The organism is Enterovibrio norvegicus DSM 15893 (assembly GCF_900115495.1).
Classification (GTDB): domain Bacteria; phylum Pseudomonadota; class Gammaproteobacteria; order Enterobacterales; family Vibrionaceae; genus Enterovibrio; species Enterovibrio norvegicus.
On the sequence record NZ_FOWR01000002.1, the window covers coordinates 1 to 57,671 of the forward strand.

At 48.0% G+C, this 57,671-nt stretch carries 44 protein-coding genes (1 of these 44 running past the window's edge); 23 read left to right on the forward strand and 21 right to left on the reverse strand.

Annotation, left to right across the window (positions count from 1 at the left end; genetic code table 11):
• Positions 1–300 (forward strand): transposase (locus BM082_RS01445; RefSeq protein WP_139218769.1); only part of this gene is annotated, 300 nt, incomplete at its 5' end.
• 135 nt (positions 301–435) lie between these two features.
• Here BM082_RS01445 and BM082_RS01450 read toward each other — a convergent pair.
• Positions 436–3,156 carry a nitrate reductase gene (locus BM082_RS01450; protein ID WP_074924976.1) on the reverse strand — a complete coding sequence of 907 codons (2,721 nt, stop codon included), beginning with the start codon at positions 3,154–3,156 and terminating at the stop codon, positions 436–438.
• A gap of 499 nt (positions 3,157–3,655) precedes the next feature.
• Between BM082_RS01450 and cobA the strand changes: the two genes are divergently transcribed.
• The 5 genes from cobA to BM082_RS01475 all read left to right on the forward strand — a co-directional run bounded on the left by cobA (position 3,656) and on the right by BM082_RS01475 (position 11,072).
• Positions 3,656–4,573, forward strand: a complete 918-nt coding sequence (cobA, locus tag BM082_RS01455) for a uroporphyrinogen-III C-methyltransferase (RefSeq protein WP_373455271.1) — start codon at positions 3,656–3,658, stop codon at positions 4,571–4,573.
• Positions 4,574–4,583: 10 nt separating this feature from the next.
• Positions 4,584–7,175 (forward strand): nitrite reductase large subunit NirB, encoded by a 2,592-nt coding sequence (nirB, locus tag BM082_RS01460; protein WP_074924980.1) that lies wholly within the window; start codon positions 4,584–4,586, stop codon positions 7,173–7,175.
• Positions 7,176–7,185: 10 nt separating this feature from the next.
• A complete protein-coding gene (gene nirD / locus BM082_RS01465) occupies positions 7,186–7,524 on the forward strand; it encodes a nitrite reductase small subunit NirD (RefSeq protein WP_017010785.1) in 339 nt (112 codons plus the stop codon).
• A gap of 270 nt (positions 7,525–7,794) precedes the next feature.
• Entirely contained in the window at positions 7,795–9,270 is a 1,476-nt protein-coding gene (locus BM082_RS01470) for a NarK family nitrate/nitrite MFS transporter (RefSeq protein ID WP_026024897.1), read from the forward strand.
• Positions 9,271–9,272: 2 nt separating this feature from the next.
• Positions 9,273–11,072 (forward strand): bifunctional protein-serine/threonine kinase/phosphatase, encoded by a 1,800-nt coding sequence (locus BM082_RS01475; protein WP_074924982.1) that lies wholly within the window; start codon positions 9,273–9,275, stop codon positions 11,070–11,072.
• Here BM082_RS01475 and BM082_RS01480 read toward each other — a convergent pair.
• A complete protein-coding gene (locus BM082_RS01480) occupies positions 11,069–11,689 on the reverse strand; it encodes a LysE family transporter (RefSeq protein ID WP_074925125.1) in 621 nt (206 codons plus the stop codon). The genes BM082_RS01475 and BM082_RS01480 overlap by 4 nt on opposite strands.
• 258 nt (positions 11,690–11,947) lie before the next feature.
• On the opposite strand from BM082_RS01480, the gene BM082_RS01485 reads away from it, so the two are divergent.
• On the forward strand, positions 11,948–13,819 hold the full coding sequence (locus tag BM082_RS01485; RefSeq protein ID WP_017013911.1) for an RCC1 domain-containing protein: 1,872 nt from the start codon (positions 11,948–11,950) through the stop codon (positions 13,817–13,819).
• Between the two features lie 155 nt (positions 13,820–13,974).
• Here BM082_RS01485 and BM082_RS01490 read toward each other — a convergent pair whose 3' ends face one another.
• The 9 genes from BM082_RS01490 to iolD all read right to left on the reverse strand — a co-directional run bounded on the left by BM082_RS01490 (position 13,975) and on the right by iolD (position 22,390).
• Complete coding sequence (locus BM082_RS01490; protein WP_017013910.1) at positions 13,975–14,307, reverse strand: thioredoxin family protein; 333 nt, start codon at positions 14,305–14,307, stop codon at positions 13,975–13,977.
• Between the two features lie 48 nt (positions 14,308–14,355).
• Entirely contained in the window at positions 14,356–14,553 is a 198-nt protein-coding gene (locus BM082_RS01495; protein WP_017010779.1) for a CPXCG motif-containing cysteine-rich protein, read from the reverse strand.
• A 41-nt stretch (positions 14,554–14,594) separates the two neighbouring features.
• Positions 14,595–14,966, reverse strand: a complete 372-nt coding sequence (locus BM082_RS01500; protein WP_017010778.1) for a hypothetical protein — start codon at positions 14,964–14,966, stop codon at positions 14,595–14,597.
• Positions 14,967–15,258: 292 nt separating this feature from the next.
• Positions 15,259–16,428: a Gfo/Idh/MocA family protein gene (locus BM082_RS01505; RefSeq protein ID WP_017013909.1), complete on the reverse strand. Its 1,170-nt coding sequence runs from the start codon at positions 16,426–16,428 to the stop codon at positions 15,259–15,261.
• Between the two features lie 64 nt (positions 16,429–16,492).
• Positions 16,493–17,344, reverse strand: coding sequence for a class II fructose-bisphosphate aldolase (locus BM082_RS01510; protein ID WP_017013908.1), 852 nt, complete (start codon positions 17,342–17,344; stop codon positions 16,493–16,495).
• A 27-nt stretch (positions 17,345–17,371) separates the two neighbouring features.
• A complete protein-coding gene (locus BM082_RS01515; RefSeq protein ID WP_017016361.1) occupies positions 17,372–18,232 on the reverse strand; it encodes a 5-deoxy-glucuronate isomerase in 861 nt (286 codons plus the stop codon).
• Between the two features lie 66 nt (positions 18,233–18,298).
• A complete protein-coding gene (gene iolC, locus BM082_RS01520) occupies positions 18,299–19,330 on the reverse strand; it encodes a 5-dehydro-2-deoxygluconokinase (protein WP_074924983.1) in 1,032 nt (343 codons plus the stop codon).
• A complete protein-coding gene (locus tag BM082_RS01525) occupies positions 19,323–20,498 on the reverse strand; it encodes a Gfo/Idh/MocA family protein (protein WP_017013905.1) in 1,176 nt (391 codons plus the stop codon). Before BM082_RS01525 ends, iolC begins: the two co-directional genes overlap by 8 nt.
• A 38-nt stretch (positions 20,499–20,536) precedes the next feature.
• Positions 20,537–22,390, reverse strand: a complete 1,854-nt coding sequence (iolD, locus tag BM082_RS01530) for a 3D-(3,5/4)-trihydroxycyclohexane-1,2-dione acylhydrolase (decyclizing) (protein WP_074924985.1) — start codon at positions 22,388–22,390, stop codon at positions 20,537–20,539.
• A gap of 346 nt (positions 22,391–22,736) precedes the next feature.
• On the opposite strand from iolD, the gene BM082_RS01535 reads away from it, so the two are divergent.
• The 6 genes from BM082_RS01535 (at position 22,737) to BM082_RS01560 (ending at position 28,770) form a co-directional block, all read left to right on the forward strand.
• Positions 22,737–23,630: a TIM barrel protein gene (locus tag BM082_RS01535; protein ID WP_017010772.1), complete on the forward strand. Its 894-nt coding sequence runs from the start codon at positions 22,737–22,739 to the stop codon at positions 23,628–23,630.
• 106 nt (positions 23,631–23,736) lie between these two features.
• Positions 23,737–24,873, forward strand: coding sequence for an ABC transporter permease (locus tag BM082_RS01540; protein WP_017010771.1), 1,137 nt, complete (start codon positions 23,737–23,739; stop codon positions 24,871–24,873).
• Between the two features lie 55 nt (positions 24,874–24,928).
• Complete coding sequence (locus BM082_RS01545) at positions 24,929–25,732, forward strand: ATP-binding cassette domain-containing protein (protein WP_074924987.1); 804 nt, start codon at positions 24,929–24,931, stop codon at positions 25,730–25,732.
• A gap of 132 nt (positions 25,733–25,864) precedes the next feature.
• Positions 25,865–26,833, forward strand: a complete 969-nt coding sequence (locus tag BM082_RS01550) for a sugar ABC transporter substrate-binding protein (protein ID WP_241810402.1) — start codon at positions 25,865–25,867, stop codon at positions 26,831–26,833.
• 323 nt (positions 26,834–27,156) lie between these two features.
• Entirely contained in the window at positions 27,157–28,215 is a 1,059-nt protein-coding gene (locus tag BM082_RS01555) for a LacI family DNA-binding transcriptional regulator (RefSeq protein ID WP_074924989.1), read from the forward strand.
• Positions 28,216–28,266: 51 nt separating this feature from the next.
• On the forward strand, positions 28,267–28,770 hold the full coding sequence (locus tag BM082_RS01560) for a M48 metallopeptidase family protein (protein WP_017010767.1): 504 nt from the start codon (positions 28,267–28,269) through the stop codon (positions 28,768–28,770).
• An 86-nt stretch (positions 28,771–28,856) separates the two neighbouring features.
• On the opposite strand, the gene BM082_RS01565 is transcribed toward BM082_RS01560, so the two are convergent.
• Positions 28,857–30,812, reverse strand: coding sequence for a methyl-accepting chemotaxis protein (locus BM082_RS01565; protein WP_074924991.1), 1,956 nt, complete (start codon positions 30,810–30,812; stop codon positions 28,857–28,859).
• 786 nt (positions 30,813–31,598) lie between these two features.
• Between BM082_RS01565 and BM082_RS01570 the strand changes: the two genes are divergently transcribed.
• From BM082_RS01570 to BM082_RS01580, 3 genes are all read left to right on the forward strand, one after another.
• Positions 31,599–33,350, forward strand: a complete 1,752-nt coding sequence (locus BM082_RS01570; RefSeq protein ID WP_017013902.1) for a calcium-binding protein — start codon at positions 31,599–31,601, stop codon at positions 33,348–33,350.
• Positions 33,351–33,989: 639 nt separating this feature from the next.
• Positions 33,990–36,764 (forward strand): calcium-binding protein, encoded by a 2,775-nt coding sequence (locus BM082_RS01575; RefSeq protein WP_017013901.1) that lies wholly within the window; start codon positions 33,990–33,992, stop codon positions 36,762–36,764.
• 677 nt (positions 36,765–37,441) lie between these two features.
• On the forward strand, positions 37,442–40,087 hold the full coding sequence (locus BM082_RS01580; RefSeq protein ID WP_017016367.1) for a hypothetical protein: 2,646 nt from the start codon (positions 37,442–37,444) through the stop codon (positions 40,085–40,087).
• Positions 40,088–40,118: 31 nt separating this feature from the next.
• Here BM082_RS01580 and BM082_RS01585 read toward each other — a convergent pair whose 3' ends face one another.
• Entirely contained in the window at positions 40,119–40,724 is a 606-nt protein-coding gene (locus BM082_RS01585; RefSeq protein WP_074924993.1) for a GNAT family N-acetyltransferase, read from the reverse strand.
• A gap of 108 nt (positions 40,725–40,832) precedes the next feature.
• On the reverse strand, positions 40,833–42,008 hold the full coding sequence (locus BM082_RS01590; RefSeq protein WP_074924995.1) for a phytanoyl-CoA dioxygenase family protein: 1,176 nt from the start codon (positions 42,006–42,008) through the stop codon (positions 40,833–40,835).
• A 341-nt stretch (positions 42,009–42,349) separates the two neighbouring features.
• Between BM082_RS01590 and iolB the strand changes: the two genes are divergently transcribed.
• The 3 genes from iolB (at position 42,350) to BM082_RS01610 (ending at position 44,983) form a co-directional block, all read left to right on the forward strand.
• Entirely contained in the window at positions 42,350–43,180 is an 831-nt protein-coding gene (gene iolB / locus BM082_RS01600) for a 5-deoxy-glucuronate isomerase (protein WP_017013897.1), read from the forward strand.
• A 74-nt stretch (positions 43,181–43,254) separates the two neighbouring features.
• Complete coding sequence (gene iolG, locus BM082_RS01605; protein ID WP_017013896.1) at positions 43,255–44,244, forward strand: inositol 2-dehydrogenase; 990 nt, start codon at positions 43,255–43,257, stop codon at positions 44,242–44,244.
• A gap of 172 nt (positions 44,245–44,416) precedes the next feature.
• A complete protein-coding gene (locus BM082_RS01610; protein WP_017013895.1) occupies positions 44,417–44,983 on the forward strand; it encodes a DNA-3-methyladenine glycosylase I in 567 nt (188 codons plus the stop codon).
• A 62-nt stretch (positions 44,984–45,045) separates the two neighbouring features.
• Here BM082_RS01610 and BM082_RS01615 read toward each other — a convergent pair whose 3' ends face one another.
• The 4 genes from BM082_RS01615 to BM082_RS01630 all read right to left on the reverse strand — a co-directional run bounded on the left by BM082_RS01615 (position 45,046) and on the right by BM082_RS01630 (position 48,974).
• On the reverse strand, positions 45,046–45,957 hold the full coding sequence (locus BM082_RS01615; RefSeq protein ID WP_074925128.1) for a DMT family transporter: 912 nt from the start codon (positions 45,955–45,957) through the stop codon (positions 45,046–45,048).
• A gap of 359 nt (positions 45,958–46,316) precedes the next feature.
• Positions 46,317–47,258 (reverse strand): patatin-like phospholipase family protein, encoded by a 942-nt coding sequence (locus BM082_RS01620; protein ID WP_074924999.1) that lies wholly within the window; start codon positions 47,256–47,258, stop codon positions 46,317–46,319.
• Between the two features lie 152 nt (positions 47,259–47,410).
• Entirely contained in the window at positions 47,411–48,112 is a 702-nt protein-coding gene (locus BM082_RS01625) for a class I SAM-dependent methyltransferase (RefSeq protein ID WP_208862511.1), read from the reverse strand.
• A 208-nt stretch (positions 48,113–48,320) separates the two neighbouring features.
• Entirely contained in the window at positions 48,321–48,974 is a 654-nt protein-coding gene (locus BM082_RS01630; protein ID WP_074925003.1) for a heme-binding beta-barrel domain-containing protein, read from the reverse strand.
• Between the two features lie 679 nt (positions 48,975–49,653).
• On the opposite strand from BM082_RS01630, the gene BM082_RS01635 reads away from it, so the two are divergent.
• Positions 49,654–52,215, forward strand: coding sequence for a hypothetical protein (locus BM082_RS01635; RefSeq protein WP_017013890.1), 2,562 nt, complete (start codon positions 49,654–49,656; stop codon positions 52,213–52,215).
• A 170-nt stretch (positions 52,216–52,385) separates the two neighbouring features.
• Here BM082_RS01635 and BM082_RS01640 read toward each other — a convergent pair whose 3' ends face one another.
• Complete coding sequence (locus tag BM082_RS01640; protein ID WP_017013889.1) at positions 52,386–52,862, reverse strand: DM13 domain-containing protein; 477 nt, start codon at positions 52,860–52,862, stop codon at positions 52,386–52,388.
• A 569-nt stretch (positions 52,863–53,431) separates the two neighbouring features.
• Between BM082_RS01640 and BM082_RS01645 the strand changes: the two genes are divergently transcribed.
• On the forward strand, positions 53,432–54,217 hold the full coding sequence (locus BM082_RS01645) for an FAD-binding protein (protein WP_017013888.1): 786 nt from the start codon (positions 53,432–53,434) through the stop codon (positions 54,215–54,217).
• A gap of 6 nt (positions 54,218–54,223) precedes the next feature.
• Complete coding sequence (locus BM082_RS01650; protein ID WP_017013887.1) at positions 54,224–55,309, forward strand: cholesterol oxidase substrate-binding domain-containing protein; 1,086 nt, start codon at positions 54,224–54,226, stop codon at positions 55,307–55,309.
• 116 nt (positions 55,310–55,425) lie between these two features.
• Here the strand turns inward: BM082_RS01650 and BM082_RS01655 are convergent, their stop codons facing one another.
• Both BM082_RS01655 and BM082_RS01660 read right to left on the reverse strand, forming a co-directional pair.
• The gene (locus BM082_RS01655; protein WP_074925006.1) at positions 55,426–56,460 is read right to left on the reverse strand and encodes an NADP-dependent oxidoreductase; all 1,035 of its coding nucleotides are present in this window, start codon (positions 56,458–56,460) and stop codon (positions 55,426–55,428) included.
• Between the two features lie 184 nt (positions 56,461–56,644).
• Positions 56,645–57,241, reverse strand: a complete 597-nt coding sequence (locus tag BM082_RS01660; protein ID WP_074925008.1) for a TetR/AcrR family transcriptional regulator — start codon at positions 57,239–57,241, stop codon at positions 56,645–56,647.
• Between the two features lie 235 nt (positions 57,242–57,476).
• On the opposite strand from BM082_RS01660, the gene BM082_RS01665 reads away from it, so the two are divergent.
• Positions 57,477–57,671: the start of a bifunctional 5-dehydro-2-deoxygluconokinase/5-dehydro-2-deoxyphosphogluconate aldolase gene (locus tag BM082_RS01665; protein WP_026025198.1), read on the forward strand. It continues 1,743 nt past the right edge of the window; only the first 195 of its 1,938 coding nucleotides appear in the window; the start codon lies at positions 57,477–57,479; its stop codon lies off the right edge, out of view.

A 57,671-nucleotide genomic window follows, 5' to 3' on the forward strand; every position in this document is an offset into this window, starting at 1 on the left:
CCACAAATCGGCAAATCGTGGCGCAATCACTGGGAAAACCTTAATACGTTATTCAATTATCCTGATGATATTCGCAAAGCGATATACACCACCAATGCGATTGAATCGCTCAACAGCGTTATCCGTAGGGCTATCAAAAAGCGAAAAGTATTCCCAAGTGATGATGCGGCAAGGAAGATGGTGTACCTGGCCATCAAGGACGCCAGCAAGAAATGGACGATGCCGATTCGAAACTGGCGCCAGGCGATGAGTCGATTTATTATCGAGTTCGGGGAACGCCTCGAAAAGCATATTAATTAAATGGCAGTTACACAGAATCTGTTACAGGCTCAGAAGGAATGCGACGCTAAGCCCCACTATCTTTTTCTCGCTTCTCGCTTCTCGCTTCTCGCTTCTCGCTTCTCGCTTCTCGCTTCTCGCTTCTCGCTTCTCGCTCTATCCTGCTTTTCGTTGCGCCAACTTGCGTGCACAGACGCGATCGACAATGTTGCCTATCTCTGCGGTACAACTGCCACAACCGGTGCCTGCGAGCGTTTGGTTGCTGACGTCTTGAACACTTTCCGCATTGCCGTCTATTAATGCGACTTCAATGGTATCCAACGACACCTGTTTACAGGCACAAACAATTGGGGAGCGGGCGGCCAGCGAACCTGAGAGAAAGGCGTGAATGTCTTGGCTATCAAATTGACTGGCGAGAAGCTGTGATATGTCTGGCTGTTCACTTTCTTGCTTGAGCGGAAAGGCTGAGAATGCAAATAGTGGTGTTTTGTTCTGATAAGTCACAACACGACGTCCATGCTCTGCGTTGCCATGAATCAGTGCTGCGTTCTCAGATGCAGCCAAGGTCATGAACCTCGGGGGTACCGATCTGCAAGTCTCTTTGAATTGAAAGCGGTATAGATAACCCCCTTCTATGGCTTGAAGTACCCAATAGTCTGCATCGAAAGTATGGAGCTGTTGCTTGGTGAGGCGTCTTTTTGTGACCAAGCTGCCCGCGCTTTGCATCATCAAAGGTTTGATAGATACCGGCGTTGCTTTAAATTCGGGTTGACCCGAAATGGGGTCGGTGTGTGCGGGGATCACCGCCGTTACCTTTCCACCGGAGCAATTCATCTTGTTCCAGTGGATCGGCGCGAAGCTCTGTCCCGGAATCACGCGATTGGTCACGTGGGCTTTAAAAACCTGCTCGCCGACATGGCTCATCACATTAACCAACTGGCCTTCTTTGATGCCCCTGTCTGTCGCATCGAACGGGTTGATTTCGATAATGGGCTCGATGGTATGGGCGTTTAATGCCGCAGAAAGCCCTGTACGCGTCATGGTGTGCCATTGGTCTCTATTTCGCCCTGAGTTAAGGATCATGCTGTATTGCGGTGTAATCGGGCTTACAGGCGCTTTGTGCTCAACGGCAATAAACCGCGCTTTTCCATCCGGTGTGGAAAAATCCCCTTGGGTGAAAAGACGCCCCGACGCAATGTCATTGCTCACGATGGGCCAGCGCGTCGGCGGGAACGTGTTGTAATCGTCGACGGACAATCCTTTCAGCGCGGAGAGGTTTAGCTTCCGTTTTGTCGCATCACCGTCTTGGTTTCCGATCGTCGTCATCGCTACATATTCTTGGAAAATGTGCGCTTCCGTTGGGTAATCGAAGGCTTGGTGAAATCCCATGCGTTTGCCCACTTCACTCACGATCCACCAGTCAGGTTTCCCTTCTCCCGGCGTTGGCAGCAATCGACGCTGGCGCGAAATCATGCGTTCTGAGTTAGTGACTGTGCCGGATTTTTCGCTCCAACCTTGTGCTGGTAATTTTACGTGGGCGTAATCCAGTGTCTCGGACGTCGACACACAATCAGACACGATAACCAGCGGGCATTTCTTTAAAATCTGCGCAATTCGGTCACTGTCAGGCAGGCTGACTGCAGGGTTTGTTGCCATCACCCATAACGCTTTTATTTTCCCACTCTCAATGGCATCGAACATGTCGATGGCTTTCAGACCTTGTTGCGTGGCCAATCGGTCGGTTTGCCAAAAATCACTGACCAACGCCGAGTGCTCAGCGTTGCCAAACTCCAAGTGCGCGGCGAGCGTGTTGGCAAGTCCGCCAACTTCGCGCCCACCCATGGCATTGGGTTGACCCGTGATGGAAAAGGGGGTGCTGCCAGGAAGCCCAACGCGCCCAGTGGCGATGTGACAATTCAAAATACTGTTGGCATTGTCCGTGCCACTGGTGGATTGATTCACACCTTGAGAGAACATGGTGACGGTTCTGACATGTTGGCGAAACAGGCGGTAAAAGGTCTCGATGTCTGACAGTTTTAACCCGGTCGCTCCAGCCACAGCAGTCACTGTATTAAAACGTTGTGCTTGTGTGAGTGCGTCATCTAACCCTGTCGTGTGGTTGGCAATGTAACCTTGATTGAGTTGTCCATGCTTGGCGAGATCGGCCAGCAAACCATTGAACAGCGCGATGTCGCTGCCGGGCGTCAGTGGGAGGTGCAAGTCCGCGATTTCACAGGTACTGGTTCTACGCGGATCGATGACCACAACTTTGGTTCCGCGTGCCTCTTTCGCGGCTTTTAAGCGTTGATACAGCACGGGATGACACCAAGCGAGGTTTGATCCAACCAAAACGACGAGATCTGCAATCTCAAGATCTTCATACGTGCCGGGAACACAATCTTCCCCAAAGGCGCGTTTGTGACCAGCAACAGCAGAGGCCATGCAGAGACGAGAATTGGTGTCGATGTTGGCTGAACCAATGAAGCCTTTCATCAACTTGTTGACGACATAGTAGTCCTCGGTCAGAAGTTGTCCAGACACATAGAATGCGACGGCATCGTGGCCATGTTCGTCGATGATATCGTTGAGAGAGGTCGCAACATGGTTAAGCGCAGTGTTCCATGTCGTTGCTTCTCCCTCTATGGAAGGGGTAAGTAATCGCCCTTCAGTCGTGACGGTGTCACCGAGTGATAATCCTTTGGAGCAGAGTCGGCCTAGGTTAGCAGGGTGGGATTCATCCCCTCTAACGTCGAGTTTTCCGGATGCATTAACCTTGGCTTCGATGCCGCAACCGACACCACAATAGGCGCACGTAGACTTGATCCATTCGCTTTTGTCTTTCTCTGATGTGGTTTGGATATTTGTCACTTCACTCACCTATCCCTGTTTCATTTCTTATTTGTTTGCGAGTAATACACAGCAAATAACGCGCCAATTTCAATATTGGTAAAAATAACAGTGGCATATTTGGAATGAATGCGGGTTTCTTACGTTAAAAGAATGATGTGGTTGAACTTTTCTCTCTGCGCCAAGAAAGTGCGAACAATGAAAACTATTAATAGTTTCTGTTCATTCTGGTTCAATGCAATAAAAAGGTGCACGCAAAAAGTGCACTTCAATAAATCACTGCAAGCGATTTTAATTGTTAATGATGAGAGTGTGAAAATAAATAAATAATATAAAACATGGTCTTATAATTTTTTTCATCTCGTGTTTGGCTGTGGTGGCACTCTACTTGCTCTATTGATAAAAAATAGAAAGCGATGGATTAATAAAAGACGCATTCGTAAGCATAGAGGCGTGTTTATTTCTTTTACTTGAATTATCGCATGGATGTATTGGTGAGGTCAGGATGGCAAATCGCACATATTCAATTATGCCAAATAAACAGTCTTATATACTCGAAGGTCGTGAAGGGTTATTAAGGCAAGCACGTGTCGCCGCTATTTCATCAAGCGTTTTTGATGGCGTGAATAGCAAGAAAGCGAAACCCGAAGAGAGCCAGCGCAAGGTTGGCACTGTCTTTCTGGTTGGTGCAGGTCCAGGCGACCCAGATTTACTGACCATCAAAGCGTTACGTTGCATTCAACAGGCCGATGTTGTCGTGTATGACCGACTCGTCAGCCCAGAAATTCTCTCGCTCATTCCTTCAGACAAAGACATTTTGTACGTCGGTAAAGCCAAGGGCGAGCACAGTGTCCCCCAGAATGATACCAACGCCTTGCTGGTTGAATTGGCGCAGCGTGGAAAAAATGTTTGCCGATTAAAAGGTGGAGACGCTTTTGTCTTTGGCCGAGGCGGGGAAGAAATGCAGACCCTGCATCAGGAAGACATTCAAGTGGAAGTCATTCCTGGGATCACAGCCGCTTCCGGCTGCACCAGCTATGCAGGTATTCCTCTTACGCATCGCGGTTTATCACAAGGTTGTACCTTGGTGACAGCGCATGCCGAAAAAGATTTGTCAGTGAACTGGAACGCACTTGCCGCTTTGGATCACACCTTGGTGTTCTACATGGGGCTGTCGAAGCTGTCCCTCATCAGCGAAGAACTCTCTCAAGCCGGTTTGTCTTCAACAACGCCTGTCGCGGTGATCGAGAAAGGGTGTACCGCTGACCAGCGCGTATTTATCAGTGACCTTGCCACGATCAAGGATGCCATCAAGCACGAAGCGGTAGTGTCGCCGTCATTGATTGTCGTGGGCAAGGTTGTCTCGCTGGCAAAGGAATTGGATTGGTTTATTACGCAGACCACAGAACATCTCGACATAGAGCAACTTGAAAAGCTTTCTGCATAAGGATTTGAGCATGGAAAAGAAACGTATTGTCGTTATTGGCAACGGTATGGTGGGGCATCGATTCATCGACGAACTGTCCCAGAAAAACAGCGACATTCAGTTTGACGATGCTCCGTATGAGATCATGACCTTTTCAGAAGAACCGCGCTTAGCGTATGACCGCGTCCAACTCAGCAGCTTCTTTAGCGGCAAAGATGCCGACGATCTCATGCTGACCAGCGAAAACGAATACAAAGAGAAAGGCATCACGTACTTTCTGAACGAGAAAGTGGTGTCTATTCAGCGCGAGAATAAATTGGTGGTTACAGACCAAGGTCGCGAGATTGCTTACGACAGCTTGGTGCTTGCCACAGGCTCATACCCGTTTGTCCCACCCATTCCTGGTAACGAGCAGCCGCATTGCCATGTGTATCGCACGATCGAAGATTTAGAAGCCATTCGCGCTTCCGGCGACAGCAGCAAAATTGGGGTGGTCATCGGGGGTGGGCTGTTGGGCTTAGAAGCGGCAAATGCCATTCAAAATATGGGGCTGGAAACCCATGTGGTGGAGTTTGCTCCACGTCTGATGGCGGTGCAGTTGGATGAAGGCGGTGGCGAGCTGCTGAAACAGAAAATTACGGCATTAGGCGTGAATGTTCACACCGAAAAAGCCACGCAAAGCATCACGAAAGGCGATACATGTCGCTACAAACTTTCCTTTGCAGATGGCACAGAACTTGAGACTGATATGGTGGTGTTCTCTGCCGGAATCCGCCCTCAAGATGAACTCGCTAAAGCCCATGATCTGACCTTGGGCGAGCGCGGCGGTATCGTCATTAACAATCAATGCCAAACCAACGATAGCGACATTTACGCCATTGGTGAATGTGCGCTTTGGGAAGGCAAGATCTTTGGCTTAGTCGCGCCGGGTTACCAAATGGCCAAGGTTGCGGTCGCGTCAATTTGCGGCACCGAGGCAGAGTTTAAAGGTGCTGACATGAGCACCAAACTCAAATTGTTGGGTGTGGATGTTGCCAGTATCGGTGATGCGCAAGGCTCAACGCCGGGTGCGCAGTCTTACACCTTCTCGGATGGTATTGAGCAAGTCTACAAACGCATCATCGTTTCTGAAGATGGAAAAACCTTGCTAGGCGCAGTGCTGGTGGGTGATGTCGAAAGCTACCCGAACCTATTACAAACCATGCTAAATGGCTTGCCTCTTCCAGAGTTCCCTTCAGTGTTACTCCTGTCTAATGACGCAGCAGACAGTGATGCTGGATCGGCAGGGTTAGCGACCTTGCCGGATGAAGCGCAGATTTGTTCGTGTTATGACGTAACCAAAGGATGCATTAAAACGGCAGTGGCATCAGGTTGCACCACCATGGCAGATCTGAAAGCGGAAACCAAAGCCTCAACGGGGTGTGGCGGCTGTGCGGCGCTGACCAAGCAAGTTATGGATGCAGAGCTTGCCGCGCTTGGGCATGAGGTAAATAACAACCTGTGTGAGCACTTTGAGTATACGCGCCAAGAATTGGCGGACATTGTTCGCATCAAGAAAATTAAGACCTTCGATGAGTTGTTAGACAGCCACGGTAAGGGGCTGGGCTGTGACGTATGTAAGCCGACCGTCGGGTCGATCTTGGCGTCATTCTGGAACGACTATGTGTTGAAAAACGAGCACATGGGGCTGCAAGACACCAATGATATATACCTTGGTAACATGCAAAAAGACGGCACCTATTCCGTCGTGCCACGTGTTGCGGGCGGTGAAATCACCCCCGACAAATTGATTGTGCTAGGGCAAGTCGCGAAAGACTACAACCTCTACACCAAAGTGACGGGCGGTCAGCGCATTGATTTGTTCGGCGCGCAGTTACATGAACTGCCAGAAATTTGGAAGATTCTCGTCGACGCAGGGTTTGAAACTGGCCATGCCTACGGGAAATCGGTGCGAACGGTGAAATCTTGTGTCGGTTCTACATGGTGTCGCTACGGTGTGGATGACAGTGTGGGCTTCGCCATCAACATCGAAGACCGCTACAAAGGGCTTCGCTCGCCCCACAAACTGAAATTTGCCGTGTCAGGCTGTACGCGCGAATGTGCCGAAGCCCAATCGAAAGACATTGGCATCATCGCAACAGAAAACGGCTGGAACCTGTATGTTTGTGGCAACGGCGGCATGCGCCCGCGCCACGCAGATTTGTTCGCGTCCGACCTTGATCGTGAAACCCTGATCAAATACATCGACCGCATTTTGATGTTCTACATCCGCACCGCAGACCGTTTGCAGCGCACCTCTGTGTGGCTGGAAAACCTTGAAGGTGGATTGGACTATCTCAAGCAAGTGGTGATTGAAGACAAGCTCGCCATTGGTGAAGAGTTGGAAGCAGAGATGGCAGCCAGCCTCGGTCAGTACCAATGTGAATGGAAAACCACCATCGAATCACCAGAAAAACTCAAACGCTTCCAGCATTTCATTAACAGTGACCAAGCTGACAGTGGTTTGAAATACATCACGGAGCGTGGGCAGAGAGTGCCTGCACCTACAGTGCAAATTTTAGAGCCGACGAAGGTCGCGGCAGAACCAGAAAAACGCATTGATGTTGTAGAAATTGAAGGGTAGGAGCGGCGACATGTATCAGTGGCAAACCATTTGCGATAAGACAGATTTGGTAGAGAACACGGGTATTTGTGCCCTGTTTAACGACAAGCAGGTCGCCATCTTTCTCTGCGGAAAAACCGACACGCTTTACGCGATCGACAACTTTGATCCGATTGGGAAAGCGAACGTGCTGTCGCGCGGGCTTCTCGGGTCAATTGGCGAAAAAACCGTGATTGCCTCTCCGCTGTATAAACAGCACTTTTGCCTCACTAGTGGAGAGTGCATTGAGGACGAATCCGTGTCGGTCATTACCTATCCCGTTCGACAGCATGACGGTGCTGTCCAATTAGGAACGCTGAATATCGAATAAACCGATGCTCACGCTCTGTGGATGCAAGCGGCATCGATGGAGCGTTAATAGACAGTGTTCGTCTTCGCAGCGAAATAGGGTGTAACCGCACTGTCTTCTTTTCCTTATTAGGTTGTTGTTTTTAAAACCCCGTGCTTTGACGCTCTCAGTGCAAACCATGGTGGGGAAAGTGCGCCCAAAATAAGGGAAAAATGAAAAGCCAAAGACATGAAAGCTGCAGAATTAAAACGTTGCAGTTCAAAGGATTATTAATTAACGAGGACAGGAATGATGTCAGGTAGCGAGAAGTTCAACGTATTCTCCTTTACAGGGAAAATGAAAATACTTCATTTAAGTTGGTTCGCCTTTTTTATTACGTTTGTGGTGTGGTTTAACTTTGCTCCCTTGCTGCAATCGGTAAAGGAATCATTAGGATTAACCACCGCAGAAATTAAAACACTCCTTATTCTAAACGTCGCCTTCACCATACCCGCTCGGGTCGTGGTTGGCATGCTCACGGACAAATACGGGCCACGCATTGTTTATTCACTCTTGCTCGCCATTTGTTCCATCCCATGTTTCGTGTTCGCCCTTTCGGATAACTTTGTTCAAGCCGCCATTGCGCGTTTTGCATTGGGTTTGATCGGTGCCGGTTTCGTTATCGGTATTCGCTTGGTATCAGAGTGGTTCCCACATAACGAGTTGGGCACGGCAGAAGGCATTTACGGAGGTTGGGGTAACTTTGGCTCCGCGGCAGCAGCATTCACCCTTCCAACGGTTGCAGTGATGTTTGGTGGTGAAGACGGTTGGCGTTATGCCATGGCGATCACTGGTGTGATGAGCCTGTTGTTTTCTTTCGTTTTCTACCGAAGCGTGACTGATACGCCGAAGGGCGCGACCTATTACAAGCCTAAAAACGGCGGCGCAATGGAAGTGACCTCGAAGAGTGATTTCTTTCTTCTACTTTTGATGAAAGTGCCGATGTACGGCGCGCTTGCGTTACTGGCGTGGAAACTGTCGCCATCAGGCATTGGTATGTTCTCAGATTCGGTGGTAAACGCTGTTTATGTGGTGCTTGCCCTGATTTATGCGTTCGATGCAGCTCAAGTGTGGAAAGTGAACAAGCATGTGTTCGTTGAACCTGTGCCTGAAATTCATCAGTACAAATTTAAGCAAGTTGCAGTGCTCAACGTACTTTACTTTGCGACCTTTGGTTCTGAGTTGGCGGTGGTTTCGATGTTGCCGTTATTCTTTGCTGACACGTTCGAACTGACCCCTGTTGTGGCAGGCATGGTGGCATCGGCATATGCCTTCATGAACTTGATGTCGCGCCCAGGTGGCGGCTGGTTGTCGGACAAATTTGGTCGTAAACCGACGCTACTTATCCTAACGGCGGGATTGGCAGTGGGTTACTTTGTGATGGGACAAGTAGATGGCGCTTGGCCAGTCTGGTTGGCGGTTGTTGCAGCAATGGGCTGTTCGTTCTTCGTGCAATCCGGTGAAGGGGCGGTATTTGCAGCTGTGCCACTGATTAAACGCCGCATGACAGGTCAAATCGCAGGTATGACGGGTGCATACGGTAACGTGGGTGCTGTGGTGTACCTCACCGTGTTATCGCTGGTGGATTACAGCACCTTCTTCTTAATCATTGCCGGTACCGCGGTGCTTGGTTTTGTCACGCTACTCTTTATGGAGGAGCCTTCAGGCCAGATTGCTGAAGTGAATGACGATGGCACCATTACCATGATTGACGTAGCGAAAGCCTAATTATGAAACCCGAGGTTTTGTCGACGCCTTGCATGGCGTCTCAAGCCACGAAAGAGTCCGAGAAGCTTGCTTCTCGGCTCGTCGTTCGTGCGGGTGGGTGCTCTGTGGCGGGGCGAAAGCCCCCGAATCAGGATGCTTTTGCCGTAAAAATCCCCACCAACCTGAGTGAACTCAAACACAAAGGCGTGGTTGCGACGATTGCTGATGGCGTGAGCTCAAGCGAGATCAGCCAAAAAGCCAGTGAAACCAGCGTCACTGAGTTTATTAATGACTACATGGACACCCCAAATACGTGGTCGGTTAAGTCCTCTGCGGGGGCGGTACTTAAATCGATTAACCATTGGCTTTTCCATCACGCAAAACAAGATGGTGAGAAATCCAATGCCATGGTCGCTGCGTTTACCAGCGTTATCATTAAATCAAACACTGCCCATCTTTTTCACGTGGGTGACTGTCGGGTTTATCTTCTTCGAGATAAAACGCTGACGCAGTTAACCCAAGACCACCGTCGTTACACCAGCAAAACACAGCACCACTTAACGCGTGCTCTTGGCATTGATAGTCACTTAGAGGTGGACTACAAACTATCAGCGGTACAGGCGGGTGATGTGTTGTTGATGACCACAGACGGCGTGCATGATGCCTTGTCTGAAAAGGACATACTTACCTTCCTGAAAGGCAAGGTATGCGGCCAAGACGAAAGTCTTGAAACCGTTGCGACAGCGTTTGTAGACAAAGCGTTGGCGGCAGGCAGCGATGACAATGCCACCTGCCTGTTTATCGCCGTAGATGAATTGCCGAAAGCCGCTTTCGATGAGGCGTTTAGGCATCGCGCAGAACAAGTGATCCCGCCTGTGTTGTCTGAAGGGCAACAGATCGACCACTTCCAGATCAAACGCGTGATATACAGCGGTAGCCGAAGCCATTTGTATCTCGCGAGAAGCACGCAAGATGACAAACAATACGTTTTGAAAATGCCGTCTCAGAACTTCGCAGATGACGACGTGTATCTGTCTGGCTTTATTCGGGAAGGGTGGATCGGAGAGCAAGTGCGCCAGCGGGGCGTGATGAAAATTCACCCCCAAACGTGGCATTCTCGCTTCCTCTATCATGTCTGCGATTACGTCGATGGGATGACGCTCAGGCAGTGGATGCTGGATAACCCGACGCCGACACTCTCGCAAATCCGCACGCTTGCTAAGGGCGCGATTCGCTCCATGCGTGTTTTACAGCGCATGGCAGTAGTGCATCGTGATATTAAGCCGGATAACCTGATGGTGGATAAAGACATGAATGTTGTCTTGATTGATTACGGGACAGCGCAAGCGCATGGGTTGGAGGAGCTGTCAGGGCATGTGGAAGAAAGTTACCCCGTTGGGGATTTGAATTATGCTGCACCTGAGTATTTGAAGGGCAATAAAGCCACCTTGTCGTCTGATGTCTATTCACTCGGCGTGACCTTCTACGAAATGCTCACGGGGCATTTACCTTATAAACCTGTGAATGCATCAAGCCCACGAGTATCAAAGCGACAAACCTACACCCCTGCCGTGGTTTTTCGGCCTGATGTGCCTGATTGGTTTGATGCAGCGTTCAAAAAGGCGTGTCATTCCATTCCATCCGCGCGGTATGACGTGCTGTCAGAATTTGAGCAAGATTTGTTAACCCCAAATCGGGAGCTGGAAAAGGTAAGCCAACAGCGCGCGATGATCGAAAAAGACCCCGTGCGCTTTTGGAAAGGATTATCTGTAGTGTTGCTTTCGATGGTGGTGTTGCTTACAGCGCTACTTGTTCAGGCTTAACGCTGCGCGGTTAACGCAAGCATGACTCCCACACCCATGAATGTGCCGCCAAAGGTACGTGGCAACCATTTCGAATTGGCGAGACGCTTTGAGCGCGTAAAGGCTCTGACGCCCCAGTAGCCATAGCCGCACAGGCAAATGATTGAGCAACACATTAAGGTCACGACAAGGATAGAAAATTGTGGAAGCAAAGCTGTATTAATATCAATGAACTGCGGGAACAGGGCCGTGGAGAAGATAATGGCTTTAGGGTTGGTGATGGCGACCAGCACGCCTTGCAGATAATAACTTCGAGTATTGTCTGTTTGAGGGGCATCCTCGAGTGAAATAGTCATCCCATTGCGCCACGTTTTTATGCCTAGGTAAAAGAGATAACACGCGCCGAGTATTTTGATTGCCATAAATGCAGTTGCGGAGCTGAGGACTAATGCGCTAAGGCCTAACACTGAAAACGACGCCATTAAGAAAAGCCCTGTCACATTGCCTGCGATCGTAAACAACGCTTTTTTCAAACCGGAACGAAGCGTATGGGTCATCACCAATAAGATGGCGGGCCCTGGTGAAAGCGCAGTCACAAAAGCGATCGACAAAAAGGCGAGCCAAGTTTCAAACGTCATCATTTCACCATCCTTCCTAGATTATTTCGCCGTTGTTATCGGTATGAAAAACAAGCAACACCTCTTTCATAACATCACGTTGTCTTTGCAATGAAAAGCCACGTTAGCTGTTTTATGCGTCAGCAAATGAGACAACAGTGCTGATTAAGATTGCGCGTCATATTTAGTGGTTTTATCGAAGTTGTGTATATTGCTTTTGCATTTAATGCAAATGAGAATCAAAACTAAACTCATGCGCATAATTGTATTGGAGAAATGATGAATCGTAGAACATGGATGCCATTTGTTGTAATAGGGACGGCGGCAATACTGACGGGTTGCCCTGCTTTGAAACAAGGAAAGTTGGATGTTCCCGTAGAAGGGTTGCAATACAACTCGTCGTTTTTCAAAGGCTCAACCGATGAAGACGGCACGTTTTATTACTTTGCTGGTGACAAGGTGCGTTTCAGCGTTGGTGGCGTGAAGTTTCAGAAAGTGAAAGGAAAAGAAACGGTCTCACTCGCCACGTTGGTGCGTGAAGATGACTTGCGCAATCAAGAATCTATCCGCCTTGTGAAAATGCTGATCGCACTCGACAGCGATGGCGACATGTACAACGGATTATCACTCGATACTGATATTTCCTCTAAGCGTAAACGTGCTTTCAAAAAGCTCTCAGATGAACAGTACGAGAACATTGTGGGTGATGTCGGTGACGCTCAAGCTTATGCCTTTGTGAAATGGGAGCAAGCAGGCTCACACATTGCCATGGCGGCGGGTAACCACCACACCCTAGGCTTGAGCGCGGAAGGTAAGCCTTTCAGCTTTGGCGAAAACTATGGCGGTTTCGCGTATGGCGAGGATCCGAATCGCTACTGTGATGGGAAAATGCGCACCAAGCTTGGCCGAGCATCCGACCTTTATCTGCCAGAAGGCACTGAACTGGCCACGGAACCACGAGATGGCCTGACAGAAGCTGAAGGTGAATGTTATGTCGATTTGTTGAACCAGCGTCTCTACGGCCTTTCTAACCCTACCTCTGCGTGGATTGACATGGATAGCGTTACATTCAAATCCATCTCCACCGATCAAATTGATGGCACCATGGTGACGGAAGACGGTCGTTTGTTTGTGTTTGGCCCTAATAACCGTGGTCAATTAGGTCTCGGTCATGAAGACACCGTCGATGCGCCATTGGAAGTGACACTACCCGATGACGCGTTAGCGGTGTATGCGACCAGCGGCAGTGCGAGTGCCTATGTTGTCACGCGCTCAGGCAAGGTGTATTCAGCGGGTGACAACGGTAACTTGCAGCTAGGCCGTGTGGACGACAAGGATGCAGACCAAAATACCTTCGGGCTGGTGGACATTCCAGCGGACGAATTTATTGTGTCTGTTGCGACTCGTGACCACCATGTTTTTGCCCTGACGGCGCAAGGCGATGTGTACTCGTGGGGTAACAATGGCCGCGGTGGCGAGTTAGGTGATGGCACCGTCAATGCAGACCGTTCCGTGCCAGCGAAGATTTTAGCAGGTAAAAACATCATCGCAGTAGAAACCGGTGCAGATTACGGCTTGGCGGTGGATGCCGAAGGCACTGTGTATGGCTGGGGCAGCAATGACTATGGTGCACTCGCTCAAGGTACACCCGTGGCGAACAGCGCAGGCACGCTTTACAAAGTGGAAGACATCACTTCACTGCCAACGCCAGAAGTGCTTGTAAACTTGCTTCCTGAAAACCTAGGTAGTGATCGTATTGTTGAATTCCAGGGTGGTAGCCGCAACGCTCACGCACTGACACTGGGCGGCGATGTTTACTCTTGGGGTGACATGGGGTCGGGTTACATGGGTAACGGATACGCGGTTGATGATCTTGGTATCGAGCGCCAAATTGCGATTCAACCTGTGAAGAATGAAACGTTGGGTGAAGTAAACGTTCTGTCGTTGAGTTCAAATACATCAAGCCATTTTGCGGTTGATGACAACGGCAAGGTATGGGCGTGGGGTTCAACGGCTGACGGTAAACTCGGTGTGGTCGAAGATTACTGTGCTGAAGTGAATGCAGACGCTTACGGTGAATCGGCGTCAACCAGCGTTTGTTACACACCAGTGGCCTTGTCTCTTGTGCCGACGAGCGCCGAATTGGAGTAAACACATTAAGCGTGTGTTGAGCGAAGCAACACGCGTCATCAGCGATTCCGTTGGCTAGCGGATACCCGAGTAAATCGAGACAAACATTCGATACGGGGCACGAAAGAAGGTGGCTTAGCCACCTTCTTTTTTTCTACATACAGGCTGACGCGTATTCAAGCCTCTTCCATGATGGCTTGCACTTCATGCGTCTCTGTTGGGCGAACAACACGCGACACTTCTACGCCGTCTTTTAGCAAAATGACTGTTGGCCAGAGCTTCACCTTAAAGTGGCGACCAAGCGCTTTACCTTTGCCATCAAACACCTTGATATGCAGCATCGGGGTAGGCTCAAGTACCTCTTTGATTGCGTCTTGCGCGCCTTGGCAATGCGGACACCAAGGTGCGCCAAATTCGATCACTGCAAGACCTTTTAGATGCGTGACATCTTCAATGGCGGGCGCGTCTTCGTCATAATCAGGTTTGAACCCGATTGTTGATGCTTTCATCGTGTATTCTTCCTTGAAGCGTATTGGGTTAAGAGCGTGTTAGTGTGTTCAAAATGCATCGTTTTCGTCATGCACTGAGACATAAAGAGAGCCATCGTTCTCTTGTTGAACGAAAAAGGTAATCGGCCGGCAACAGACTTGGCAATCTTCAATGTATTGCTGTCCACTGTCCTCACTGTCGATAAGCACCTGAATAGACTCACCGCAATACGGACAATCAATGGCTCTTTCATCCAGCTCGGTCATTTACCTTTTCCTTTTTTCTCAGGCTAAGAACAAGGCCAACATTAAATCCAGCGTTTGATAGCTTCCGCTGTGTCGCTCGGATTGGTATTGAAACAAATGGCCGCGTCTGGCGCTGCCATGTGCGCTGCATTGACCAGACGTTCGAAGACGAGAAAATGATCCTCGTCACGACGCACACCGGCACCAATTAGCACGCAATCATAACCTTGTCCTTCGAGCGCTTTGGTTGCGGTTTCGAAGGCCGTTTCACCATCACGAATATAGTGCAGTACAACGTCATAACCGAGTGATACCAAGTTATCTCGGTCGCCTTCTAATGCCGCACGCAGCTTTTCTGCGCTCATGCCTGGCCATTTATCGTAGTTAACAACGTCAGGGTGCCAGCCGAAAAGGGCGACTTTTTTATCACTCATGGATCCTCCAATCAATATTGTTCCCGCTCTCACTGTATCGCTAATTGGTCTGTTATTGTTGTCTGATTTATAAGCTTAGATTATCTATTTGCGACGCGGTGTCTGTGGCGTGAAAACTCAGAATAAAACAGGAGGCGTTCATTGGGAGTGATGCGTTTAGAAGAAAAAGTGCGGATGTCTTTACGGAAAGTAAAAAGGCGAGCAGGCCGACGACAGGTTATCTGCTCGCAAATGTAAACCGTTTTCAGTTGTGCACTGAAGCGCGTTAACTGAGGGTATTAAGTGCCAGTGGTTAGGTGAGATCTTTCAGAGGCTCCCACTTTCCATCGTTGTCTGACGAGCGCACAGCAGCATAAACAAATGCCATCCCATACGCACCTTCTTCCACGGTAGGGTTCCACAGGCTGAAAGGTTCGGGTTGCTCGCCCATAAGATCATCCACAATGTTCGACGCAAAATCGAAATACAGATTGGCGAAGGCTTCGCGGTAGCCTTCAGGGTGTCCAATGGCCACATGGGAAACACGTTTTCCCGCTTCTGAAAGCCCAATTCCCCCTTTGGTGAGCACATATGCAGGCTTATCAATAGGGCGAACTATCAATTCATTGGGTTGTTCTTGGTGCCATTCCAACCCGCCTTTGGTGCCATAAATTGTGAAATTCAAACCATGAACACCACCAGCGGCTGCTTGTGTCACCCAGAAAACTCCCCGTGCTTTGTTGGGGTACCGGAGCAAAATGCCGCAATAATCATCGGCGTCGCGGCCTTCTACAATGGCGGTTACGTCAGCACTCAAAGAAGATGCTTCCATCCCCATGACATAGCTGGAAAGGTGGTAGCTGTGCGTGGCAATGTCACCCAGAATAAGGGAAGGGCCAGCCAGTTCGGGCTTCATGTGCCAGTTTGAACCCGCACGCTCTGATTCCGTGAGCTCGGCAAGGTGGCCTTGAACATAATTGCTTTGCACCATGGTGATATCGCCGATAAGACCTTGTGCCACCATTTCACGTGCTTGTCGCACCATCGCATAACCGCTATAGCCGTAAGCGACACAGTATCGTTTACCGGAGGTTTTCACGCGTTTGACCAAATCTGCTGACTCGTCTTCAGTCATGGTTAATGGCTTTTCACAAAACACATTAAACCCTGCCTCAAGCGCGCGGCAAGACAGTTCATAGTGGCTGTTGTTGGGCGTCATGATGGCGAGTGCATCGATGGGGTTTTCTGCATTCGCTTCGCCCTTAAACAAGGCTTCAGGGTCGGCGTAGGGGCGTTCAATCCCCATCGCGTGCCCAGCCGCAATGGAACGCTCTGGATGAGAAGAAAAGACGCCAGCCACCACTTCAAATTCTTCGTGCATCGTGGCGGCGGAGCGGTGAATAGATCCAATGAAAGAATCTGGCCCTCCGCCAATTACGCCTAGTCTCAACCTTCTTCCCAGTTTGCGGTATGCCTTGCTCATTGTTACGTCCTTTTTAAAGAATCCATTTACACGTTTACCCATTTACCCATTACGCCGTGATGATCTATTTCAACAACGGTTGCTTGGTCGCCGACAGAAGCGCCAGCACACGCTCCGCCTCGGCTTGCAGTGCAGGCATTGCTTTACCGGCGAAATATTGTCGGTCGTATTTGTCAGGCTCTTGTGTCATGCACGCGCGAATAGCATTGCCAAAAGCGACGCGGAACGTTGTGCCGACATTGAATTTGGCGACACGTTGCTGCTTGAGTGTCAGAAGATCGGCTTCCGCTATTCCCGTTGTGCCATGAATCACCAAGGGAAGGGTGGTTGCGACTTCGATTTGTTTCAGCAGTTCAAACTCGATCGGGCTGTCTGCCTCGGTTTTACGGTGCACGTTGCCAACAGACACGGCCAAGGCATCAATGCCACTTTCTTGTGCATATCGGGTGGCCTCTGCTGGGTCTGTCGACATGGATTTGATGTGGTCGCGCCCTTCTTGATAAGGCACTGAGCCCAGTTCCCCTTCGACAGATACCCCAACCGCATGCGCCACGTCGACGACCTGGCGGGTACGACGAATATTCTCATCAAGCGGCAGTTGTGAGCCATCGAACATCACCGAGCTAAATCCCGCATGAATGGCGCGATACACAATGGCTTCTTCGTAGCAATGATCGAGATGCACACATACGGGCACGGAAGCGGCTTTCGCCATCGGGACTAACATCCCAGCCATGGCTTCGACTCCCGCAAGGTCTACCATGTCTTTGTTCACCGCTAGGATAACGGGCAGCGAACGTGCTTCCGCGGCTGCGATGATGGCTTGGGCTTCTTCAAGCCCAAACACATTGCAGCAGGCGATAGCGCCGTCTGACACGGCGGCATCGGGGAGTAAATCGTTGAGGTTAACTAACATTGCATCTTCCCTGTGAATGTTGGTGCGTTACTTAAACTTCGCCACCATGTCTTTGATACCAGGAATGGTGTGAACCTGATATTCATGGTGCGGGTCGAAGTGCTGAACCAGCGATTTGCTGCTCTCACCCACAATGATCGTGAAGTAGTACATTTCATAGCCTGGGGCGGCGACGGAAGGGTGATAGCCCTTATCAATCGCGATCACGCTACCGGTGCGCACGTGGTAAACCGGGCCGAAGTCATCTTCATGCTCATAAAGGAACTGTGCACCGAAACCAAAGTCAGGGTTGAACCTAAATTGGTACACCTCTTCATAGCGCGTTTCTGCTGGTGGACGCTCTTCATCGTGTTTGTGTGGCGGGAAGCCTGACCAACCACCTGCGCCAACGGTAAACAGTTCACTTACCATTAAACGACCACGTTGATCCGCATTTTTCTGTCCCAAGATATGCTTAATTTTGCGATGGGTTTTGGTGTCGTCGCTGCCGTACTGGATTTTGTCAGTGTCTTCTGGCGCGATCGCAAATGACGTTAGAGGTTCGCTGCCTTCTTCAGGCGTAAAACGTCCACCGGCAATCATCACATCGGCGGTGTCAGAGACGCATGTAATGGTGACTTCACTGCCAACAGGGACATACACAGCAGCGGGATCGCCATCCCATACATGGGCGCGCTTACCGATGTTGTTGTAAGTTTCACCGTCTACCGTGATATCACAGGTGCCGCCTGCCAGTACTACGGCAGATTCGTAATTTTCCAGCGAATAGCTGTAACTTGCGCCTTCGTGCAATTTCACTGGATTGAAATAACACAGTGGGGTGGTGTCATCATCTACGCCAATGACAGGCTCATTTTTGTTATCGAACGGGGGTATATGCTTTCCCATGATGAACTCCTTTTTCGTTCCCTGAATCTTGATTCGATGTGGCTGACGACGTGTCGCCAACCTTCGCTATGGTGTGACTAATTGATGACCGCGTGCCGACATGAAATTTGACAGATCTGGCAGCGTCGACATGGCATCGGCACAGGTATCACCCGTGACATTGATTGCCGCGTTGGCTGCGCCCATGGCGACGGCATCACTTAATGAATATTGGTTGAGCAAACCAAACAACAGGGCGGCGGCAAAGGCATCACCTGCGCCATAAGGTTTACGAGCTTCAACACGAAAGATGGGTTGAGACAACTGGGCGAGGTCGCCGTTATTGTCTAGACCGAACACGTCGCAGCCTTCTGCTCCCGCTTTCACCACCACCATGTCTGTGCCACCACTGAGTAATTCAGATGCAGCATTGATGTGGCTGTCAGTGACATCATGAGGCACACCCATGACGTCAAATTCTTCCTTGTTGCCAATCACGATGTCGCTGAATGACGCGGCAAGTTTGTAGAAATGCGGTGGATCTTCCGGTGCCGCCCAAGAATAGGGGCGATAGTCAAGGTCGAGCACCACTTGCGTGCCATTCAGTTGCGCGGTTTGCATGGCTGCTAAAGTGGCTTCACGTGATGGGCTCACCGACAAGGCCGTGCCGGACACGAATAAGCAACGTGCCGAGGCAAGGAATTCGGTACTGATATCGTCTGGAGAAAGTGCAAGATCTGCCGCGTTGTTACGGTAAATTACCACCTCGGGTTCAGGGCGCAGTTCAGCGACGGCTAAACTGGTTCGATACTCACCCCTAAGGGTTTTCATCCCTGCTAAATCGATGCCTTTGTTCGACATGTATTGGCGTACAAAGTGGCCAAGGGCATCGTCGGAGAGGCAGCCAATGAAGCCCGCCTTCGCGCCTAACGTCGCAAGACCAATGGCAACATTTCCGGGCGAACCACCGACACTTTTCTTGAAACTGACTTCTTGCGCAAAATTTGCGCCGTCAGTGTTGCCATAGAAATCAACGCCCGCACGCCCCAAACAAATGACATCAATGGGGCGATCGGCGTTTTGCTCACAGCCTGAGAGTTGAATCATGCCTTTAATCATAATCCACCCAGACTGCACCTTGATCGGCAGAGCGAGCACACGCATTCACCATTTTCACACCGTCGATACCCCCATCAATGTTCGGGTACCAGTGGCCCTCAAGAAACTGTGTATCACCGCGCTCGAACGCATCGATAGCCAACGCATAGCGATGGTAGATATTGGCCCACGATTCGAAGAAGCCTTCAGCATGACCGCCACCTTGGCGATTGGCTGACACACCTGGAGAGTCGTTGTGAAGGTATGGCATGCCACGTTCTAGGATACGTGCTGGCTCACCTTGGACCTCGTAACGCAATTGGTTCGGATATTCATCCCACCACTCAAGGCTGGCTTTTTCGCCAACGATGCGGATTTTCTGTTGGTGCATTGAACCGCTATTGATGGCGCTGGCCCACAATGTACCCACCGCGCCGCCTTCAAAGTTGAAGACGACATGCGCGTTATCTTCAAGTGGTGCGCGTGATTCAATAAAGCTTTGGCGTGAACACATTAACGACTTTACTTTCAATCCGGTGATCAAACCCGCCATGTAGAAAGGGTGGGTGCCGCAATCGCCGATAATAAAACTCGGGCCAGACACTTCAGGGTTCATGCGCCATTTCGCGCCAGGGTTATCTTTTTCCACTTCGGTATTGTGGAAACCATGAGCAAAACTCATTTGAATAACGCGCACTGCGCCGATGTCGCCACGCTGCACCATTTCTCTGGCTTGGTGCACCATTTGAAAACCGCAGTAGCCGTACATTACGGCGAGCATTTTGTTTTGTTTTTCAGCCAACGTTTTCAGTTCAAGGGCTTCTTCCACATGCACGGTCACGGGCTTTTCACACACTACGTGCAAACCTGCTTCTAGCGCTGCTTTGGCGATTTCAGCATGGGTCGAGTTTGGCGTGGCGATGGAGACGGCTTGAATGCCGTCTTCACGTTTGGCTTCTTCCGCAAACATGGTTTTGTAATCGGGGTAGCAACGGTCGGCTGCAAGCCCCAGATTCATACCAAATTCTTTGCCACGTTCGGCGTTAAGATCGAGTGCGCCAGCCACAAAACTGAACAAGCGATCACGCTGTGCCGCGGCGCGGTGTGAGTAACCAATTTCGCTACCTCGACCGCCGCCGACCATGCCCCAGCGGATCGGGGACTCAAAGTGCATTTCTTCATTGAACATAGTGCGCTTCTCCTGAAATCTAATCCCTTAGGTCAACATCACACGCCGCGGCGTTGATGCTTACGGCCTTCTTCCCATTGGTCTCGGGCGTTGGCAATGCTTTCGTTATCGGTCACTTCTGACAAGCCCACTTCCCACCATGCATCACAGGAAGACCACACGGTGTCATCAATGTCGGTGACGATGACGTAGGTTTTGTCTGACGCTTTCGCGCGTTCGAACGCCGCTTCAAAATCGCTGAGATGTTCGACTTTCTCTGCATTTGCTCCTAAACCGCGAGCATGGCTGACGAAATCGACGCGCGGTAATTCGTAATAACGTTCCGTGGTGCAATCTTCAAGTTGGTTGTTGAATGCGGTGTTGCCCGTGTTGGTTTGAAGTTTGCGAATCACCGCAAAACCACCGTTGTCACACACCAACACAATCATTTTGTGGCCTGTAAGCACAGAGCTGTAAATGTCAGAGTTCATCATTAAGTACGAGCCGTCACCGACCAACACGATGGACTCATGGTCTGGTCGTGCAATTTTATTGCCCCAGCCCGCCGCGATTTCGTAGCCCATGCACGAGAAGCCAAATTCGACATCCAGAGAATACGGGTAGGTTGCTTGCCAGTTCATGTTGAGTTCGGCAGGCAATCCTCCTGCGGCTGTGATCACGCGGTCTCCCTCGTTAACAAGGCTGTTCACCTTGCCAATGATTTGCGCGTAAGAAGGCAGCGCTGTGTCGCTTGCAGCAGTGCGTTGCTCAACCACACCACGCCATTGCGAGGTTTCCGCTGCGGCTTTGTCTACCCAAGCGTTCTGCGTTTGCCAGTTTCCTAAGCGTTCGCTGAGCGGCGCGATAGCCGCTTTCGCATCAGAGATGATGGATTGCGCCATGTGTTTTGTGGCGTCAAAACGTCCCGCATTGATGCTGATGAGCTTCATATCAGGGTCGCGGAAGACGGTCCAAGAGCCTGTTGTAAAGTCTTGAAGGCGTGTACCGATGGCAATCACGACATCAGCGTCTTCACACATGTGATTGGCACTGTTTGAGCCTGTTGTACCGATAGGGCCACAGTTAAGCGGGTGATCAGCACTGAGCAAGGTGCGACCCGCAATGGTTTCCACCACCGGGATTTGGTGTTTTTCAGCAAACTGAATCAAGGCATTTCGTGCGCCGGAATAGGCCACGCCACCACCTGCGATGATCAGCGGGCGCTTCGCTTTCTTGATGGCCTCTGCGGCTAAATCCAATTCAATGGGTTCAGGTTGAGGACGGCGAATGCGATGCACTTTGGGTGCAAAGAAACTTTCAGGGAAGTCCCATGCTTGGCCTTGTACATCTTGCGGCAGGGCAATCATCGCGGGGCCACAATCTGCAGGGTCAAGCATGGTAGCAATGGCTTGCGGGAGTGCGACGGTGAGCTGCGAAGGGGCATTGATACGATCCCAAAAGCGCGTCACGGTTTTAAACGCGTCATTCACGGTGAGTGACGGGTTCGAAAAATGCTCGGTTTGCTGAAGCACGGGATCGGGCAAGCGTGATTGAAACGTATCGCCAGCCAGCAACAAAAGTGGCAATCGGTTGGTGTGCGCAACCCCTGCTGCGGTGATCATATTGGTTGCCCCTGGGCCCACAGACGAGGTGGCAATACCAATGCGACGACGCTGGTTTGCACGGGCATACGCCACGGCAGCAAGCGCCATGGATTGTTCGTTTTGTCCGCGCCATGTGGGGAAAACTGATTGGTTTTCAAACAGCTGTTGACCTAAACACGTGACGTTTCCGTGGCCGAATATGGCAAAAGCACACCCGAACAAAGATTCAACTTTTCCATCAATTTCAATCTGTTGTGCCGCTAAGTAACGCACAAGAGCTTGTGCGGTAGTAAGTCGTATTGTTGTCATCCTTGGAATCTCCTAACGTTCCCTTCTGATGAAATAGTAGTCATTATTTGAAAATGTTTTCAAAACTAAAAAAGCTAAAAATCGGATATAGCGCCCAATTTTCATTCTAGAAGGGTATCCGTCCGAACATTCCTCAGTTGTGAGACGCCGATTACGTTGACAAAGTGAAATCATTACCATAATTGTTTAAAAGATGTTAACGAGACTTTAAGCGTTTTGTGTTGGCAATGACGTTCAGGTTTACAGGGATGAAGACCTGAGCAGACGATCTGACAAAAAGTTTAAAACAGATACGCCCACACATTCACCAATGCAGCGTTGGTAAAAATGAAAAGGAGGCAACGGATTGGAACTTAAAATTGCTAATGCACCATGCTCTTGGGGAATTGAGTTTGCAGACAACCCTGCAAACCCAACATGGCAAACGGTGCTCGATGAGATTTCCGGCGCAGGGTATGGCGCAACGGAGCTAGGTCCACTGGGTTACTTACCCACTGAGCCAAGCACATTGCAAAGTGCGCTTGCTTCTCGCGAGCTGGGTTTAGTGGCAGGCACCTTGTTTGTGCACCTTCACAAACCTGAAGCGCGTGATGCCATTTACGAAACGACACACAAAACCTGTGAGATCTTGAAGCAGCAAGGCGCGTCATACCTCGTTGTTATCGACCATGTTTCATCACCGCGTACTGACCAAGCAGGTCAAGTGGACACCGCAACGCGTCTGACGGATGAACAATGGGATGCGATGATGGAAACCCTGCGGGGTGTCGGAAAAATCTGTGCTGAGTATGGCATCACACCAACGTTGCATGCCCACGCTGGAACCTATATCGAGTATCGCGATGAGCTGGATAAGGCGATGCGAGATCTTCCACCTGAGTTGATGTCGTTGTGCGTTGACACTGGCCATTGTGTTTACGCGGGCATGGACCCTTGTGATGTGCTGCGTACCTACAAAGACCGCGTTAAATACCTTCATTTCAAAGACATCAATGCCGAGGTGCATGCGCAATCTATTGCGAAAGATACCGATTTTTACACTGCGATTGGCAACAACATTTTTTGTCCGCTAGGGCAAGGGTGTGTGGATTTCGATGCGGTGCGTCAAACGCTGCATGAGATTGATTTCAAAGGCTGGGTCACTGTCGAACAAGACACGGATCCGGCGGCGAAAAGCGATGCCAAAACCGACGCTGAGAAAAGCCGCGCCTTTATCGAAAAGGCGGTGCTAGCAAGTTAATTGACAGTAGGTTGTGCGCAACAGGTTTATGCGCACAACTGCTGATCGTGTTCGACAATATTGGGAGCAGGGCAGCGAGTTGCCCTAAAAAGGATTGGAGGCAAGTATGTCGGTAAAAGAAGCCGCATCAGAAACGGATACTCAACCAGCAGGTGGAGCAAGTGATGAACGCGTTCGTAAGGTTTCCTTGGTCAGTGGGCTGTTATCTCGACCCGAACTTGGGTCGGTATCAGGCGCAATTTTAGTTTTCGTATTCTTCGCACTGGTTGCTTGGGATTCAGGCATGTTCAATGCCGACGGTATCATGAACTGGACAACGGTATCAGCACAGCTTGGCATTATCGCTGTGGGTGCGTGTTTGTTGATGATTGCCGGTGAGTTTGACCTTTCCATCGGTTCGATGATTGGTTTTGCGGGCATGATGATAGCAATCCCTGCTGTGTATTGGGGTTGGCCTGCATGGGCTGCGATCCTTTTTGCGTTTGCTGGGGCAATGGCGGTTGGCTTTTTGAATGGCTATATCGTGGTGAAGACGGGGCTTCCTTCTTTTATCGTTTCGCTCGCTTTCCTCTTTATTCTTCGCGGTTTGACCATTGCACTATCAATCATGCTGACCAACAAAACAATCCTTTCAGGCGTGGGTGATGTGGCAGAAGGTGATTGGTTGGCCTCCATGTTTGGGGGTGAAATCGGAACGGGATTATTCACCTGGCTCGGCAATGCTGGCTGGCTTGAAACCTATTCTGATGGCACGCCTGTGGTCACCGGTATTCCAATGGTGGTGGTGTGGTGGTTCTTGTTAACGGCAGTGTGTTCATTTGTGTTGCTTCGTACGCGCTTCGGTAACTGGATTTTCGCTTCTGGCGGTGATGCTAACGCGGCGAAAAACGTGGGTGTACCCACGGATCGCGTGAAGATCATGCTGTTCATGTTCACTGCATTTTGCGCCACGGTATTTGCGGCTTGTCAGGTGTTCGAATTTGGTTCAGCGGCGGCAGATAGGGGCTTGCTGAAAGAGTTTGAGGCCATTATTGCCGCGGTCATCGGTGGGGCGCTACTCACGGGTGGCTATGGCTCCGTGATTGGTGCTTTCTTCGGTGCGCTGATTTTTGGTGTGGTGCAAATGGGCATCTTCTTTACGGGTGTGGATTCAGATTGGTTCCGCGTTTTCCTCGGCGTGATGCTTTTGATTGCGGTGTTGTTCAACAACTTCATTCGCAAGAAAGTCACGAGCGCGCGATAGCAAGGTGTGAACACACCTTACTGTCGAACTGAAAACGGATTTTAGGAGAAACACAATGTCTGAATACATCCTCGAATTGAAAAAAGTCAGCCGCTACTTTGGCTCTGTTATCGCGCTGAAAGACATCGATATGGAAGTCAAAATGGGCGAAGTGCATTGCTTGCTCGGTGATAACGGTGCAGGTAAATCAACGCTGATTAAAACTTTGGCCGGTGTGCATACGCCGTCTGAAGGTGAGTTCTTGATGGACGGTAAACCGGTAACGTTTAAATCACCCCGTGACGCGCTCGATGCGGGTATTGCAACGGTTTATCAAGATTTGGCGCTCGTGCCTTTAATGAGTGTGACACGTAATTTCTTCATGGGACGAGAGCTGACCAAGCGCATTGGGCCTTTTGAAGTGTTTGATACAGCACGTGCTAATGAAATTGCGAAAGCGGGCATGAAAGACATGGGCATTGATGTGCGAGACCCAGAGCACCCCATCGGCACCATGTCAGGCGGTGAACGCCAATGTCTGGCGATTGCCCGAGCGATTCACTTCGGCGCAAAAGTGCTGATTTTGGATGAACCAACGGCCGCGCTCGGTGTGAAGCAATCCGCCAACGTACTGAAGGTGATTGCAAGGGCGCGTGGCAAAGGACTCGCGGTCATTTTGATCACACACAACGTTCACCATGCTTTCCCCATTGCCGACCGCTTTACCCTGTTAAACCGTGGTAAGAGCTTGGGCACATGGTTGAAGAAAGACGTCACCCGCGAGCAAATTCTAGAAATGATGTCCGGCGGACAGGAGCTAGAAACACTCGAAGCAGAATTAGCAGAATTCGAACGCGCAGACACTGCCGAGGCGAATTAAGCTTTTAACAGAGCAATAAATGAGTAATAAAAAGGGCAGCGATGTTGCCCGACCAAAACGCCGTGGCTAAGTGGACAAAAGGAAAGACCCGTTCCTTAGCCATGTCACAATAAGTAGATTGGAGAACACTGGATGAATACCCTACTTAGATCTGTAGCAAAGAGAGCATCTGTACTTGTTTTGGCCTTAGCTGCCAGCATGGGTGCAATGCTTCCGAGCACCGCATTTGCAGAAGGCGAGCGTTTCGTTATGATCAGCCACGCGCCTGATTCAGACTCATGGTGGAACACCATTAAAACCGCGATTAACCAAGCGGGTGAACAGTTAGATGTAAAAGTGGAATACCGTAACCCACCATCAGGTGACTTAGCGGATATGGCACGTATCATCGAGCAAGCTGTGGCATCGAACCCACAGGGGATCATCACCACCATCGCGGATTATGAAGTGTTGAAAGGCCCACTTGAGAAAGCGCGTAAGAAAGGCATTCCAATTGTTACCATGAACTCTGGCACGCATCAGCAAAGTGAAGACTTGGGGGCTATCCTCCACGTGGGTCAACCAGAATACGATGCGGGCTTTGGTGCGGGTAAACGTGCGAAGAAAGACGGCGTGAAATCATTTGTTTGTGTAAACCACTACATCACAAACCCAGCTTCTGTAGAGCGCTGTCAGGGCTTCGCGGACGCATTAGGTGTTGAGTTGGGCAGCCAAATGATCGATGTTGGTCAGGATCCAACCGGTATTGAGAAAAAAGTACAGGCCTACCTTCGTTCAAACCCAGATACGGGTGCGGTTCTGACGCTCGGCCCAACGTCTGCACACCCAACATTGCGTGCGCTTGAGAAAACACGTCAATTAGGCAAAGTCTACTTCGGTACGTTTGACCTAAGCAGCGAAATCGCGCAAGCAATCAAAGATGGCAACATCCAATGGGGTATTGACCAACAGCCGTTCTTGCAAGGTTATGTGCCAGTGATGGTACTGACTATGTACAACCGCTATGGCATTGCACCGTCAAACAACATCAACTCTGGCCCTGGTTTCGTAACGAAAGAAAACGTTGCACAGGTTGAAGAATTGGCGGGCGAGTACCGTTGATTTTAGCGACGAGTGAAAGACACGGTCGGTTGTCGCTTTTTGATGAGCGACCGTCTCTTTTGTCGGTATGTTTGTTTGAACCCACCGCGAAGGAAGAGGGCTTGCTCGGTTCCTTCGCTGTATCCCTTGCTGTCATTGACCTGTATGAATAACAGGAAATGCTCAATTACACGTCACAAATAACAACTTAACTCGGGGATTGACGCCCTCTGACAGTATCTAGCTGAAATCAATTTCATTATCATTACCTGAATACTGCGTGATGTAGTATGAGCAGATGAAATGGAACATCGTTATCGAAAGGAATATCGGCAGGAAGGTATATGACAGTCAGTAAAGAAAACAGAGACAATCAATCACCTTCATTTCCACCGAAGAAAAAGCCAAAGGTTACTGTTGTTGAAGTTGCCGAAGCGGCAGGTGTTTCTGTCTCTGCGGTCTCTCGCGCGTTTAACCCTGACGCCAGCATTTCTCGCCCTTTGCGTGAGAAAGTGTTTAAGGCGGCAGCGGCACTGAATTACAAACCTAACCGACTAGCACGAGGTATAAAGTCTCGTTCGAGTTTGGTTGGCATATTGATGACAGACTTTAATAACCCCTTCTATCTGCCTATTTTGTCTCGCTTTACCTCTGAAATTCAAAACAGGAGCTGCCATAGCCTCCTGATCCATGTTGATGGCGATATGGACATTCAAGAAGCTGTTGAGCTGGTCATGGAATACAACGTTGATGGTTTGATCATTACGTCTGCGAGCCTTCCAAAAGAGCTGGTTGATGCGTGCCGTTCACAGAACACTCCGGCGGTTATTTTCGGCCGAGATTCCAGTGAAAACAGTGTCACGGTTGTAAGCTGTGACAATGTCTTGGCAGGCAACATGGCGGCAGACATGTTATTAGATGCGGGTTATACCAAACCAGCGTTTGTTGCGGGTCCTGTTGGCACATCCGCTACCATCGATCGCCAACGCGGTTTCATCAGTCGCTTGATGGAGCGAGGCTGCAATCAATGGCAAGTTATCGAAGGGGGTGAGTTCAGCTACGACGCTGGGTATGACGCTACGCTTCGTATGTTTAAGAGTGTAGAACGTCCAGATGCCTTGTTCTACGCCGATGACATCATGGCGTGTGGTGGTATGGACGCACTGCGTTATGACTTGGGATTGCGCGTGCCTGAAGACGTGGGTGTGATGGGTGTGGATGATATTCGTTTGGCAAACAGTCGTTCCTATGATCTATCGACTATTCGTCAACCAAACGAAGAAATGATCCAACGTACAATAGATGCGTTGTTTGAACATATTTCTGATCCGCATTTACCACCGCAATCTATTACTCTGCCGTGTGAACCGGTTGAGCGAGGCTCAACGAAGAAGAGCAAGTAAGCGACAATACTGGTAGCATACGCCCCGGTTTTTCTCTTAATTACGCTTTATATGAATCCGACTTTACGCTATCTAAATGGTTACCCCGAGCACCTGACTTCGCAAGTAGAGCAGCTTGTTGAGAAAGGGACGCTCGGCGCATGGCTTAAACAACGTTACCCGCATAACCACAACATAACGTCTGAGAAGGCTCTGTATGATTATGTGGTTGGCATAAAAAACCAATACCTGAAAAAGTCTTCACCGCTGAGCAAAGTTGCTTACGACGGTAAGATTCACGTGGTGAATAATGCTCTAGGGTTACACAGCTTTGTGTCCCGGGTGCACGGTGGCAAACTAAAAGCAAAAAACGAAATTCGTATTGCTTCTATGTTCAAAGACGCGCCTGAGGCTTTCCTTAGAATGTTAGTGGTGCATGAACTTGCGCACCTCAAAGAGAAAGATCACAACAAGGCGTTTTATCAGCTTTGTTGCCACATGGAGCCGGATTACCACCAATTCGAATTTGATGCGCGCTTGTATCTGATCCATTTGGAAAGCGAGAAGCAAAAATAACAATTCGCTGGAAAGCACAAAGCACAAAGCAGCAAACAGAAAAAACGCGCCTTATTGGGCGCGTTTTTGTTTGTTAAAACCTGCGATTAACCGAGTGAAAACTTCCCCACAATGTCATTCACACTGCGGGTGATTGACGTTAAGCCGCTTGCTTCTTTTGACAGCGTATCTGCGCCCGACGCCGTATTTTTCGCCAATGTGTTGAGTTCATCTAAAGATTGGTTGATGTTCACGACGACGGCATTCTGTTCTTCAGCAGCAACAGCGATTTGATTGTTCATGTCACGAATGCTCGCCACAGACTCGGTAATCGACACAAATGCTTCTCGCGTTTTGTTGGCTTTCTCAGACGTATCCGAGGCTTCTTTCGTGCTAACGCGCATCGAATCCACAGAGCGTTTAGATTCACTTTGTAAACGCAATATTAACTCTTGGATCTCTTCGGTGCTTTGCTGCGTTCTGCTTGCAAGGTTTCGCACTTCATCCGCAACCACCGCAAACCCGCGTCCTTGTTCACCTGCACGCGCTGCCTCAATTGCAGCATTCAGCGCCAGCAAGTTGGTTTGCTCTGCAATACCGCGAATAACTTCAAGGATACTTCCTACGTTCTTGGTTTCATTTTCCAAGTTTTCAATGATTTCACTCACATCACCCATGTTCGTCACTAAAGAGTCGATACTGGCACGGGTCTGATCAAGCACGGTTTGGCCTTGGTGAGCATGGCTGTCTGCTTGATTGGCTAATTCTGATGCTTGTTGCGCGTTTTGAGAAATGTTGTCCACGGTTTGCGTGAGTTCATGCATGGCTTTTGAGGTTTGACCTAACTGATTGGCCTGAGACTCTGAGTTACTTGCGGTGTCTTTTGTTACGTCAACCAAGGTATTCGAGGCCCCGCTCAAGGTGTCGAGAGATGTCCTTAACTGGGTGACGATGTCGCGTAAGTTTGTACTCATGTCTCCCATAGCAGCATAAATACCCGTGGCATTTTTCGTGTTTGAAAAATCTTGGGTGAGGTCGCCTTGTGCAATGTTACGCGCCATGTTTTCAATGTTTCGCGGTTCTCCCCCAATCGGCATACGGATCGCTTTCGCTACCATGATGCTAAGAATAATCCCCACAACAATGGCAATGGCTGATGCGATCATGACAAATTGAACAGCGGCTTCGCTATCACTTTGAGCCTCAGGGCCAAGGGTGTCCTGTGAACTTCGGATCGACGCTTTAAAATCACTTAAATTTGTGGTGACTTGAGGACCAATCACATCCAAGATGTTTGAAATGCGATCGTTGCGCTTAATAATGATATCTGCGGTGCCTTTAAGCGCAGAAATATACGTGCGGTGTGCTTTTGAAAAGGCGTCAGAGCGTTGAATATCAGCTTGAGATATAGAAATGCGCTTAAGAGAACTGAGAGGCACGAGAAGGTTGTTCAATTCCGATAATGAACGTTTTAGGTCTGCTTCTGAATTACTGATCAGGAATTTCGCCGCAAACAATCGACCGAGCAGAAGCTTCTCTTGGATCTGTGATGCATAGTAAAGCGGTTCGACCGCCCCCATCAGCTCCGCGTCTTTGATCACTTCTGTCATTATCTGACGCATCTGCAGGCCATTAGGATCAAGTTGGCTTGAGACGAGCGCATTACGGTCTTGAAAGTCTTTCACTACCAATGGAAACGTTTGGCTGTATGTTTGCAGCAGTTTCTTCGATTCTTCGAGCTCAAGAATACGGTCGGGGGCTGTCTCATGAGAAAGGATAGAGTCAATGAGTGTGTCTATTCGGGCCATATCCGCTTGAACTTTCTCAACCTGAGCGGCGTTTTGATTCTTTAAGAACTTTAATACGCCAAGTCGGGCACTCAGCAAGGTAGATTGTGCTTCGCTAGCTTCATTGGAGCTGCGCGCAAGCCCACGGTAATCGGTAAAGTTCTTGTACCCTTCAGAAAGCCCACTATAGCCAATAACAGACACCACGAGTAGCAAGGCAAGGACGGCAGAGAACGAAATCGTTAACTGTTGCCCCAGTCTCAAGTTACTTAGCATTGATACTTCTCCCCAAAGACAATCCAAACATTACGAAAATTAATTGACCTATTAACAATTAGCTCAAAAATGAGTCATACACTATGCCATTCCTTTAATTTCGCGGGGTGTGGATAGACTTTTGATATGCGGAATGGCCTTGTCGATAATATTGTCGCGACATCGAAAAAATATAACCTACTGTTTTATATTGATTTAAATTTGTTGAACTGATGGCTATATGGCAAACAAGTAACATTACTACATTGGTTGATGGCGGGGATGCTGGATGACTAAACAGTCATACGCATTTTGTCTAATTTGAGTTTGGGCTTTCGATGTTTTCTCACGCTACAAAGTCGGCATTTTAATAGCGGCTTTAAATTTTCATGCTCGAATGTCAAACAAAACACCTTTGTCGGCATGGCCATTTTCATGAGCAAGTATTCACCTTTGCCTCATTTTTACTCATTCTTATTTCATCTTACTTTCCATTACAAAATCAAACTAACCTAAAAAGTTTCTCATTCTTCGGCGTGATTATTAAACTAACTTGCGTGTCAAACCTTGCCATAAGGCGTCTCGTCATTAATTCTCACGTCTCAAATGAGACTAATTTATTGTTAGTAATCTCTAATATTAGACATTCTTAATTGTGGGTATGAATGTGTAAATTAATTGGCGATTCTAGCGTTTAAATTAAATTCAAATACCACGCTTACGAAAAACGTAATGCAGTCTTTATCTAAAGGGTTTTAGATTATGCGCAGATTAGTCAGTTTATTTTCATGGGTATCAGGTTTATTCATGATGCTCTCTCTTGGAAACAGTGCGTTGGCAAGTGACACTCCTCAAGGTTGTATTGTGAGTCTTGAGACGGGTGCTGAATATTGTTTGCCTGTGGGTAAACGTTCAGGCTATTCATTACCAAGCTGGATTCGCTCTCATGAGGTTTATGTGCAAGCAGAAGAAGGTACCGCAGTGATGTTGTCTGACTGGGACAACTTGTCTTATAACCGTCTCGCGGTATTTGAAGGCACAACAACGAACCGTGAGTTGACTAATGTTCGTGCTTACAATGGTCAAAATCTCGATTTTTCTGCGCCACGTTCAATGCGTGTTGTCGCAAGCAACAAAAAACTTGGCTGTATTGTTAGTAAGCAAACGGGCGACAAGTACTGTCTACCTGTTGGCAAGCGCTCAGGTTATTCACTACCAAGCTGGATTTACGCACACGAAGTTTACGTGCAGGCGTCTGAAGGTACTGGGGTGATGTTGTCTGACTGGGATAACTTGTCATACAACCGTCTTGCCGTGTTCTCTGGCACTGTTGAAAACAACAAAATGACAAATGTTCGTGCTTACAACGGGCAAAACCTCGATTTCTCATCTCCACGTTCAATGCGCGTTGTTGCGAACAGTGCACCTTTGGGCTGTATCGTCAGTCTAGAAACAGGTGAAAGATACTGCCTACCTGTAGGTCAGCGCTCAGGTTACTCCCTACCGAGCTGGATCAAATCGCACGAAGTGTATGTTGAGCCGTCTGAAGGTACTGCGGTAATGCTCTCAGATTGGGATAACCTTTCTTACAATCGTTTGGGCATTTTTAACTGCGCGACACCGAACCGTCAGCTAGAAAATGTGAAAGCACGTAATGGTCAGAACCTCGATTTTTCTACCCCTCGTTCAATGCGTGTTATTGCAGGTACCACAGCTTCTGACCAAGTGATTAAAGGTACAGCAGGCGATGATGTGCTTTATGGTTGTTCGGGTAATGACACCATTACAGGTTTTAACGGCAATGACACTATTTACGGTGGTGCAGGTAATGACACCATCAATGGTAGCAATGGTGATGATGTTCTCCATGGCGGCTCGGGCAACGATAAGTTGTTTGGCGCGGGTGGTAATGATGCGCTTTACGGTGATGCGGGTAACGATGTCCTCCAAGCTGGTTACGATGATGATATCGTGATGGATGGTGGCACGGGTCTCGACCTTTACATTGGTAGTGAAGGCAACGACACCATGTTCTTTGACCAAGAAGACTTTTCGAATACAGCCTTCCTGACTCAAAATGGCAATATTTATACGGGCGACCGAGGTTTTGATAAATTAGTCGTTAATAGCGACGCTAACATCGATTTCTCGGGACACTCCTATTTCCAAGATGGCCGTAATCCAGGCGTTAAAGTGATCGCACAAGTTGAAGCTATCGTTGCTAATGCCGGCAATCAAACAGTCACCGTCAATGCCAACTCGGTTTTCTCACAATCTGATGATATTCAGATTGAAACAAACGTTAACCCAGGTGATTGGAAAGGTTTTGTCGCTTACTTGGGTTCTGGTAATGATACATTGAATGTGGAAACGGGCATTTGGCAATACAATGCAAGCGCTTCTGCGTCAGTCACGCTTTCTACTGCCATGATCGAATTCATGGGACTGAGCTTTGCCCAAGTGACTGAGCTACGTGCTTACGTTTTCACTTATGCAGACAAAAAGATCACCGTTTGGAGTGATGCAGAGTTCATTCAAACTAACGGAAACAACATCTAGTATTTCGAATTAGCGAATATGGCCCAACACGAGTTCGTGTTGGGCTTTTTTATTTTCAGTGCACTGCATCTAGGTTTATAGGCTGTTTTTTTGTGAAAACCGCAGGGACTGTAAAATTCTGACTATTTTTCTAGTCTCATTATCACGGAAATACGATTGGGTGGGTCAAAAAAATAGAGAAATTGAAGTATGAGTAAGGACTTAAAAATAGACATGTCTGTATACATTATTGGATTTTAGGTTGTCAAAATTATAATATTTGTTCTTTATCACACTTCTACAGTCAATACTCATTAAGTGATAAGGAAAAGTGATTTATGTGTTTCACAATGGAAACGTGTGAAATTAATATGAATCATTCTTTATTGGTACTTTTGTTCATGCATCGCTCGTTATGGTTAGGCTGTGGAATTAGACCCTATCCCTGAGATTACGCTGATCATCTCTTCTATCTATTGTAAGACACCTCCTCATCGTAAAAACTGAGCTGAACAAACAAGAGTTCAATTTTACACCTCTCTTAGATGAGACGTGAATTTCTAACTAAGTTCAGGTTGCATAAGCAGTGTGATGTCGGTGGGTGATAACCACTCCTGCTTTTTGACCAAATGAACACAGTCGAAAATAGAGGATGAAGTGATGTCGAAGATTACAGGGACTAGCGGTTCAGATTTTTTGTACGGTTCAGGCGCGTCTGGCGAAAACCTCCTAATGAACGGTGATTTTGAAGCTTGGGGTGACGATGGCAACAGAAAATGGGGACTGTTCGCTGACAATCAAGTTGCTGGCTGGTATACGCCGGGCAGCATGTCAATTGAGCTTCAACAGGGCTCTTTCGGTGGCACGCCATACACACCTTCTAACAACACTGTTCTAGAGCTTGATTCAACCGGTAATACATGGGTTCAACAAGACATTGACGTGACGGAACTGGCAGAAGATGGCGACGTTTCTTTAAGCCTGTCTTTTGACTATGCAAACCGCTACAAAGGCGACAACCACGCGACGAGCCAATTCGAAGTGAAGGTGATGGATAACGAAGGCAACGTGCTTTACAGCAAGTACTTCGACAACACCCAATCTAATGAAAGCTACCAAAATTTTGAGGTCGATTTCTCTGTTCCTGCTGGCACAGATGGCATTTCACTTCGCTTTGAAGGTAAAGGCCAATCTGACAGCTACGGCGCATTGATCGACAACGTATCAGTGTCTCAATCTGAAACGGGCGATCTTGACGACATCATCAACGGCCTTGAAGGTAACGACACGATTCACGGTGGTGAGGGTGACGATACGCTCATCGGCGGCAATGGCGACGATACCATCGAAGGTGGTGAAGGTGCTGACACAATTTACGGTAACGACGGTGTGCACGGTAACGGTGCACGTGAACTACTTATAAATGGTGATTTTGAAGATTGGGGTGATAACGCAGGCAACAAGTGGGGCTTGTTCCATGATCACCAAGTGACGGGTTGGTATACACCTGGCACTAACCTGATTGAACTTCAACAAGGTCAGCATGGTGGCACGGCTTCAAACAGCGGTTCTAACACTGTGCTGGAACTAGACAGCCACAGAAATACGTGGGTTCAACAAGACGTTAATGTTCAAGGTTTGTCTTCAGACGGCGATGCGGTTCTTGAGCTTTCTTTTGATTACGCAAACCGTTACCGCGGCAGCGACACATCAACCAGCCAGTTTGAAGTAAAAGTCTTCGACCAAGAAGGCAAAGTCATTTACAGCCAGTACTTCGACAACACGCAATCGAACGACCACTACGAGTCATTCACGGCAGATGTTGTTGTGCCACAAGGTGTGGACTTCATCTCTATCCGTTTTGAAGCGGAAGGCCGCTCAGACAGCTACGGTGCGCTGATTGACAATGTGTCACTTCAACAAAAAGTGAACAATGAAACAGACAACGACACCATCAATGGCGGCGCGGGTAACGATACTATCTACGGCGAACACGGTGATGATGTTATTGACGGCGGTACAGGCGATGACACCATTTTTGGTGGTACTGAGTTAAGCCAAACATTCGACCTACGTCATCAAGATGGCGCAACCATCTACGACGTTAAAGGCGAAGGTACTGTCACCATCAACGTGAGTGATTTCACGCACAGCGCAGCTTACAACAACAGCATTGGCTACTACGTGATTGATGAAAACGGCAACGTTGTTCGTGCAGCTGTTATCGCTGATAACGTGAAGAACATTTCTGAACTGTCTGTTGATATCGATGTGTCTGGCGGTGAGTCATTCGGCATGTTCCTTATCCCTAACGGCGACCGCGCAGGTTTTGATGTGGGTGAAGTGACGCTGAACTTGTCCGGGACTAGTTCAACCGTTTCACAAGGTTCAAGCAGCTCTGTTGTTTATGTGGCGAATGCTGCTGAAAACGGCGACGGTAAAGACCACGAAACGGTTAATGGCAACACATCTGGCTGGGAAGATTTGTGGAACTTAGGTGACCGTGATTTCAACGACACCACATTCACTATTACTGTTTCTCAAGAGCAGAATTTTAGCGACAACGACACCATCAATGGTGGTGAAGGTAACGACTACATCCACGGCGGTGACGGCGATGATGTGATTCGTGGCGACGAAGGTAACGACAACCTGATTGGTGGCCAAGGCAACGACACCATCTACGGTGGAGCTGGCGATGATGTTATCAACGGTAGCCAAGGTGATGACGTTCTTTACGGCGGTGATGGCGACGATAAACTGTTTGGTGCGAGTGGTGATGATTCATTGTACGGCGGTGCAGGTAATGATGTTCTACAAGCTGGCTTTGAAGACGATATCATCATGGACGGTGGCGAAGGCCAAGACCTTTATATTGGTAGTGAAGGTAATGACACCATGTACTTCGACCAAGATGACTTCTCTGATTTATCGTTCCTAACAGCAAACAAGACGATTTATGTTGGCGACCGTGGTTTCGATAAGATCATCGTTGATGGCGATGCAAACATCGACTTCTCTGGTAAGTCATACGGTGTAATATCTGGTCCTAAGCCGATTGCACAAGTAGAAGCTGTTGTTGCGACAGACGATGGTGATCAGACGGTGACGGTTAACGCATTTGCGATTGATGCGCAGTCTGATAACTTCCAAACTACGACAAATGTCGATCCAGGCAACTGGGACGGTTTTGTGGCTTATTTGGGTGAGGGTGATGACACGTTTAACCTTGAAGCTTTCAATTGGGATTACGAAGCTGATGCTGCACCTTCAGCAGAGCTTTCAGCAGAACAGATTGCCTTTATGGGATTGACTGACTCACAAGTGAGTGAATTGGATGCGTATGTGTTTACACAAGGTTCTAAAGCCATCACGATTTGGACGGATGCGGAAAACATCCTGCAAGACGGTGATGATATTTTTAGCCTAACCTAATACTAATACCTTCATAGATAAATATTAAAGCCCAGCGAAGTGCTGGGCTTTTTATTGTTTTCTGGTTTCTTTAAGGTGCCGTTTCGTTAATGGGTTGGTGTTTTTTGTGGTGTTTTTATTTACCGGGTATTGTACGGAATAATTGGAAGTGCTAAGTGAACCATTTGTCGACGTTTGAATGGGTGTTTATAACGGTTCTTATTAATCCCATCGTGTTATTATCAATATAAATCAGTACCCTATAACTCGCTAATTTAGCGTCATCTATATCCCTTTTCTTTATTTTTAACTGTTATGTCCATTTTTCTTGCTTTCTATATCTAATTTATTTTTGTTTTTAGTCTATTCCGACAGTTGCTGGTGTGTATTCTTGGTATAGGTAATCTATGCAGTGTGCCTAATTATTTTTTCAAACTGATACTTTACTCATGTTTATATTGGTACTTCATTGCTCAACCTGAAAGATCTTATTAATTCAAGCAACTGACTTTGCTATGAACCTGCCCCAAACCCATTGTTTAACGATGTCTTATCTATAAAACTGTTGTCACAGCAAGCGTGATATGAATGTTAGCTATCCCAAATATAAGTGCTGCATTGTAAGCAGGGCTGTTTATTGAAGATGTATGACTGTCATTCGTTGGCGCGCATAAGACAGACAAGTGAGGGCAAAGGAAATGGCAGATATTAACGGTACGTCTAACGCAGATACACTATACGGTGACATCGGTAATGGTGATGATTCTAAAAAGACTGGCGCAATGTTCGTGATGGGCGCTGACTTCACCATGGACAGCGGCAACTTCCATACTTGGTCGTTTCCACCTAAATTGAACTTCACGGGCTCAACGACTGATGTCACTTTTAACGATGACGATGGCCAGCTAAATGGCGATGATCGTTGCAATGAGCGCTCTGATGACAAATCACAAACCGTTGATATCGGTGGCCAAGAATATTCTGCAAACGTGGATTTCAGCCTCAAATACTGCGACAGCGATGGCAACATTTATACGTTTGCGATTGTTGATATTGACGCAGATGGCAATGGCCATCATTACTGCAACACGGGTGAGAACGGCAAGATCCTAATCCAAATTGATGGCCCAGAGATCACAGGTGACACAGACCTTTCTTTGGTTCCAAACTCTTACCAAAATGTTAGCAGCCTTGACTATGCAGACATCACTGAGCCTCAGCCAGTGGATCCAGCAGACCTGAATGACACCATTGTTGGTGGTGACGGCGACGACACTATCTTTGGCCTGAAAGGCGAAGATCATATCTCCGGTGAAAACGGCAATGACAAATTGTACGGCGGTGATGGTGATGACATCATCTACGGCAACACGGCCACGCCTAATTTTAGCGAAGACCCAAGTGTCACAGTCTTCCAGATGGGTGCAGATTTTGATATGCCGGCTGGTGGTAATTTCCACACTTGGTCTTTCCCGAAAGATCTGTCATTTGACGGTGGTTCAACAGACGTTACATTCCAAGACGACGATGGCGTTTTGAATGGTGATAACTACTGCAACGAGTACTCTGACGATAAATCACAGACCGTGACTATTGACGGTAACACGTACCCAGTGAATTTGGATTACACCCTTAAGTACTGCGATTCTGATGGCAACGTTTATACCTTTGCCATTCTAGACGTTGATTTGGATGGCAACGGCCATCATTACAACAACTTGAATGAAAACGGCAACCTGTTGCTTCAACTCGACGGCCCAGAAATCACTGACGCTACCGATTTGTCACTTGTTCCTCATTCATACAAAAACATCAATGAATTGGATTACGATGATGTTGCTAACGCGACAACACAAAAATCTAACGACAATGATTACATTGATGGCGGTGCAGGTAATGACACCATCTACGGTCAATGGGGCGACGATGAGATTTACGGTGGCGAAGGCAACGACACCATTTACGGTGGACAAGAAGCAACCGAAACCATTGAAACCGACCCGACCGCAAGCGTGTTCATCATGGGTGATGATTTCGAAATGCCATCGGGCGGTAACTTCCACACGTGGTCTTTCCCTCAGAAACTTGCATTTGACGGTGGCACATCAGAAGTGACATTCCAGGACGACGATGGCGTACTGAATGGTGACAACTACTGTAACGAATACTCTGATGATAAGTCGCAGTCTGTCACGATTGATGGCAACACTTACGCGGTTAACTTGGATTACACGCTCAAGTATTGCGATGCGGCAGGTAATGTTTATAAGTTCGCGATTATCGATGTGGACTTGGATGGCAACCGCCACCACTATCACAACCTCGGTGAGAACGGCAAAATCCTTCTACAAATCGAAGGTCCAGAAATCACCGACGCGACAGACTTAACGCTGGTTCCTCACTCTTATGAGAACCTTCGTGACCTTGATTACTCTGAGTTTGCTGAAACGACCAAAGAAGTGTTTGTTAGTGACAATGACACCATCAGCGGCGGTGACGGTGACGATTATATCCACGGCGGCGACGGTGATGACCTGATCAACGGCGACGAAGGCGATGATAATCTTATCGGTGGCCTCGGTGATGACACTATCTACGGTGGCGCGGGCGATGACGTTATCAACGGTAGCCAAGGTGATGACATTATTTACGGCGGTGACGGCGATGACAAACTGTTCGGTGCGAGCGGCGACGATTCATTGTACGGCGGTGCAGGTAATGATGTGCTTCAAGCGGGCTTTGAAGATGACATCATCATGGATGGTGGTGAAGACCAAGACATCTACATTGGTAGTGAAGGCAATGACACCATGATCTTCGACCAAAATGACTTCAACGATGCTGACTTCTTAGCTGAGCACAACAACATCTATGTGGGTGACCGTGGTTTTGACAAGATCTTTGTTGATGGCGACGCAAACATCGACTTCTCTGGTAAGTCATATGGCGTAACGTCAGGGCCTAAGCCAATTGCACAAGTTGAAGCTGTTGTGGAAACGAGTGTGGGTGACCAAACTGTAACGGTCAATGCGTTTGCAATTGATGCTCAGTCTGATAATTTCCAAACCACCACTAACGTTGATCCAGGTAACTGGGATGGCTTTGTGGCTTACTTGGGTGAAGGTGATGACACCTTTAACCTTGAAGCGGTTAACTGGAACTACGAAGCAAATGCAACAGTATCCGCTGAACTGTCTGCCGAACAGATTTCCTTCATGGGCTTGAGCGATGCTCAAGCGAGTGAATTGGATGCATATGTGTTCACACAAGGCTCTAAATCAATCACGATCTGGACGGATGCAGAAACTGTTTTGCAAGATGGTGAAGACATCTTCAGCATGTAATTGCCTCCAGCAATAACGAAAAAACCCGCATTTAGCGGGTTTTTTTATAGCTGTTCGTTAGCGAGAAAGCGCTGTACTGCGTTTTGGTGATGCCATAGTGCAGGCGATCATCAAAGCCTGATTGCGTTTTGTAGTACGCAGTTTGACAGCCTTCTTCAACCAAGCCGACTTTAACGAGCGTCTTGTTGGAACCTTCGTTTGATCGATAACAATCTGCGGCCACTTTGTGTGCACCAAACACATCAAAGGCAATAGACAGAAGAAATGCGCTGCTGCTGCTCGCAAGGCCTTTGCCCCACGCGTGTTGAGCAAACTGGTAGCCCAGTTCATAGTTCCCCGACAAAAACATCACCGCATGCAGACCCACCATGCCCATGAAACGACCTTCGTGGTCGCGAATGATGGCCGTTGGGCTTTCTGGCCATTCACCATGGCCAATCGCTTCCGCTGTGCCTTCAATGATAGGACCAAAATAATCACGGTAAACGTCTTCTGGCGCGGGCGCAAAGTAGAGGTATTCCGTGACCTTTGGGTCGCCCAGCATCTCGATAATATCGTTAAGATCGCTTCTCTGGATGAGCGCGATGGTGTAGCCATCCATCAAAGGGATGGTTTGGCCGCGCTTAAATGTATTCATGTTCGACACGTTGTTCGTCTTCTATGGTGGAAATTGGCGCACAGACTACGCCGAATTTTCCACCACACAAGTGTTTTTCAAAGGCTGGCGAGGAATGCGTATTTGTCGTTACGCGCCTTGTTTGGATTGCAGTTCACGTAACGCATCTTGATAGGCCTTGTGTGACCATTGGTTGTTCAAGGCTCGGAGTAATAGCGATTCCATCGACTCTGGAGCTAAGCCACCAATCGGTGGATCCGTGTCGAGGTTTGTCGGGAAGGAATAGCCGTCGGTTGCTGCCGTTATGATTGCGGCTTTTTCTGCATCGCTGAAGCTATTGTTCTCCCAAGCTTGGCGAAGGTAAGGATAAATGACCTGACTGATGTCAGCGAGGTCGACGGTTTCCATGGGTTTGGCAAACGTCGAAGAAACTTGCAGTAAATTCGCCGAACGGTGGAAATCTTGCGTTTTATTTGCGCCTGCAGCATGGAAAAGTGCAGGGTTAAAAAAGACAGCATCACCTTTTTCTAAAGGCACTTGAACGCAGTGTTGCTCAAAATAGGCCTTAAAAGCATCGTCGTGATAGGCAACATATCCAAGAGGATAAAGTTGGGAAAACGGAAGCAATTTCGTCGGGCCGCTTTCAATGGGCATGTTTGTGTGTGCGACGGCACCTTGTAGCGTCAACATGGATGACATTTGCTGAATATGAAGAGGGTAACGCACGGTTTCGTCTGGCTGTTGAAAGCCTAAGTGGTAGTCGCGATGGGAAACCTGTGCTTCACCGCCGGGTCTCACAATGTTCACTTGCGCAGTGACTTGATAGTGGGGGCCTAACCAAGCTTCAGAGACGAGGCTTAATAGCGGGTTTTTGTAGTATTCAACGAAGTTTGATGGCGCTGCAATGGCGCTTTTCTGGAACACATTCCAAATCCTACCGTTCGCTTGCGGGCCCGTTTTTCCGAAGTGGTCGCCAGCACCATACCCTTTCTCTGATTCCAAAATGTCCTCAAAGACCTGGCTCATTTCGTCAATCACTTGTGTGTCCTGAAAAAAGCGTTTTACGGCGAAAACGCCGGGGCCATCACGCAGTGCGGACGCCATTTCATTTTGAAAATCACGCGATTTCTCAGGGTGCTGACGGATGACTTCGCCATCATAGATAACGACATTATTGGTGATGGCGTGGGCAAGAGGATATTGACCCGTATGGGCCGTTTGGTGGCAGAGAGTGTGAAAGTTATCGAGTTGGGTGTCTGATGACGCAAAAAACGAGGGTTGAGCAACGTTTGTTGATTGATTCATTGTGCCTTTCTCCTTTGGCGTCTCTCTTTATATGCACCTGTCTTGCGTGTTTATGGCTTTACTTCTTTTACGTGGTTTTTTGTGCGTTCTGTTGCATCAATAGATGGCGATGTGCTGGTGGAAATTCGTCCAGTGACAAAATCAGTCTATTTCAAAATTGATTCAAAATGAAATAAAAATTTCATTTTGTTGATATGTGAAAAAATTGTTCTATTATTGCTAACGTTGAAATTGAAAACATTTTCAATCGACTGATTAAACCACCTTCAATAAGAGACCACGGACCGGTTTCTATACTTGAGGCGAACAATGACTCACTCACACACAACCAAGGAGGACGTGTGCCTGATCTTCTGTCTAAAAAGCGCGAGTTAAACCAATCTGGGCGCTATCAGCACATCACACCTGAATCTGCTGGCTGGAAATATGTCGGCTTTGACGCGTATTCCTTGTCAGAAGGGGATACACACACATTCGATGCAGGGAGTGATACAGAACTGTGCTTGGTGTTTGTCGCGGGTAAAGCGGATACGACCTTGGGGGGACAACCGCTTGGCGTGATTGGCGAGCGCCTTGACCCTTTTGAACGAACAAAACCTTATTCGTTGTATGTTACCGCGGGAGACTCCGCGACAATTACGGCTGTGACGGGAATGGATCTTGCGGTGTGCTCTGCACCAGGGCGAGGAACGTACCCTTCACGTTTGATCGGACCTGATGATGTGGGCGCGGAAGCGCGTGGCCATGGGAACAATCAGCGGTATGTGCACAACATTCTGCCTGATGACAAAGAAGCTGACAGCTTGTTGGTTGTTGAAGTGTATACCGACGAAGGGTGCACAAGCTCCTACCCTAGCCATAAGCATGATCGCGATGCACCGCCAGAAGAAACCCAGCTGGAAGAAACCTACTATCACAGGTTAAACCCGCCTCAAGGCTTCTGTATTCAAAGGGTTTATACCGACGATGGTGATCTTGATGAGTGCATGGCGGCGTATGATAAAGACGTGGTCATGGTACCCAAAGGCTACCATCCGGTTGCCACCATGGCAGGTTACGACAGCTACTACCTCAACGTCATGGCGGGGCCGGTTCGCAAATGGTTGTTCACGTGGGAAGAAGATCATGCTTGGATAAATTCTCCTGTTTATGAAGAAAAGCATTCACGTTAGGTGCTTGACGTTGTCTCTTAAAGACAGTCAGTACACCCATCATTATAAAAACTTGGAAAGCATAAGGAGTTGCCATGTTTAATATCGCGTTGTTCGGATGTGGGCGAATAGGAAAAGTGCATGCGGTGAATATCGCAGCAAACCCTGAAACTCAGATTCGTGCGGTGATTGACCCTTATCAAGAAGGTGCGATGCAACTCGCGGATCAATACGGTGCGGATGTCATGACAGTAGATGAAGCCATGTCTGACCCCGATATTCATGCGGTTTGTATTTGTTCAGCGACAGACACACACGCAGATCTTATTGAATTAGCGGCGAAAGCGGGAAAAGCCATTTTCTGCGAAAAGCCGATAGATTTGAGCCTAGCCCGTGTAAGAACCTGTTTAGAGGTCGTTGAAGCCAGCGGTGTCCCTTTCTTGGTGGGTTTTAACCGCCGCTATGATCCCCAATTTCGTACGTTGAAAGATTTATTTGAAAGTGGCGCGATTGGTAAAGCCGAAACATTAGTGATTACGTCACGTGATCCGTCGCCACCGCCCGTAGATTACGTCAAAGTGTCTGGCGGTATTTTCCGTGATATGTCGGTGCATGACCTCGACATGGCGCGTTTTATTATGGGAGAAGACCCAGTATCCGTCTCAGCGCATGGTTCATGTTTGGTCGATCCTGAGATTGGCGAAGCGGGAGACATCGACAGTGCTGTGATTGTGTTGCATTTCCCCTCTGGTGCGATGGCAAACATCATCAACAGCCGCCGTTCTGGCTACGGCTATGATCAACGCATAGAACTGCATGGCAGCAAAGGCATGCTCAAAGCCGGCAACGTGCGCGAGCATTTGGTTGAGCATTGGGGCGAAGAAGATTGCAGCAGCGCAAAGCCTCAGTACTTTTTCCTTGAGCGTTATGAGAAAGCTTACATCGCAGAGTGGCAGCACTTTGTTGATGTGTTGGAAGGCAAAGTTGAACCACAATGCTCAGGCTACGATGGCGAACAAGCGTTGGTGTTGGCAGAGGCTGCACTTGAATCGTTGAACGCACAAAATACGGTGAAACTCGGCTAAACCAAACGGTTTAGTGGGCAGTCAAGCGTCCTATCCCGAAACAGGCTATACCCATACTAAGAGGATGCATTTCTCATCATTGCATCCTCTTTTTCTATCTACGGTTTTTTATCTATGGTTATATATACAGTGTTTTTAGGTCGGCATTATTTACTTTTTCAAGGGAAACACGATGGAACGTTGTAGCTGGGCAAATGTAAGCGAACTTGATCAGGTTTATCATGACACGGAATGGGGCGTTCCTGTTCATGATGATAGAGAATTGTTTGAGATGCTGATTTTAGAAGGTGCACAAGCGGGCCTGAGTTGGACAACCATATTGAAAAAGCGTGAAGGATACCGAGAGGCCTTTGATCATTTTGATATTGAAACCGTGGCTGCTTATGACGACGAAAAAATTGCAGAACTGCTGACGAACCCTGCCATTGTTAGAAACAAACTTAAGGTGAATGGCACAGTGACGAACGCCAAGTTGGTGCTGGAGATTCAAAAAGAACTTGGCAGCTTCGATGCGTATGTTTGGTCGTTTGTGGGTGGAAAGCCCATCATCAATCATTGGGAGAGCATGTCGGATGTGCCAGCGACCACTGCAGAATCTGATGCAATGAGCAAAGCGATGAAAAAGCGTGGCTTTAAGTTTGTTGGCAGCACGATTTGTTACGCGTACATGCAAGCCACAGGCATGGTAAATGACCACATGACATCTTGTTTCCGTTACGGTGTTGATGTCGGAAAATAACATCATCTGAAGAGGCATGGTAATCGAAATGTAAAAAGCGGGAATGCTCCCGCTTTTTTGTTTTATGCCTTCTTGTTAATTCTTACGACCGCATAAACGACCAGCAACATGCCTAAGCCATGCCAGATCGTGAAGGCTTCATCGAGCAGAGTGATGGCAAAAAGGGCAGTGATCGCAGGGCCAACATTGCTGGTTAAGCTCAATACTGACGGTGTTAAACGTGCCATGGCTGCTGCGACAAAGTACGACGGTAGCACGGTGCAGAAAAATCCGAGTGCGACACCCAATACAATCAATTCATCAGACATATTGCTGAACTGCGTACCTTGCCACTGCTGTTGGACCATGATGACAACGCCGGCACTGCCCATACCAATACTGGTAAAAAGCTGCGCACCTATGTTGCTGATCACTTTTTTACTCAATACCAGATATATCGCGAATATCAATGCTGCCCCCACGGCCAGAGCGCTTCCTAGCCACACTTGCGAACCAAACGAACTAAAGTCATACAAGACGATCATGGCCACGCCAGCATAGCCTAAGCCAATGGACACAAAGGTGCCTTTGCGCGGTGGTTCTTTCAGAAATATCCAACTGATGATCACCACAAAAGAAGGGAAGAGAAACAGCAACAGGCGTTCTAGTTGCGCTGAAATAAACTCAAGCGCCGTGATGTTCAGCAAAGAGGCAAAGTAATAGCCAAGGATGCCGACGAGCACAGCTTGCAATCCAAACTGTCGCACTTTGCTGCGCTCTTCTGGGACGCGGCATAGCCAGATTAATATCGCGACATAGAGTGGTAGAGAAGAGACTGCACGAAGGCTCATGATGTCGGTTACATCGCCACCTGCTGCATAAGCAAGTTTGATCAGAACAGGCTTAACGGAAAAAAGCACAGTGCCAATCAACGCAAAGATAATGCCTTGGCGATAATCGGCATTGGGCTGTTCGGCGGCGGATGTATTATTCATGTTGTCACGTCCTTGCTTATCGTTGGGAAAGAAAACAAGGCTGTGAGAAATGGTATCCGGCTGCATTACTCACAGCCGGAAAAGAGCAAAGCTACCGACTGTTGGGCATAAGGAGGAGAAGCCAGAGTGATAGCGATGAAGTAAACATAAATGCTCTTTTCTGTTTGGTGGTTTTTTAAACTAACTCCCCTGAAACTAAAGCATCTTTTACATTGGTGCAACCTTTAACTCAAACAGCGTTTCATTTGGTGGTGTTAGTGTCGCCACCCGTTGAGGTGCGCTAAGTCAACGGTCTATCGTCGAGTGTAGGATGAGCAACCATTCAACCTCTGCGGCGTAACACGCGATTTGTTCGTGTTTTACAACGACGCGCGTAAACGATCGCTGTTGCTCGTTGGGTTGATAGCCCTCATTTTTGAGGGTGTCGTGGTTACTAATGCAAAGGCGATGTGTGGCGTATTATTGGCGCTACGTTGCTTTGCAATATGACGTCTTCCTGCCTTTTTGCCCATTTCATAGCCGACATCGAGCTTCGATTTTTTCATGGTGAAGCGACCAATAGAAAAGTTCTTAGGCGGCGCAATGACACGGATTTTGCAATCGACAGGCGGGTTTTTAATGAAGCTGAGTGATTGATTGTAGCGTTCAGCGCGCTGGCGCATGGCATCCGCGATGTTGGGGTACTTCTTCAGAAGGTGATCCATCAACCCTGGCATCTTCATGGGTGACATGGTGAAATCAGCAGGGTGAGACAAAACAACCGTAATGTCTCGTGCACCGCGGCGATACGCTTCCGCGACAGGAATGGAATCGGCTACGCCGCCGTCGGTGTAACAACCGCCAGAGAAACATGGCGTCTGTCGATAGGCAACGGGCAACGCAGATGTCGCTTCAATGACATCGGTGATGTTATCTTCGTTAACCCAATAGTAATCCGCTAATCCAGTGTCGACGTTGGTGACAGTCGCGAGTAATGGAATGGCATTAAAAAAGGTTTTTCGATCAAGTGGAAAGCGCGAGTGAGATTCATCCCACAGCCATTGCACATCGATCAGATTTCCACCGCGTAAAAAGCGCGTTGGATTGAAAAAGCGTGAGTCAGTGGCAAGCTCAGTAATGACGTGATAACTGCGCTTTTGTTGACCTGCCAGATAGCCCAACAAGTTCGACGCACCTGCAGACACACCAACAGCAAAATCATAAGGTTTGTAATTGTTTTCTAAGAACGCATCCAAAACACCGCTGGCAAAAATGCCACGCATTGCCCCGCCTTCTACCACTAATGCTCGTTGACCTGCCATTGCTACATCCTCCTATTAACCAATAAGCACAGGATACGTGTGCCTCAGTGTGAAGAGAAATCGCTCTTCGCTATCACTCTGATAGCTTTTACTTATCAGTGATCAGAGGAGTGATTTTTACATGGTGGGCGCGTTGTAGCTTTCTGTTTAAATTAACGTTTTAAGCATTTCACAAAAATGAAAGGAGGCTGTCTCCGCATAGAATGGTAAGTGTCTGGTGACAGTGTTTTGATTTTTTCACTGACGATGCCCTCGGAAACCTGCGAAATCAGCAGTCCACTGTGTGTAACAGCCCCTAATAGTTCTGTGAGTGAACGACGGAAGAAGTGAACTTCAACGGGTTCGGCAACGGTATCCCACAAATCAATAACCGGCTCTCGTTTAAAGTAATCACCGCTGGTGGAATAATCAAAATCAGCAAACGGGTGATGGGTGGAGAACACCATGTATCCGCCAGATTTCAGCACGCGATGCGCATCTTTAAAGAGCAAGGTTAGATCTTCAATGTAATGCAGCATGAGCGGGCAAATGATGACATCTTTGCTGTCTGATGCCTCTTGAGGTAAACCTTGAGAGAGATCTTGCGCATAGGCATTGACGCGGTCCGAAAATTTGTGTGAGACAATATCAATCATCTCCTGTGAAGCATCTATACAGGTCACCTCTGCTGCGCCTGAATCCAAGAGAAACTGCGCGTACACCCCTGAACCACACCCTAAATCCAATACGTTTTTACCGGTGAGGTTGTCGAGCATTGCTTGCAAGTTTGGGCGTTCAAAATGCGCGTTATAGAGGTTATCTTGAACAGCAAGATCATATTGCTCTGCATGTATTGAATACATCTTTGATTTCATTATGTTATCTCTCAATTCGCATGGCCATAGCGTGAATTCAACAGGGGATGCTTGCTTATATTTTGCCAGCTATGCGTGAACAAGGCATACGTGTTTTTTGTGTGGAATGTAGCGCGCTGAGTTCGGAAAAGGTGGGGGAAAAGTGAGTGCGGTGTATTCGGGTCATTCATGAGGACAAACCCTCCACAAAATGTGGAGGGTGAACTGCTTATTGTGCTTGGCGAACCAGTGTATCGCTATCAGTGTGCGAAAACGGTTTCCCATAGATGTCCAACTTCACCGTCTCGGTATAGGTGAGTTTGTTGCCATCGATTTTGATGTTCATGGTGAAACCTTTGGTCGATGCTTTTTCGGACATAAAGTTTGATTGTGCAATGCCTTCAGAGGACGCAACTAAGGTCATATCATTTCCTGCTTTGCCTTCTGCAACGACACAGGTGCCGCGAGGTACACAGAAAGAGTTATATACCGTTTGGTTTTTGTGGTCATAAATCAGATAACCACGTTGATCATGAAACTTAGTGTCATCTAATTGTCTGAATACTTCTTGCTTGTAATAAATGGCTGCGAGGTATTGCTCGCTCGCATTTGTTGCGTCAGCGGCAACTTCAAACGTCATCACTTCATAGAGAGGTGTGGCAGCGGGAGCACCTTCACCTTGCGCCGTGTTTGCTTGCGCTGGAGACACATCAACGCCATCTGGGTTGTCGCTTTTCCATGTCCCCACAAGTTGTGCAAGAGGGCCAAAGTTGATGCCATTGATGATGTCTTCACTTTTGGCGGTGTCATTCTCAGCAAACGCAGTAAGAGTTGTGCTCATCGCAATGGAAAACACTGTCGCTTGTAAGATTTTATTGCTCATTATGTACTTCCTCTATTTTGAATTTTTTCTTGGCATAGTTGCTCACTATTTTTTCAGAAGCATTAAGCCAAGACGTATCGCTATTCCTAGCATCACAAATGCTATTGAAATGAAGTCAAAGAAAGTAGTCATTGTGAAGTGAAAGCAGTGGGATTATTTGGGCTGCTACATCTTGAGAGAAATGATAACAATTACTGAAAGTTAGAGGGGGAGATCATGAGTGAGAATATACATTTATATCAGGGGATTTTGAGAGAAGCTATCCAGAAATTTAGTGTTCTATTAATAATCTGCATCCAAAAAACATATAAGCATCAATATGCATAATCTAAATGTTGTTACATGAAAACGCATTTTTAACACCATGCAATGAATTAACAATATTTGAGAATGGCGACGTTGACTAACGGGGAGGTGCATCCCCTTTTTTTCTTACGCGTTAAGCCTGTAACATTAGTCATTTATTATTATATTCATCACAATGATTAGACATGTTTACGAGATGCCTTCGCATACAGTGAAGGAGTGACTTTGTACGTTTAATGGGGCGAAGTTTCTCTTTGCTGAACGAAGGATTCGGCCAGCAAGTGTGAATTAAACGATGTCAGTGGTTTAGACAGAGGATGGTCTTCGCATCGATTTGATGATTTATTTCCTAAGGTAAACATGGAGTGGTGCGATGAATGATTTTAGCGAAAGACTCGCTGGTATCTGGGCGGCATTAGGCAGTTTTTTTCGGCAAGTTGTCATTTTTTTTGAGCGAATCATTAATGCCATTTTCCCCCCGGAAGAGATTCCGGATTCCCCTATATTGATTCAGGAGCCTCCTTCTCTTCGAGACTCAACGTTAGATCTTGAATCTATTGGTAATTCTTCCCAAGAAGCCACCGCGGCTTGGAAAGCAGATAAAGCACGTGTGAGGGTAATCGCTAAAGAAAACCAACTGAAAATCGAACAAGCCCTAGGTACACGAGACGAGTTGGGGAACCTTGTACCAGATACAAAGCTTTCCCTGACGTTTAATGTGGTACTAGGGCGAGGATACTTTCCTATTCTTGGTGATTTGATTATCCCGGTAGGGTCTGGCTTTTTTCGTGGGCAAGGTTCTTATGTTCGTCGAAAATCACTCAGTGTTGCTTTACGAGGTGTGGCAAAACACCCTACAGCGCTGTGTCCTATCGGTGGTTCAGATAATAATGGACTGCTGACGCAATGTGGCTCCACTTTCCTTACTGATTTTGCCGTAAGTGGTTGTTTAAAAGACAAAGGCGATGGCGGTAACGGCATTGTGTTAGGGCATACGCCACCACAACCCTCGGTGTCTGCGTCCACGCAGCCCAATACTCCTCAATTTTGGGCAGGACAACCTAACCGATTACCTCAAAAACGTTTTACATTTCCTTTGGTGTGGACGGGTTTAACCTCGTTTAGGTTAAACAATGGCAAGGGGGATTCTGAAATCACAGTGCCAGCACGAGGCGCGTACAACACGCCGAAAGACGTGTTACTGGATGATAAGGTCGACATTCCACTGGTGCGCTGGGTGAGGGCATTTGCCTCTAACGGTAAAGAAGTCGCGCGTTATGCCAACGTTGGCTCAAAGCTCGCTGGCGGTATTGTTGGTATTAATGCCGATGATAGACAAACCACGGGAAAACCTAAGGCAAGCGGTGAAACCCGTGTGTATCACAAACCGATTGGGGAAAATGACACTAAGACGACCGTGGTTGTGCCCAGCGGTTTACCCGAGAATACCGCAAAGGTCGAAGTCTCTTTCTATAACTTGGTGACGCATTACTCTTTGGTGTCACAAATGACGCCTTACCTTCCTGGTAATTACTACACCACGGCTCGCGCATCGTACAACGAGTTCATGAACATCGTCGTTGAGCGCATGCCGTGGAACGGCTTTGTCGGCATTGATGGAGCCTACAATACGTTGACGAACCTGATGGCGCGTGAAAATGGCTTGGATGGTTGGTTCTTCCCCGGCGGTTATGAAGATTACATGCACAATGCGTTTGTGAGTTGTGCCGCGGTGAACAATGGCGGCTGGTCGCTTTATGCGTCAGAGCCAGTGTTAGCCAGCCGAAACGTGAAAGACACGAAAGGCTGGCCCAATGCTGCTGGCGTGCTGAAAGTGCACCAAAAATTCACCTATACAGCATCGTCGAATGACTTCGGTAACTTTGATACTTACGGCAGTCGTGGCGGGTCGATTTACATGGGGGCATCCTCGAACTCAATGCAAACAGGGAGCATGGAAGATCATTTTGACTCGAATAATGTCGATCCTTTCGGCAATTCTCCAGAGAAAGCAGAAAGTGATTGGAACCCATTGCGGTGGACCAGTCTTGTTGTGTTTGCTGCAGATGCACGTCAAAACGACATGGTCGTGACCAGTACACCAACAGATTCACGTCGTGTCACTTATTGTAAAACAAGGTTGACCCAAGAAACGCCTGCGACGAATAACCCAAACAGCAATGTGTACTCGGCCATTAGCACAAACCATTACTGCCACCCTAGACCAGATAGCTATGGATCGCTGGTAGAAGTGCGTCCACCGTCCATCGCCCATTTGCACTTAACGTCGTATGACGAACATGAGCGTGATGCTGGGGATGTGCAGAGTATTCCTGGCGGCGTTGGAGAAATCCAAGGGCTATTTTCGGGCTTGCGCTCTTACCTCTTCCGACCTTGGTTTTATGGCATCACGCCATTGGCGAATCAACAATCCCTCAGTTGGAAGGTAGCGTTCAGTGCTCGACACACTAAGCTTGCGGGCAACGCGAAAGAAGTGAGTTTGTCCGCGGATGCGTTGGGCATTGCAGGGCAGCATAAAATCAATAATTTGTACTTTGGCACCATCGTTCAAAACTTTAAAGGTCGGAGGATTGCTGCGGGCGGGGTATATACTATCTCTACCATGGTGGATTTCTTTGAGCGGAAAGAGTTTGACGACATTGATATGAATTTGTTGAATGTGTCTGCAAATTACCTTGATGATGAAATTGAAAAAACAGTAGGTACACCTGCGCCTACGTTACCCACCAGTTTGCTTATGATGTCGCCAAGAGTTCGATTATGGAAAAATGCAGCTGGTGACAAGAAATTTAGCGTTGAAATCCCAATGTTAAACACGGATGACAAAGATTTGGTATACCCCGACACGGCAAACCTTATGCATTATTTCAAGATTAAGATTGAAACGGCCAGTGCGGATACATCGTTGCAATAGTAGGTTGCGGCTATTCGAGAGTGGTTCTATTGCTCACTGAATTGATGTCATAAAAAACAGCCACAATAGCGTGGCTGTTTTTATAATTATTTGTTGTGTGTATACCCAAGTAACCTGAAGATTCTCGCTGAATCCGGTATCTTCAAGTTGTTTAGGTATAGATCTGGGTTTTACTTATAGCGCCCTGCTGTAATGAACTCGTTGAAGCTTTCGCACCACACAATCACGGTGTTGAACTGAGAAGGGTCAATGCCTTCAGGCACTTTGACGATAAAGTTCTCAAACGTTTTAACATCACCGACTTGGGTCATCTTGCTTTTTAAATTGATAAAGTCGGTTTCTGTTTCGATAAATTCAGGGGAAAGGTACAGTTTGTAGTCTGGTCCGGGTGCGAGCTCTCCCATGAATGAAATCATGTCAGGCCCAATGGCAACACTGCCTTCGCCCCAATGAAAGGTATCGCTGTCTTTTAGGTCTTTACGGAACTCTGCCGTGTAATTCGCACTCGCTGAAACTGACGTTATTTCCGCAGTGGACGGGCCTTCAGGGGCGATTAAGATGGGCAGGGAGTAGATACCGACAGCAAAGCCTATCGCCACAGCAGCAACATGGGAAATGACGAGAGTAATAGCTTGTCGTGTGGTCATAGTTGAAAGCCTCCGATGTAGGGATATGTCATGCCTAAACAAGGTGAATTCATCGCCTTCATGTTGTTTAGATACAGTGATTATGTGTAATAGAGGGTGATAAAGAAACCGTCGTTGTTGTTTCTTTCGTGAGATGTGAAGGTGCCAACATTTACGATTATGCGCATGCTTGCGGTTACACGATTATCCATGAAATAAATTGAGTCTTTCCTAAATAAAATATAGGCGCTTTTACAATGTTAAACAGCACGTATATTTTTTGGTGATGCATTGGTTTCCTGTTTTGTCACATATTAATGTTCGCCGCCCCAAAAATAACAAAGTGCGTGCCACTCTAGGTACAATCTTCTCCTTTATAAATGCAAGAAAAAGAAAAGTAAGCGCTTTTTATGAGAAAGGTGCGCGCTTTTTTATAAATCTGACGCCGCAGTTAAATATGTCTTACAAGGTGTTAAATCTTAGAGGGTGTCCTATTTAATTGGAATGAAATCATGTTGAATAAATAGCACCTGTTGTTGGTGGTTGTGCTCTCTATGTTCATAAATGTATTTTTAATCAAAGGGATAGGTATGTCTAAATTCAACAATGAAAGAAGAACGTTTTTAAAAAATGGCCGTGGATTATTTTTCACTTCTGTTGCGGTTTCATCGCTTCCCATGTCATTCCTTCTTTCAGGCTGTGACAGTCCGTTTTATCACATCACGTATAAAAACTGGGCGCAAGATATTCAGGTTGGTGGCGTATTAGCGGCCAAGGTAACATCACTAGAAGATCTTGAATCCGTCGCGAAATGGGCATTGGAGAATGGACACTTTATTAAGGCGTTTGGCTCTATGCATAATTGGTCGCCATTGATCCTTTCGAAGGACGAGCCTAAAGACAAAGCCTTGTTGCTTGATATGTCTCAGTTCAACCACCTTGAAATGCTCGAGTCCCATGCTGATTATGGTGTGGTGAAAGCGGGATGTGGTGTGCAATCAGAAGACTTGTATTCCTTTCTCGCCAATCAGCCTAGCGGAAAACCAGACATTCCCGGTTATGCGTTTTCAAATACCCCTGCGCCGGGTAACCTTTCTCTTGCTGGCATGCTTTCAATCGGTGGTCACGGCACCAAAGTGAGCTACAACGATTCAAAAGAGAATGAATCGCTAAACGGCAGTATAAGCAACAATGTCTTGTCGGTAACCGCACTGGTATGGGACGGCAGCAAATACGCCCTGAGAACCTTCCATCGCGACGAAGAAGATGGCGATCTCTTCTTGGTAGCGCTTGGCGCTACCATCATTCTTGAAGCGACATTGTATGTGCTGCCCAACTATAACCTTCGCTGCCAGAGTTTCACGGATGTTCACTAAGCTGAATTGTTCGCAAAAGCGGCGGAAGACACCCCATTATCTATTTCAAACATCTTGGACTCAGCAGGGCGCATGGAGGTTATTTGGTTTCCATTTAGTCAAAAGCCATGGCTAAAAGTGTGGAGTAATGAGCCGCAAAAACCGGCCTCTTCGCGTGCTGTATCAGGGGTATATAACTATGCGTTTAGCGACAATATTCCGTTGTTCATTTCAAACATCATTAAAGGCATTTTGGTCGCAAAACCAAAATTGGTGCCTGCCTTTGGTATTTTGCAATCCGTTACAACTACCCTCGCATTAAAAGGCGGGGCGAATCGAGAGAATTTATATAATCAGGTCGTCAGCAACACATCAGCGAGAAGCTTGACCGGCGATGGCGTGAATAATGAGACCATCACGGAAGAAGAATTCGAGGCTTTCCTTCCTTACATTGAAGCGGTCGAATCGACGCAACCTGAAAACACCCATGCGCGCAGTTTGTTCGCGCAGAATTACGACATTTGGGGGCCAGCATGGAAGACCTTGGTGTATGTGCGCGAAACCACCTTGCGCGTGACAGCGAATGGGTATGCTGTGCACCTCAACCGTGCTGATGTTCAGCCGTTTTTACATGACTTCGCTAACGTCTATCTTCGTCTTCAATCAGAGTATGCGGGCAGAGGCCAATACCCGATTGCTGGGCCGATGGAAATCAGGGTGACGGGCGTGGATAAAACAGACGGGCTAAACCTTTCTAATGCAAAACCCCCTGCGCTTTCAGCAACCACTGACACACAAGATGCGAACCTGGATACCGTGGTGTGGCTAGACTTACTGACCTTCGCGGACATGCCGTGGGCAGGGGAGTTCTATCAAGAGGTTGAAGAATGGCTCTACCAACAACTGCCTGCGCATCAAGTCAGGGTTGAATGGTCGAAGGGGTGGGGATACATCGCTACGGGGGCATGGAAAAATGAAGATTTCATTGCCAACACTGTGCCAACAACGTTTAGCACTGCAACGCGTTCTTATGAAGAGACAGCAGCGCGACTCCGTGAATATGATCCGCACTATTTGTTCGCTTCAAGCTTGGTAAGAAAGTTGGTGCCTTAAGCTGCTTATATCTAGCATCTAGTGCTAACACTCATCGCAAGATGAAAACAAAAAGGACGAAACACTCGTTTCGTCCTTTCTCTTTATACGGCTTGAATCTGGGCGAGCTTAGTCAGTTAGTTGGCGTCAGCCACTTTAATCACTAACTTGCCGAAGTTCTTGCCTTCTAATAGACCCATAAAGGCGTCAGGCGCATTTTCTAGCCCATCAATCATTTGTTCTTTGTATTGCATCTTTTCTTGTGCCAACCACTGTGACATGTCCGTAGCGAATTCATTATAGCGGGGTGCATAATCATCAAAGATAATGAAGCCCTGCATCTTGATACGTTTGACCAACAAGGTCGCCATCAACATGCCCATGCGGTCTGGCCCTGCAGGCAGTTCAGTTGCGTTGTACTGAGAGATCATGCCGCACACAGGAATACGCGCGCTGGTATTCAGCAATGGAAGCACAGCATCAAAGACCTTTCCGCCGACGTTTTCATAGTAAACGTCGATGCCTTTATCGCAGGCTGCTGCCAACTGTTCCGCGAAATCATAAGCCTTGTGGTCTATACACACGTCGAAACCCAATGTTTCAACGGCATAACGACATTTCTCTTCGCCGCCGGCAATACCGACCACGTTACAACCTTTCAATTTGCCGATTTGACCCACAGTTGCACCTACTGGGCCTGTGGCTGCAGCGACGACAAGGGTCTCTCCCTCTTTAGGTTGGCCGATATCCAGTAAGCCCATGTACGCCGTGAAACCGGGCATGCCCATGATGCCCAGCGCAAACGAAGGGTGAGACGGTGATTGCCCCAGTTTTAGAAGCCCTTCGCCGTCAGACACGGCATAGGATTGCCAACCTGAAAATGATAATACCCATTCGCCTTTTTCAAACTCGGGATGTTGAGAGTCTTCTACCTGACACACGGTCGCACCCACCATGACATCATCAATTTTCGTAGGTTCTGCATAAGATTTTGCATCACTCATGCGGCCACGCATGTAAGGGTCAAGAGAGAGGTAGATGGTTTTCAGTAGCACCTCGCCTTGGCCAATGGTTGGGATACCGACATGTTCTAAGCGAAAGTTGTCGGCAACAGGCGCGCCCAATGGGCGTGAGGCAAGTACGATGCGTGCGTTTTCTGACGGTGCTGACATAAAGCAATATCCTTTTTCTTATGGTAGTGAACGGCCATTAGACCGGTCGTCTAGTGTTGGGTTAAAAAAAGTCCGCCACATGACATGGCGGCTTTTAGAGTGAATGAATCACTCAGTTATACCCAAACAAGGTGAAGATGCCGGATCCAGTGAGCATCTTTAGGTTGTTTGGGGTGACGTCAGTTTAAAAGGCTGTGTTGCCTTTCAATAATTGTTCAGTTGAAAGCAATGCTTGTGACATGCCATCGGTATTTTGGCTGAGTTTGCTCATAAGGCTTGCACCAATCCACAAATAGTAAAGCTGATTGGCGGCAGCATGGCTGTCTTTGACCTGAATGGAGCCGTCCTCCATGCCTTCTTCTATGCACCGAGCAATCAGTGCAATGATGCGGCTTGCACCGTCGAGTAAAGATAAGCGCATGGCATCAGAAAGATCTGACACTTCACCGCTGAGTTTAACGACTAAGCATCGCTGGTTACTGCACGTGCCATCGTTTACTTCAATCCATTTACGCCAATACTGCATGAGCTTTTCATAGCCACTGAGGCTTGGGTCACTGAACAGCGCATCGAGGCGCTGTCGGTAATTGGCGAAATACTCGTTGATCAATGCTTCACCAAACTGCTCTTTGGATTTGAAGTAATGATAAAACGAGCCTTTCGGCACACTGGCATGCGCGAGCAATTGAGACAGGCCTACACTGGTAAAGCCTTTCTCAACGATCAATTGGTAGCCCACATCTAAAATGTGTTGGCGAGTAGGGTGTGTGTCTGTATTCATGTCGAGTATCTTAAGATCAATTAGACCAGTCGTCTAGTCAAAGGATTTGTCTGTTATTTGCCTTGTGATCACATCTTTGTCTATTTCGTCAATGAAATGTTTGTTTCATTGGTTGCGTGATAAACGTTTAGATCTTACTATTAAATGAAATAAACGTTTCGCTGTTGTTTTCTGTGTTTCGAAACGTTTCATTTCACCCCTTCTTCACACCAACACAGTCGGACAGGAGTCTTACATGACGACGCGGGAAAGAACACTGGATGTTATCTGCCTTGGGCGCGTAGCGGTCGATCTCTATGGAGAGCAAGTCGGTTCAAGGCTTGAGGATATGCGAACCTTTGCTAAATATTTAGGCGGTTCGTCTGGCAATGTGGCCCATGGAACGGCGCGACAAGGTCTCAAATCCGGCATGCTTGCTCGTGTGGGTGAT

What these genes read in the sequence shown, in the direction of transcription:
- BM082_RS01495 (WP_017010779.1), bottom strand. Translation starts at nt 14,553, where the DNA reads ATGACCGAGCTGGATGAAAGAGCCATTGATTGTCCGTATTGCGGTGAG.
- BM082_RS01575 (WP_017013901.1), top strand. Translation starts at nt 33,990, where the DNA reads ATGTCGAAGATTACAGGGACTAGCGGTTCAGATTTTTTGTACGGTTCA.
- BM082_RS01510 (WP_017013908.1), bottom strand. Translation starts at nt 17,344, where the DNA reads ATGTTAGTTAACCTCAACGATTTACTCCCCGATGCCGCCGTGTCAGAC.
- BM082_RS01620 (WP_074924999.1), bottom strand. Translation starts at nt 47,258, where the DNA reads ATGGCAGGTCAACGAGCATTAGTGGTAGAAGGCGGGGCAATGCGTGGC.
- nirB (WP_074924980.1), top strand. Translation starts at nt 4,584, where the DNA reads ATGGAAAAGAAACGTATTGTCGTTATTGGCAACGGTATGGTGGGGCAT.
- BM082_RS01500 (WP_017010778.1), bottom strand. Translation starts at nt 14,966, where the DNA reads ATGAGTGATAAAAAAGTCGCCCTTTTCGGCTGGCACCCTGACGTTGTT.
- BM082_RS01565 (WP_074924991.1), bottom strand. Translation starts at nt 30,812, where the DNA reads ATGCTAAGTAACTTGAGACTGGGGCAACAGTTAACGATTTCGTTCTCT.
- BM082_RS01585 (WP_074924993.1), bottom strand. Translation starts at nt 40,724, where the DNA reads ATGAATACATTTAAGCGCGGCCAAACCATCCCTTTGATGGATGGCTAC.
- BM082_RS01555 (WP_074924989.1), top strand. Translation starts at nt 27,157, where the DNA reads ATGACAGTCAGTAAAGAAAACAGAGACAATCAATCACCTTCATTTCCA.
- BM082_RS01470 (WP_026024897.1), top strand. Translation starts at nt 7,795, where the DNA reads ATGTCAGGTAGCGAGAAGTTCAACGTATTCTCCTTTACAGGGAAAATG.
- BM082_RS01485 (WP_017013911.1), top strand. Translation starts at nt 11,948, where the DNA reads ATGAATCGTAGAACATGGATGCCATTTGTTGTAATAGGGACGGCGGCA.
- BM082_RS01550 (WP_241810402.1), top strand. Translation starts at nt 25,865, where the DNA reads ATGAATACCCTACTTAGATCTGTAGCAAAGAGAGCATCTGTACTTGTT.
- BM082_RS01475 (WP_074924982.1), top strand. Translation starts at nt 9,273, where the DNA reads ATGAAACCCGAGGTTTTGTCGACGCCTTGCATGGCGTCTCAAGCCACG.
- BM082_RS01655 (WP_074925006.1), bottom strand. Translation starts at nt 56,460, where the DNA reads ATGTCAGCACCGTCAGAAAACGCACGCATCGTACTTGCCTCACGCCCA.
- BM082_RS01480 (WP_074925125.1), bottom strand. Translation starts at nt 11,689, where the DNA reads ATGACGTTTGAAACTTGGCTCGCCTTTTTGTCGATCGCTTTTGTGACT.
- BM082_RS01525 (WP_017013905.1), bottom strand. Translation starts at nt 20,498, where the DNA reads ATGTTCAATGAAGAAATGCACTTTGAGTCCCCGATCCGCTGGGGCATG.
- BM082_RS01610 (WP_017013895.1), top strand. Translation starts at nt 44,417, where the DNA reads ATGGAACGTTGTAGCTGGGCAAATGTAAGCGAACTTGATCAGGTTTAT.
- BM082_RS01635 (WP_017013890.1), top strand. Translation starts at nt 49,654, where the DNA reads ATGAATGATTTTAGCGAAAGACTCGCTGGTATCTGGGCGGCATTAGGC.
- BM082_RS01570 (WP_017013902.1), top strand. Translation starts at nt 31,599, where the DNA reads ATGATGCTCTCTCTTGGAAACAGTGCGTTGGCAAGTGACACTCCTCAA.
- BM082_RS01580 (WP_017016367.1), top strand. Translation starts at nt 37,442, where the DNA reads ATGGCAGATATTAACGGTACGTCTAACGCAGATACACTATACGGTGAC.
- BM082_RS01490 (WP_017013910.1), bottom strand. Translation starts at nt 14,307, where the DNA reads ATGAAAGCATCAACAATCGGGTTCAAACCTGATTATGACGAAGACGCG.
- BM082_RS01615 (WP_074925128.1), bottom strand. Translation starts at nt 45,957, where the DNA reads ATGAATAATACATCCGCCGCCGAACAGCCCAATGCCGATTATCGCCAA.
- BM082_RS01630 (WP_074925003.1), bottom strand. Translation starts at nt 48,974, where the DNA reads ATGAGCAATAAAATCTTACAAGCGACAGTGTTTTCCATTGCGATGAGC.
- iolD (WP_074924985.1), bottom strand. Translation starts at nt 22,390, where the DNA reads ATGACAACAATACGACTTACTACCGCACAAGCTCTTGTGCGTTACTTA.
- cobA (WP_373455271.1), top strand. Translation starts at nt 3,656, where the DNA reads ATGCCAAATAAACAGTCTTATATACTCGAAGGTCGTGAAGGGTTATTA.
- nirD (WP_017010785.1), top strand. Translation starts at nt 7,186, where the DNA reads ATGTATCAGTGGCAAACCATTTGCGATAAGACAGATTTGGTAGAGAAC.
- BM082_RS01560 (WP_017010767.1), top strand. Translation starts at nt 28,267, where the DNA reads ATGAATCCGACTTTACGCTATCTAAATGGTTACCCCGAGCACCTGACT.
- iolC (WP_074924983.1), bottom strand. Translation starts at nt 19,330, where the DNA reads ATGATTAAAGGCATGATTCAACTCTCAGGCTGTGAGCAAAACGCCGAT.
- BM082_RS01645 (WP_017013888.1), top strand. Translation starts at nt 53,432, where the DNA reads ATGTCTAAATTCAACAATGAAAGAAGAACGTTTTTAAAAAATGGCCGT.
- BM082_RS01640 (WP_017013889.1), bottom strand. Translation starts at nt 52,862, where the DNA reads ATGACCACACGACAAGCTATTACTCTCGTCATTTCCCATGTTGCTGCT.
- BM082_RS01545 (WP_074924987.1), top strand. Translation starts at nt 24,929, where the DNA reads ATGTCTGAATACATCCTCGAATTGAAAAAAGTCAGCCGCTACTTTGGC.
- iolG (WP_017013896.1), top strand. Translation starts at nt 43,255, where the DNA reads ATGTTTAATATCGCGTTGTTCGGATGTGGGCGAATAGGAAAAGTGCAT.
- BM082_RS01505 (WP_017013909.1), bottom strand. Translation starts at nt 16,428, where the DNA reads ATGAGCAAGGCATACCGCAAACTGGGAAGAAGGTTGAGACTAGGCGTA.
- BM082_RS01660 (WP_074925008.1), bottom strand. Translation starts at nt 57,241, where the DNA reads ATGAATACAGACACACACCCTACTCGCCAACACATTTTAGATGTGGGC.
- BM082_RS01515 (WP_017016361.1), bottom strand. Translation starts at nt 18,232, where the DNA reads ATGGGAAAGCATATACCCCCGTTCGATAACAAAAATGAGCCTGTCATT.
- BM082_RS01590 (WP_074924995.1), bottom strand. Translation starts at nt 42,008, where the DNA reads ATGAATCAATCAACAAACGTTGCTCAACCCTCGTTTTTTGCGTCATCA.
- BM082_RS01540 (WP_017010771.1), top strand. Translation starts at nt 23,737, where the DNA reads ATGTCGGTAAAAGAAGCCGCATCAGAAACGGATACTCAACCAGCAGGT.
- BM082_RS01625 (WP_208862511.1), bottom strand. Translation starts at nt 48,112, where the DNA reads ATGAAATCAAAGATGTATTCAATACATGCAGAGCAATATGATCTTGCT.